The sequence below is a fragment of the Nocardia vinacea genome, from assembly GCF_035920345.1.
Lineage (GTDB): Bacteria > Actinomycetota > Actinomycetes > Mycobacteriales > Mycobacteriaceae > Nocardia > Nocardia vinacea_A.
In genome coordinates, this window is the sequence record NZ_CP109149.1 from 3670226 (window position 1) to 3726759 (window position 56534).

The following is a 56534-nucleotide window of genomic DNA, read 5'->3' on the forward strand; positions in this document are numbered from 1 at the left end:
TGGTGCACAACCCCTCCACCGGTGAACCAATCGCCGATCTGCCGTCGTCCGGCGCGGACGAGACCCAGCTCGCCGTCGCCGCTGCACAACGCGCATTGCCCGCATGGCGCGGACTGTCCGGCAAGGAGCGCTCGAAAATCATGCGTCGGTGGTTCGAGCTGGTCCGGGACAACACCGAGGACCTGGCGCGGCTCATCGTTCTCGAAGAAGGCAAGCCCCTGGCCGAAGCGGTCGGCGAGATGAACTACGCGGCGTCCTTCATCGAGTGGTTCGGTGAGGAGGCCAAACGCGTGCGCGGCGATATCTTTCCCGCTCCCGAGTCGTCTCGACGAGTCGTGGTGCTCCGGGAGCCGATCGGTGTGTGCGCTGCCATCACACCGTGGAACTTCCCAGCCGCCATGATCACTCGCAAGGCTGCTCCCGCACTCGCCGCCGGGTGCACGATGGTGGTCAAGCCCGCCGAGCAGACGCCGCTGACAGCACTGGCCCTCGCCGAGCTCGCTGAACGAGCCGGCGTGCCGGCTGGAGTGCTCAGCATCGTGGTCGGCAATGCGCACGAAATCGGACCGGTGCTGACCGGCAACCCCATCGTCCGCAAGGTCAGTTTCACGGGGTCGACCGAGGTTGGTCGGCTCCTGCTCGCTCAATCGGCGGAAACCGTCAAGAAGACCTCGATGGAGCTCGGCGGCAATGCACCGGTCCTCGTCTTCGACGACACCGATCTCGATCAGGCGGTCGCCGGCGTGATCGCCACCAAGTACCGCAATACGGGCCAGGCCTGCATCAGCGCCAACCGGGTCTATGTCCAGTCGGGTATCTACGATCGGTTCGCCGAAGCGTTGACACGCAAGGTCGAGGGCCTCGTGGTCGGTGACGGATTCGACGCAGGTGTCCAGCAGGGTCCGCTCATCGACGTCGACGCGGTCACGAAGGTCGAGGAGCACGTGGCCGACGCGGCCAGCCTGGGTGCGCGTGTGCTCTGCGGCGGTCGGCGTCACGATCGCGGCGGCTTGTTCTTTGAACCGACGGTTCTGGCCGATGTCGACTCCACGATGCGCATCACACGCGAGGAGACATTCGGACCCGTGACCCCGCTCATCCGGTTCGAGCACGAATCCGATGCGATCCGCATGGCCAACGACACCGAGTTCGGGCTGGCCGCATACCTCTTCACCCGCGACGCTGAGCGTACGTGGCGGGTCAGCGCGGCTCTCGAGGCGGGAATGATCGGCATCAACACCGGCCTCATCTCCAACGAGATCGCGCCCTTCGGTGGCGTGAAGCAGTCGGGTCTGGGCCGAGAGGGATCGGTCTACGGAATCGACGAGTACATGGAAATGAAATACCTCGCATGGGAGAGCGCTGGAGCGTCGTAGAAATCGCTTCCTGAACAGAAACAACTTGGCCCTTGAACAACCCCCCGAGAGGAAAACACCATGGCTGCTTACACCCGCACCGAGGCCCGCGAATGGGCCCGCGAGAAGCTCATCGGCGCCGTCAACTGCACCATCCCGTCGTTCACGAGCGACCTGAAATCCATCAACGAGGCAGGCATCCGCCACGACATCCGTCTCGCGAAGGAACACGGCTTCCTCGGGACGCTGGGCGTCTCCGAGGTCAACATCACCCTGCCGGAATACCTGGAATTCCTGCGCATCATCCGCGATGAGGCCGGCACGGACTTCGTCGTCGTGCACCACGGAAGCTGGAGCACTCTCGCCGACAACATCGAGGCCGTTCGCGGCGCCGAGGAGGCCGGCGCAGATCTCGTGCTGCTGTCGTACCCGCCGAACTTCTACCCGGAGTCGGAAGAGGAGGTCTACCGATATACGAAGGCGGTGTGTGACGCCACCAATCTCGCCGTCATCGTCTTCCCGATGTATCTGTGGGGATTCAGTCCACGAATCCACCCGTCGGACATCCCCAGCCGCCTCATCCGTCGCCTGCTCGACGATTGCCACAACATCGCCGTCATCAAAGCTGAAGGCGGGTTTCCCTACATCCAGGGAATCATCGAGTGCCACCGTCTGTTCGGCGACGAAGTCGTCATCTCTGTACCCATCGAGGCCGATCTGATCCCCCTGTCACAGGTGATGCCCATTCAGCTCTCGGCAACCAGTGACCACGAGTTCTACGGGCCCATCATTCCGCGGGTGATGAACCTGCTCGCCGACGGCAAGCACGACGACGCGGCAGAACTGTTTTGGCAAACGCATCCTGCGCGCAAGGCCAAGGCGGCCCTGGCGCCGACGCTCAATGGTGGCGCGTTCATCAACCGCCAGGCGTGGAAGTTCCAAGGCTGGTTACAGGGATACAACGGTGGTCCGCTGCGTCAGCCCACCCAACGAATCCACGACGGTCAAATGCTCGCTCTCCGCAAGGGTCTCATCGACTCCGGCCTCGACCCGTCCATGGACCCGCTCCGCGAATTCTTCGTAGGCCGCAACCCGGCCTGACGCGCGCAATCAGCGCTAAGGCGTAGCCACCAGTTTGGCTGCTTGCGTCCGCAGTCGGTCACGGAACCACGCCTGGGCAGGATCCCCATCGAGGCGGCGCAGCCAGATGAGCGTTTCGGTGATCGGTTCTAGCTGCATGGGTGGATCGATGAACTGCAGATTGGCGGCCTTGGCCATGCGTGTCGCGAGTGTCCGCGGGATCAGCGTCACCAATGTGGTGTCGCGCAACATGAAGGGGGCCACGGCGATGCTGGTACTGACCTCGACTCTGCGCGGTATGCCTAGGACATCGAGGTTCGTGTCCCCCAAAGAGGGCCGCCCGTCCTCGAAGGTTGCCGCAAGGTAGGGCATGGCGCTGAACTCCTCGACCGTCATCGCCGAACGGACCGCGCCGTTGGCGGCATCGGCAGCCAGCACGTAGCGATCGCGATAGAGCACCTCGCGACGGACGTCGTCTCTCCAGAGAGCGGGGAACGACGAGATGACCTCTCGAGGCAGCACGATCACGTCGACACGTCCGCGAAGCATCTCAGCGGGAATGTCAATCGAGACCGTTCGAATCTGCACACGGATGTTCGGGTACGTCGACGAGATCTCGACCAGCAGCGGGTGAAGAAGCGCGGCCGCCGCGAAATCGCTGGCGACCACAGAAAACGCATGCTCATCGACCTTCGGGTCGAACGAGCCCAGGGAGGACAACGTCACCTGGAGTTCGGCCAACGTGCTGCTCACCGAGCTGGTCAGTGCGTTCGCGAGTGGGGTGGCGATCATCGTTCGGCCCTGCCGCACCAAAATTGGATCCTTGAAGAGCCTGCGCAGCCGCGCCAGGGTCGAGCTCATCGCAGATTGTCCGATCATCAGGCGCGCAGCCGCCCCGGTGACGCTCCGTTCGGACATCAACGCCTCGAACGCGACCAGCAAGTTGAGATCGACACGGCCCAGCTGTGCCAGAGAAGGGTGTGGCGAAGAGCCGGTTTCGGACACGATCGGCCTATTCACCGGGCGACGCCCGGCATCGGAGACCACGTTTTCCGGGAGGCGATATCAACGAGCCGTTCTCGGAGCCAGCGATGACTGGGGTCGTCGTCGTTCCGATCCGCCCACATCATGGCCTCGGTAATCGGCTCCAGCGGCATGGGCGGCGTGAGCAACTTCAACCGGGCCCCCTCGGCGACCGCCGACGCCAAACTGGCGGGAAGAACGGTGACGAGTGGTGTGTCGCGCAGCACGAACGGTGCAAGGCCGAAACCCGTAGTCACCTCCAGCCGCCGCGGAATGCCGAGTCGGTTCAGTTGCGTCTCGACGAGCGTGGGGGAATGTCCGTTGCTGCTTGCGAGATAGGGCAGCGACGAAAACTGTTCGAGCGTGATCTCGCGCGAGACCAGCGGGTTGGCCGCATCGACGGCGATGACGTAGGGGTCGCTGTACAGCGTCTGGTAACCGAAGGAATCGGTGATCGAGTCCGCGGCCAGCGGAACGATCGTCAGATCCACGGTGTCGGCTGTCATGTCGTGGAGGAAGGTCGCAGAAACCGGTTGGATGCGCAGCTCGACGTGCGGCGCTGCATTCCGTAGCTCGACCAGCAGGGGCTGGAGTACGGCCAGGGCAGCGTACTCACTCGCCATCACAGTGAAGCTGCGACGGTCCCGTTCAGGGTCGAAGACGGGCGGTTCGGTCAGAATCGAATTGAATCGACTCAGCGCCTCTCGCACCGGAACCACGAGAGCCTCCGCCAAAGGAGTCGGGAACATGGTCCGGCCCCGGCGCTCGAGCACCGGATCGTCGAGCAACGCCCGCAACCTCGACAACGTCGAACTCATCGCCGACTGTCCGACCGAAAGTCGGCGCGCAGCAGCCGTCACATTCTGCTCGGACATGAGCACATCGAACGCCACGAGGAGGTTCAGATCGACCTGCCGAAGATCCATGGGCTGATGGTAGGCCGTCGAATTGATCGGGTCGATAGCAAAGCATCGCCAAACATTGTTGGTGCCACGTGATCGACGCCACTACCGTTACTTCAACGGCGTCCGACCCGGGATGCAGTAAAGAGGTGAGGAGTTCACCGATGGCTTCCGGATTCAGTCCGATCACGCATTTGCGGCACGTCGGTCTTGCCGTGCCGAACTACGACCAGGCTGTGGAGTTCTACACGAAGGTGTGGGGTCTGCTGCCAATAGCCAACGATTCGGGGGTGACGTTCTTCGCGACGCCCGCTGATCCAGAGCACTACATCCTGCGCATACGAGAGGACCGACTGAAGCGTCTCGACCTCATTTCGTTTGGAGCACAGTCGATCGGTGAGGTCGACCTCCTGGCTGAGCGTCTGGGACGAGCAGGGGTGAAGATCAATCGCGACCCGGCCGTGATGACGACCCCCGGCGGTGGGTACGGCTTGCGGTTCTTCGACTTGGACGGTCGTCTCATCGAGGTGTCTGCAGACGTGGAGCAGCGCCCGTTCCGGTTGCTCGAGGAACGGGAGTCGATACCCCGGAAACTGAGCCACGTGGTGATCAATTCGACGGACGTCCAGAAGACCAAGGCGTTCTACGAAACGCATCTCGGATTCCGATTGTCGGACTGGTTGGGCGATCTGATGTGCTTCATGCGCAGCAGTTCGCAGCACCACATTCTGGCGATCTCACGGGCGCCGTCCACATCGTTGAACCACATCTCGTTCGAGATGCGAGGGCTCGACGAATACATGCGCGGCACGGGCCGGATGATCCGCAGTGGCTACCGGCCGCTGTGGGGCCCGGGTCGCCACGGCGCCGGCGACAATACATTCTCCTACTTCCTCGATCCGCTGGAAAATGTTATCGAGTACACGACCGAACTCGAAATCGTCGATGAAAACACTTGGGAGCCATCGGTATACGATCCGACCCGTTCGGAGACACAGGATCAGTGGGGCACCGGTGGAGCCATGACCGAGGTAATGCTCCCGGTCATGCTGAAACAGCGCGACGACGTCGGACTCTGGACCCCCTCACCGGTCTAGCGGGCGCGCATCATCGTGGTCCATCAACTCCACCCACAGCCTACGAAAGAGAACATTGTGTCTGATCTCGACGGGAAGGTCGCTGTCATCACCGGCGGTGCCAACGGCATCGGCCTGGCCTGCGCGCAGAAGCTGAGCGACGAGGGGGCGAAGATCGTGATCGCCGACATCGATCTCACGGCGGCCGAAAAGCGAGCCGAAGAACTCCCGACGGACTCACTCGGCGTCCAGCTCGACGTCCGAGACTCCGCCTCCGCCAACGAATTGGCCTCGACGGTGCTGCGCAAATACGGTCGGGTCGACGTCCTCGTGAACAACGCGGGAATGAACATCGGAGCCCGCAACACCGTTGACGTCACCGACGAGGAATACGACCTTCTCATGTCGATCAACGTGCGGGGCACCTTCACGACGACTCGGGCACTTCTGCCGGCTCTCATCGAGCAGCGCGGCGGCAGCATCGTCAACATGTCATCGATTTGCGGCCAACGAGGCGTCGCCCTGATTGCGGCCTACTGCGCATCGAAGTTCGCCATCGTCGGGATGACCAAAAGCTTCGCAGCCGAACTCGCCCAGTACGACATCACCGTCAACTCCGTACACCCCGGCATCGTGGCCACCGATCTGCACGACAAGGTGGTGAAAGAATTCAGTGGGCTCAATGGCCTCAGCTTCGAAGAAGGATGGGAAGGCTTCGCTTCGAGGATCCCGCTCGGCCGATTACAGACCACCGAGGACATCGGCGACATGGTGGCATTCCTTGCGTCCGATAAAGCTCGGAACATCACCGGATCAGAGTTCAACGTCGACGGTGGCCTCCTGGTGTCCTGACCCAGGTTGCGCTCGAAACCCATTATATGCACCTCAACGGCTGAGCAGGAGCCATGGACACATATCACGACACCGATGTCGTCATCGTCGGGGCCGGCCCCACCGGCCTGATGTTGGCAAACATTCTCGGGATGTACGGACAACGAGTCACTGTTCTGGAAGCGATGAGTTCGCTCATCGACTACCCGCGAGGCGTGGGACTGGACGACGAATCGTTCCGCACTATTCAGACCGTGGGCCTCGTAGACACCGTCCGCCCGCACACCAGCCCGCAGCACATCATGCGGCTGGTCAACGGCGCCGGAAAAGTCATGCTGGTCAACAACCCGCAAACCGAGGAGTTCGGCTGGGAGCGCAAGCACTCCTTCATCCAGCCCGAGGTGGACCGCGCGCTCTACGACGGCCTCGCGCGTTTCGATCACGTCCAGGTTCTATTCGACCACCGCGTCGAGTACGTCGAAGAAGACGCTGGCGGCGTCACTGCCCTCGCCCTCGCGACCTCGGCCGACGGACAGGTCACGCAGCACCGTGTCCGCGGCCGCTACCTCGTCGGCTGTGAGGGCGGGAAGTCGCCGACGCGCAAGCGGCTGGGAGTGACGTTCGAAGGAGAGTCGCCGTCGACGCGCTGGCTGGTCGTCGACGTGAACAACGACCCACTCGGCACGCCCAACGTCTTCCTCGGCGCCGATCCCCGGCGACCGTACGTCTCAATCGGGCTGCCGCACGCCGTTCGCCGCTGGGAATTCATGCTCCACGACGACGAAACCGAGGACCAGGTCACCGATCCGGCGTATGTCAACGAACTTCTCGCCGCACACGTCCCGAACCCGGCTGGGCTCGAATTCATTCGCCGACGCGTCTTCACCCACCACGGTCGCGTGGCCTCCAACTTCCGACGCGGCCGCCAACTCGTCGCGGGCGACGCCGCGCATCTGATGCCGGTGTGGATGGGGCAGGGTTGGAACTCGGGAATCCGCGACGCCACCAACCTCGGCTGGAAGCTCGCCACGGTTCTTTCGGGCCAGGCAGGCGACGATCTGCTCGACACCTACACCACCGAACGCAAGGATCACGCAAAGGCGATGGTGGACCTGTCCCTCACCTTCGGCAACGTCATCAGGATCACCAATCCTGTTGCTGCGCTTGCCCGTGACGCCACATCGTCGATCCTCAACAGATTTCCGCAGATCAAGAGCTACTTCGCGGAGATGCGCTTCAAGCCCATGCCGCGCTATACCCAGGGTGTGCTCGCCGATCCCTCTGACTGCACGTCCGGTCGTGCAGGCGCCACCATCACCAGCCGGCTGATCCCGGTGCGGACCGCGAACACCACTGTCTCCCCTGTTGGAGTCCAGTTCCCGCAGCCGAGGGTGACCACGGGGGACGCGTCGGGCATTCTGTTGGACGACGCGATCGGGAACTGGTGGTCGGTGATCGTATGGGGAAACAGTCCCAAAGACGTTCTGCCGCTGGATGCTCTCCGGAAGCTCGACGCACTGGGGGCGCGACTGGTGGCAGTTGTGCCCGAGACTCAGCGCGAGTGGGCGCATCAGCACATGGATCCAGACGTACTGGTGTTGGGAGACCACAGCGGGCGGCTCAAGAAGTGGTTCGACGACCGACCTACGCCGTTGGTATTCCTACGTCCCGACCGTTTCGTGGCAGGCGCATGCCTGACCCAGAACGCACCGGCCACCCTCGACGCGATCCTGGCGTCGATGTCGTTCGTGAAGACGTCGCCCACAGAGTCTTCACAACATCGTCACCGCCGCAGTCTGATCACGGCCCACACCCACACCGAAGGAACACCATGACCGGCACCACCATCCCCGACTACACCACCGATCCGTTCTTCGGTCTACAGGACCGGTGGATCGAGACTGCACCAGGCGAGATCACGCACTACCACGAGCTCGGCGAAGGAACCCCCATCCTCTTCCTCCACGGATCTGGCACCGGGGTCACGGCCGCGGCGAACTGGTGGCTCAACCTGCCTGCCATCAGCGAGCACGGCCGTTGCATCGCAATCGATTCCATCGGATACGGTCAAAGCGTCGTCGCGGACGGTACCGAGTACGGCATCAAGGAATGGGTCCGGCACGCGGTCAGAGTCCTCGATGCCATCGGGATCGAGAAGACATGGATCGTCGGAAATTCGCTCGGCGGGTGGCTGGCCTTCCAGTTCGCGATCGACTTTCCGGAGCGTCTGCTGGGCATCGTATCGATGGGCACCGGTGGCGCGAAGTTGACGGGAGCTCTTGCCGGACACTCCAATCCGACGCTCACCGAAGAAGGAATTCGCAAGACACTCGAACTCTTCGTCGTCGACAAGTCGCTCGTCACCGATGAACTTGTCGCGCTGCGTTACCAGTCCGCACTCAACGACACCGCGTCCGACCGTTTGGCCGACGTCGTCGCGGCCCGTGACCGCGATCGACACGAACTGCCCCTCGACTTCGATGTGCTAGCCACGCTGGAGATTCCGGTGTTGCTGATCCACGGCGTGCAGGATGTCGTGATCCCGGTGTCGCGTACGTGGGAACTGCTCAATCTCGTTCCGCATGCCGACGCGCACATCTTCAGCCAGTGCGGCCACTGGTCGCAGGTCGAACGCGCGGAGGACTTCAACACAGTCATCACCCGATACCTGGCCTCGCACGGCGTCGGACACTGAGGAAACCGTCATGCCACACGCACTGCTCTGCATGTCGCACAGCCCGCTCCTGCATCACGTGGACCCACCGGAGGACGTCAAGGCCTCGGTTGACGCCGCATTCGAGCAAGCCCGCGCCTTTGTCCGCGACTTTGCCCCCGATCTTGTGGTCAACTTCGGGCCGGATCACTACAACGGATTCTTCTACGACCTGATGCCACCGTTCTGTATCGGGTACAGGGCGCGCGGCACCGGCGACTACGACTCGTTCGCAGGCGAACTGAACGTCCCGACCGATGTCGCCGAAGCACTCGCCGAGCATGTCATCGACCGCGGGATCGACGTGGCGATCTCTCGGCAGATGGAGGTCGACCACGGTGCCGTTCAGCCGATGGAAATCATCTTCGGCGACGTAGCGCCCGTGCCGGTCGTCCCGATCTTCGTCAACTCGGTGGCACGGCCGTTCGTAAAGATATCGCGTGTTCGTGCCTTCGGCCAGGCTGTGGGCGAGTACTTCGCGTCGTCGAACAGCCGGATCCTGTTCATCGGATCCGGCGGGTTGTCGCACGACCCTCCAATACCCCAAATCGCCACGGCCACCGAGGCACAGCGCAAGCTGCTCACCGACGGCCGAAACCCCACGCCCGAAGCCCGCGCCGCGCGTCAGACTCGCGTGATCGACACAGCTCGCGCGTTCGCCGCCGGTGACGCCGACATCATGGATCTCAATCCCGACTGGGATCGCGCGTTTCTCGACGTATGCCGCTCCGGTCGCGTCGAGAACTTCGACGGCTACAGCGCCGAGGAGATGGACGCAGTGGCCGGCCATTCAGCACACGAGGTGCGCAACTGGGTGTCCGCGTATTCGGCATTGGCCGCGTGTGGGGACTACCGGGTGACCTACGAGTTCTATCGGCCTATCAAGGAGTACATCGCGGGGTTCGGGATCACCACCGCCGTACTCGCCAACGAACCAATCTGACAACGTCAAGACTTTCAGCCTCATGACAAGATAGTGTGGCCGACGAGCAGTACGGCACAGCACGCAGCCACCACGGTCCAGTTCGCCGGGACCCGGGTGCTCATCTCCAGATCGTCAGCGATCTTCACTTGCACGCACTTGAGTGACATCAGCCATTATGGCAATCGCAAGTGCCCGGCGCTCAGCCCTTGTACGCGCTCAATTCGGCGGCAGCGTCCAGCATGTCGGCGACTACCCGTCGGACTAGTTCTTCGGATGCGCTGATGAGTACGACGCAAGCTGCGGGCTCGTCGTCGGGTCGGGCCAGCGGAACGCCGAGTCCCCAGTATCCGGGCTCGACCTCGCCGTAGCCGATGACATAACCGTCGCTCCGCGCGGCGTCGTCGGAGAAGTACAACGCGTGCACATCGAATGGGAACGGTACCGAGGCGCTCCCCAATTCGCGGACACGGTCCATCGGTTCGAGCCGCCGCGTCATACCGATCTTGACCACATCCGGGCCGAATGCGCCGCGGTTGCTGATCACGTAAACATAGCCAGCGCGAATATTGGCACGCCGATAGTCGTTCTGTGCGATGGCCTGGTCGAGTTCGCCCAACTTGTCTCGAATACGCTGAGCCTCTTCATCGGTGCGGCCGGCCAGGGAGTCGAGCACGTTCTGATAATGCGCTCGTTCCTTATCGAGCTTCTCCCTCTGCACGGCCAGTTCCTGCTCAACCTTGCGTTCCTCTCGGAGACGCGCGCTCCTCACGCTGAGCGAGTTTTTCTTCCTGCACCTTCATCATGTAGTCGGCTGTGAGCTCGAGTTCTGCGACCCGGAGCCTGTGATAGTCCTCGGCGACATGCATCTGCATCATGTCTCCGAGCTTGGCGATCGTGGCGGCAGCCTTGTCCAGACGGCTTACGGCCGTCGCAAGGTTTCCAGCCCGGATGGTACGAACACAGATGTCGGCCTCGGCGTTATAGGCGCGCAGCATGAGCTTCGACAGATCTGAAGTCATCTTGCGGCCTTTGGCGAGAGAATTGTTGAAGCTGAACATGTCCGACGCGACTACGGCCTCTCCCCCGACGACCGCCGCCTTGATCTCGTCACGAACCGCGGCCAACCGTTCACGGAATTGCTCCGCGTTCTCCAGGGGGTGCTGGTAGGTGTAGATGCCCACCTCCTGCAACACGATCCGGTCGTCGGTCTCCACCACGCCAGTCGTCACCGACCCCGAAGCCGTGGCCAGTGAGGCGCCCTGTCGCGCAGCGTGCAATAGTGCCTCGTCGCGTTCGTGCTCGACCACTCTGAGCCGATCCAGCAAATCGTTGAGCTCGCGCTCTTTGGCGACCAGGGTGGTTCGGAGAGCCCGAATAGTGTCGTCTGGGCCTGTCATCGTGTCCTGCACACTTGATCGCAGACAATTTGCTTCCGATAGGTACTCACCCGCGAACTCCCCGCGTGTTGCCCACCGGTACCAGGTCGTGGGGATTCTTCGAAATTGGATGGGCTCGTCGGTGCGGCTCGACCACCTACGGTGTTCATCGTGACTTGGTAGTGACACCGCTCTCAGGGGGTCGGAGTTCGTCGAGCAGCGCCAATCCCGCCTGCGCCCACGCGATCTCTCCCTCAGCTCGACGGAGCAGGCCCTCGTAGGCGAACACCTTGAACCGGACGATGGTCGCCGCGTCGGAGGCGGGCATCCTGTCAAGCCGCGGTTGCACAGGTGAGTCGATGCCGGTCTTGAGCGCTTCGATCAACCTCGACCAACGCTCCACCAGGGTCGCGTAGTGCGCGAGGTGTGAGGTCAATTGCGCACGCGCCGCATCCCGATCGGCCCACTCGAAGTAGGCGGCCTTCAGGTGATGCGCGTCACGAAATTCGCCGTAGGGTAGCGGGGCGTTCATCCACGCCCGGAACGACTCCGTCCCGGCCGGCGTGATCGAGTACAGCGTCTTGCGCCCGCGATCACGCCAGGGGATCTGCTCGCCGACGATGAGGCCCTCGGCTTCCATCTGGCGGAGCTCTGGGTAGATCTGAGAGCTACTCGCGTGCCAGACGAACTCGGTCGATCCGAGGTACTGCTTGTAGAGCTCGTAACCCGTCATCTCCCGGCCGGTGAAGAGCGCGAGCAGCGCGTATCGAAGACTCATGGTGAGGTGAGTGTATAGAGCCACCCCGCCGACGGGCGTGAGCGGGACTCAGAGATCGAGGACGAGTCGCGACCCCTGCGACCGGGAGACGCAGATCATCATGCAGTCGTTGGCTGCACGCTCGGGCGCGGAGAGCACGCTGTCACGGTGGTCGACGTCCCCGTCGATGACCGCTGTCTCGCATGCGCCACAGGTACCTTCTCCGCACGAGGACGCCGCGAAAACACCGGCGGCGTTCACGCGCTCGAGAACGGATTCGCCAGGCTCGATCGACAAAATCAGACCCGAGCGCGCCAGCTCGACGTCAAAGGCGGTGTCGCCATCCGCGTCCACCTCGACGGGCGTGAATCTCTCCGAGTGGATTGTCGCTCCCGCCCCTCCGCGTTCGCAGGCTGCATAGACCGCGTCGATGAGTGGCGGGGGTCCGCAGACGTAGACGCCCGCTCTCGCATCGATGCCGTCGAGGAGCTTCTCGAGCGGGAGCAAGCCGTGGGAGTCCTGCGGCCACAGGATCACTCGGTCGCCGAATCTGGCCAAAAGTTCCTGCGAATAGGCCATGCTCGAAGCGGACCGGCCCCCGTAGAGAAGCCGCCAGTTGAGCCCCAGGCGGTCGGCGTCGCGCAGCATCGGCACCATCGGCGTGATGCCGATCCCGCCTGCGATGAGGATGACGTCGGGTTCCGCATCGAACTCGAAGTGGTTACGCGGCTCGCTCGTCTCCAGTACGTGGCCGACCTGCAGCTGTTCGTGTACGTACGCCGATCCACCGCGACTCGCAGGTTCGCGGAGCACCGCGATCCGCCAATCTCGGGCGTCGGCCTCACCGGTTAGAGAGTACTGGCGGGTCATCCCGGGCGAGAGGTGGAGGTCGACGTGTGCACCGGGCGACCAGTGCGGGAGTTCGAGCCCGTTCTTCGCCGAGAGCGTGACCTCGCGGACGCCCGCCCCGACGTCTCGGATCGCGGAGACGATCACGGTGTGGCCGTTCACGACGTCACCCGCGGCCGGAAGGTGACGGGCACGACCTTCATCGACATGACGTCGCCGCGACCCGACCAACCGATGTCGCCACCGAGCGAGATGTCGACGTCGGCATCCAGGAGCGCATTGATCGCACTCGTGAGCTCCAGGCGTGCGAGCGGCGCGCCGAGGCACACGTGGGTGCCATGCCCGAACCCGAGGTGATCATTGCCGGTCCGGTCCAGGCGGACCTCCTCCGCGTGGTCGAAGTGTCGCTCGTCTCGGTTCGCCGAGGCGAATGCCATTCCGACCACATCGCCCTTCTTGATCTTCTGGCCGCGGAGCTCGACGTCCTTCGTGGCGTTGCGGGCGAAGATACTCACGGGCGAGGACAGCCGGATGATCTCCTCGATCGCGAGCGGGATACGCCTGCGATCCTCGCGGAGGAACTCGATTGTGTCGGGCCGTGAGGCAAAGAGCCAGAAAGCGTACGAGAGTGCCGAGGCGGTCGTCTCGTGACCCGCAACCAGTAAAAGCAGCACAAAGCCGAAGATCTCGTCGTCGGTGAGGCCACGGCCATCGGCGTCGGCGTCCATGAGCTGTGAGATGAGGTCGTCAGCCCGCTGCTCGCGCCGCCGAGCGATGAGGCCCGTGACGTAATCGCGGAATTCCGCGGATGCCCGCTGGGCCGCCTTCTCGTCGCGGACGTTGCCCTCGAAGGCGCGGTGAACGAGATCGACCCACAGCTCGTGGTCCTCCGGAGGCAGACCGACGAACGTTGCGAGCGTGGTTGCTGACATGTGCTCGGAGAACTCGGAGGGGATGTTGCCCTCTCCTCGCTCGAACATCGGAGCAAGCAGCTCTCGGGCGAGCTGCGCCAACTGCCCGGCGAACGAGTTCACTCGCCGAGGCGAGAACACCGGCCGAACGTACGAGCGGTATCGGGTGTGCTCCGGAGGGTCGGATTCGAGGGGCAGGTAGGGAAGCGTCCGCGAAACGCCTGTTGGAATGAGCAAGGTCCCGACGACGCTCGACGTGAACGTCTCCCAGTCCTTGATGATCGCGAGGATGTCGTCGTACTGCGTCACCAACCAGTACCCGTCGTACCGGTCGCTGTGTAGCACGGGACATTCGCTTCGGAGCGTTTCATAGGTCGCCCAGGGGTTCGCGATGAATGCTGGATCGTGATGGTCGAACTGGCCGTGCTCGTCCTCGCCGACCATGTGCTGCACGGGGCACCCGTTTGAAGAGTCGCTCATCCCAGGCTCCTTTCACCTCAACGGAACTGACAAGACCGACATATCTAAGGTCTTACATATGTCTCTTCAGACTAAGTGACTCGTGTCACGGTGTCCAACCCTTGGTCCCGGGCAGAGCCGGCGCCCCCGTTTGCTGCCCCGATCGTCGCCTCAGGTACCGCCCGACCGATGTGACAGGCTGCGGCGGTCATCGACCAGTCCTCGGGCGAACGATGCCGAAGGCGGTCCAGCGCGCAGTCGACGAGTTCGCCGCCACCATCGACGACGTGCGCCCGGCGGTCGGGCTGCGGAAGGAGTTCCTCGACGAGTCCGGGGTCGACCGCTATGCGCCGGCGGCGTCGGGCCACCCGTCCGGGTCGACGCTCATCTACTTCCCGGGCAGGGCGCCGAGGGGCGTGCTGCTTCGATTATCGGCTGTCCTGTGAGCCTCATTTCGGCGGCACGAGCGACTGAGAATTTCGCTAGGACCAGGCTCGAGGATCCTGCCATTCTGTTGGAATCGCCCGGTAGTTTGTGTGAGTGGCCGGAGCCTACTTCGTGTTGAGATGGAGCACTACCGGCGACGATCGAGTGACGAGCAGCCCCTATAAGCAACCCACCTAGCCTCGGCGGTGGGCTGCCCAGTCATGTCGGCGTCCCTCATGAATCTGTGGAGCAGGTGGTCCCGCGACTACCACATTGCGGATCGAGCCCAGAACGTCGACTGTCATTTCCACGACGTCTCCGGGCTGAAGCGGCGACGGGTCGCGTTCCCCCGATCGTCCCCAAATTTCGCCAAGGCACCCGCCGTTACCAACCGTGCCGGACCCAAGGACATCGCCCGACCTGACCCATGTGCCCCGCGAGGCCTGCGCCACAAGCTCATCAAATGTCCAGCTCATGTTCCGTAGGTTGTCACGGCCAATCACTGTCCCGTTTAGTGAGACTGTGGCTTCGAGATCGAGGAAGCCGTCCGACGTTCGGAACTCGTCGATTTCGTCGGCGGTGACGAGGAAGGGCCCGAGGGTGGTGGCAAAGTCTTTCGCCTTTGTCGGACCGAGGCCAACTTTCATCTCGCGTGTCTGGATGTCGCGAGCGGACCAGTCGTTGAAGATTGTGTAGCCGAAAATATGGCTTCTCGCGTCATGAGGAGCGACCGACGAGCCATCCCCCGAGATGACGGCGGCAACCTCCAACTCATAATCGAGCACGTCGCAGCCGGGGGGGACGGCAACATCGTCGTAAGCCCCGATCATTGCGTATGGGTTGCTGAAGTAGAAGACCGGCGCCTCGTACCACTCTGGGATGACCCCGCCTTCGCCCGTCACCAGCCGGGAGACGCCGTCAATATGTTCCGCGAACGCAGCAAAGTCCCGCACCGTCGGCGGATTGAGAGGCGGCAGCAGCCGCGCGGCTTCGAACGTGATGGGAGAGGAGCGCAACGCTGCTGTCCCAGCCTCGAGTGCTGCAGGTAGGCCCTGGCGGACGATTTCCAAGATGGGCCGCTGATCGGCGAACGCATGGAGACCGTCCGGGCCAGCGACTCCGGTCGTGACGGTGCCATCAATTTCCCACGTGGCGAATCGCATGGAACGGACTCTTCTCCCTAGCTGTGTGACGCGTGAATACGAATGTCGGCTACTTGATCGCGACCGGGTTGACCGGTGCCCCGACGGCTGCCGTCACAGGAAGGGGGCCGCCGTCAGGAAGAACTCGTAAATCCCGTCCGCGGCGCAGTCCTCAGCCAACTTGTCGAAGTCCCACATCTCGCCGATGAACAGTCCCATGTGTGGGATGACGACCTGGTGCAGGGGCTGGAAGGCATCGGGAAACTCGTTCGGCCGCACTTCGAACCCCCAGGTGTCAGTCGCGACGCCGGCGATTTCGCGACCATGGAGCCACTCGGCTGTCGTAAAGGACAGCCCCGGCGCGGCGCCGCCGGCGTAGGTTCCCCAACCATCCCGACGGGCACGGGACAGTTGCCCTGTCCGGACGAGCATGATGTCGCCTCGACCGACCGCCGATCTCTCCCCTTGAAGATCGATCGTCCGCTCGAGGTCATCTACCGTTATGGCATAACCGTCGGTGAGTTCGCCATCCGAACCTATTGCACGCCCGACGTCCAAGAGCACCCCGCGCCCAGCGATGCGATCGGCGACGGTCTCGATACCCGTCACCAGATCCCCGTCGCTAGTGACGACCTGGGACGCGCGACGTCCGTTGTACGCCTCGCCATGATCGAAGACGTGCCCCAAGCCATCCCACTGCGTCGACGCTTGAAGCGGGGTGACGATATAGTCATCCGCTCCACCCCAACCATGTGGCAACCCCTGCGCGCCAAACTCTGCATCCAGACCTGTCGCCAACATGGTATGTACCGGGTTGTTGCGTTGACGCCACCCCGTTTGGGGACCGTCGCTGTTGAAGCCCTGTGCGAGAGAGAACGCCGCGCCCCGGCGGACGAGCCCGGCTCCCTCGCGCCGCTTGTCGTCGTTCAGGAAATTCATCGTTCCGAGGACATCTTCAGCGCCCCAACGACCCCGATTTGAAACCCGCGACGCCATTTCGGCAATTGCGACTTCCACGTCAGAGTTGAGGCTTGAGTTGGAGCTGTCTACCTGCGACATGAGTCCGTCCTGAAAAGTAGTGTCAAGCGCTGCGCCATCTGCGGCAAGGCCGTCAACCGGCGACCTCGGCAGAGAGCGCGGCTGACGTGTGGGTTGAGTCTGTGGCCGCGAACGTGTCGCTCACCCAGTCCGCGATGTAGGTGCACATGGCGGGAAGGTGGTCGAGGCCGATGTGCTCGGCGCCACCCTCCTCGCGGGTGAAGATCCGTAGATCGCGAGACGGTGCGTTCACGGCCTGATCGTATGAGCGATGCGCATATGCGACCGGGATCTGTCGGTCGTTCTCGCCATGGACGATGAGGAAGGGGACGGTGATCTCCGAGACCACGCCATCCAGATGGATCGAGTCGGCGAAAGCGATGAACTCGTCGAGGTCGTCGTACCCCCACACCCACTTGACGTGATCCCAGTAGTGGGGGACGGGGTTTTCGCCTTCTCGCTCGAGCCTGCGACGCTGGACCGCGCCCCAGTTGTGGTTGGCACCCCATGCCACGCACAGCGAAAAGCGCTTCTCGAAGGCGGCGACCCGCGGGGCGTAGTACCCCCCGAGAGACCAGCCAACGACCCCCATCTTGGCGGGGTCCACGTCCTTACGTGTTTCCAGCCAGTCGACTACCCACTTGCCCCACGTCTCGGATTCCCGCACCGCGACGAGGCCCTGCAGTCGTAGGGCCTCGCCCGTTCCGGGCTGGTCGAGCATCAGGCAGGAGATGCCGCGTGCCGCCAGCTCAGACCAGAAGCCGGACGAGTACATGAGCTCTTTGGTGGAATCCAGGCCGTTGAGGAGCACGATGACGGGGGCGGGGCCGTTCTGACTTTCCGGGGCCGCGGAGAAGTACGCGGGGAGCGTGGTCTCGCCGAACGGGATGGCCACCCTGGACACGTTGTAGTCGCGCAGGTCAAACGCCTTTTGCGTGAGATCGAGCACACGCTGGTAGGTAGTCAGACGATCGGGGTGACCGGCGGGGAGCATGCGCTCGGCCGTGGACAAATAGTTGGATGCGCGCGCATACATTCCCCCGGCTGAGAGAGAATGCCCATCCCGCTCGGCCTGCTCGGCCTGGCCCGCCACGGAGTCGGTGAGGTCGGTCCACGCGCGCAAGAACTGGTCGGTGCCGGCATCACTGCCGCCTTTCGCCGCCTCGAGCAGCGGTCGACACGCGCGGTCCACCTCATCGATCTGACCGCCCGCGTTGAGCGCGCCGACCACAGCAAGATTCCAGACATAATTGCCCGGGAAGTACTCAAACATCGACTGTTCCTATCTTGGTCCGGTAACTCAGGCCTTGGGCATCCGCTTGATCAGGTCGCCCATGCTTATCAACGCACGATTGAGGGCTCCCTGATCGGCGATGACGGTCTGACCTGTCATGATCTGGTTCTGCCGTGAGGCGAGGAACGCGTAGAGGGGGCCATACTCCTCGGGGTCGGGCAAGTGCTGCATGGGGGCCAGCCACTCGAACTGCTCGCGGAAAACGTCGGCGGAATCTGACTGTTTCGAGTCTTGAAGGTGGAGCGTCTCCGGACCTCGGAGTTCGCTCTTGCCGATTCCTGTCGGCGCTACTGCGTTCACCCTGATCTCGGGCGCGAATTCGAAGGAAAGTTGATTGACCAGGCTCGTCACGGCGCCCTTGCTCGCGGTGTAGACGATGCCGCCTCCGTCAGCTGCATATGCCGCCTGCGACGCGGTGAGCACGATCGCTCCGCGATCGGCTCGTAGGAGTTCGAGGAATACCTTTGCGGTGAGCATGTAGCCCTTGACGTTCACGCCAAAGACCTCGTCGAAAAGCGCGTCAATATGCTCAGCCGTCATATCCTCGACACGGACGACTCCATCGGAGATGCCCTGCGTTCCTACCACTGCGGACAAGCGGCCGAACCGCTCGACGATGACATCACGGCAGTGCTGCAAATCCGCAACGCTGCGAACGTCCCCAACGACCGCGAGAACTCGATCACCGAACTCCGCTTGAAGGGCCTTCACCTTATTCACGTCGTACTCGAGGACGATCACCTGCGCGCCGATATCGGTGAAGTAGCGGGTAAGGCCCAGCCCTAACCCCGATCCCCCTCCCGTGACAAGTACCACATGGTCATCGAGTGTGACCGGCTGACCAACGTTCATAGGAACAGGCCGAGATTGGGGGTAGCAAGGCTGACCTCAGTCAGGATGATCTCCCGGCTCAACAGCCGCAACCCCTCGGCCGTGGACCGGAGAGTGTCATAGCGCCTGTAGGGCAGGAGATCGAAGTGCGGATCGATGCCGCGCTGTCGGTAGAGCAGCACCGCGCTGCGTACGGCTACCACGTCGGGGCGATCGGTTTCTTCTATATCGATGGACCCGACCATCCGCATGGTACGAGACGGGGGAACTTCCGAATACGCCATACCAGTCGCGAGCCGGTCGAGGCGTATGCGGACATGAGCCTTGGTCTCTTTGGTGCGGTAGCCCGAGCGGTCGATCTCGTTGGAGCGTGGCTCGGTCGCCTGACGTATTGGGATGAAGAGCTCGTACTCATCGTCTAGAGTGCCGTACCACTCCTCCTCCTGACCCTCGTCAAGAAGTCGCGCTTCGCGCGCCAGGAACTGGGTCACGTTCTCTCTGAGCAGCACGCGGTCTGCGGTGTCGATAGAGCCGGCGGCGTTCATTGCCCCTCCTTACGAGCCGGGTTCAGCTGGCCGTCGATGCCGTCTCGCATGACATTGGCCCACTGCCTGTAGAAGTGCAGCTGGTTCATTTCCCCGAAGCCTGTGTTTCGTTTGATCCCGGGACCGGTCCAGTTCGGGTCGTTTTCGCGGTCAATCGGGCTGCGCTTGCTCTGATCGAAGTTGAAAGCGAACTGCTCCCGCTTCATCCACGGGCTCTTGGCGGCGCGCGGAGCTCCTTCCCAGGCGACGGTGTCGTCAGTCTCGAAGATGCCCGCGGAGCCAAAAGTGAACTGCCCCAGTTGTTGGGCTGCCTCCACTTCCTCCGGTGTCTGGAAGTCCCACACGAACTGCCAGTTCCAAATCTCGAGGACCCCGGGAGCGACGGGTTGCCATTGCCGGAAGCTCGTGAGGATCGTCGGAGGTGTCCCCGGGGGTATCGCCGCGGCGATCCGGATGAAGCTCAGGTTCGGGAAGATCGTTCCCGTTGCCGGCGGCTCGTGGTTCAGGACGAACATCTGTGTCTCGTCCATCTCCGACAGGTCGAACTTCTCAGTGATTTCTGGCGGGTATCCCCACAAGACGTATCCGGGGTGGATCACCTTCGTCCAGGTATGGCCGTTGAAGGCGTGCCCGTTGTCCATCTCGTAGGTAACGGAGATGGCGGTGTTCGCCTGAAAGCCCTGCGCCAGCCCGATCTCCTCTACACTCCAGTGCAGCGAATCGATGTGGTAGGTGTCGCCGGCGAAGTTCTCAGCAGCGGTCTTCCAATCGGCCTTCACCTGATAGCGCTCCGGGGGCCCAGCCACACGCAGACCCTTGGGGTGCAGACCTACCACCAGATCGAACATCCAGCCCGCTCCACCGAGATACTCATCGAGGCTGGGACCATCGGCAGCGAGTGACGCAAAGATGAAGCCGTGCCGGGACTCGACGCGGGGAGCCTTGAAAAGACCGAACTTCTTCGGGTCCATCCGCTCACCGTAGGCATCCTGCACGTGGGGCGTGCCTACGAGGTCACCGTTATTGGAGTAGGTCCACCCGTGGTACGGGCACTTGAAGAATCGCGAATTGCCGGCGTCGGTCTGGCAGACCTGAGTCCCGCGGTGCCGGCAATAGTTGGAGAGCACGTTGATGTCTCCGCCACCGCCTCTGGTGACGATAACCGGGTCAATTCCGATGCGGCGCTGAACGAAGTCGCCCTTATTCGGAATCTCGCTCTCATGCGCGACGAACACCCAGCAGCTGCCGAAGATGTTGTCCATCTCGCGTTGGAAGATCCCCAGATCGTTATAGATCTCAACCGGGATGGCGCCCTCCTCGATCGATGATGTGACTCGCTCGATCAGTTCGTCTGTGGGTATGGACGGTTGTTTGTCGATCAGTGTCATTGCCACTCCGTTGTGTCACTGATGGTGCTCGGGATTCGCTTTAGGTGTCGTGCGGGCTTATATGGCGTCATTCGAAACAGTCGGCGAGCGTTGGCATCGAGGAGCTCGGCCATATTCGCGACCTCGGACGTCGAGCTGCTGTCCCATCCGCCGAAGTTCGACCCGTAGACGAGGTGATCGACGTTGGCGACCTCCAGCAGAAGATCGAGCGTATGTGGCGAATGCACGTGCGTGTCGAACCACAATCGGCTCAAACCTTCACGGGCCTGTTCCGCTGAGATGGGAGCGCCAGGAAGACGGAGCGAGTCAAAGATCCGACCCGCGATCGCGGGAAATGCACCACCGCCGTGAGGGATCAGCACGTCCAGCTTGGGGTGTCTGTCGAGCACTCCGCCGAGAATGAGGGAAGTGACCGTCAACGTTTCCTCGATGGGGTACCCGATGGTCACGTTTCCGAGCCATCGGTTCAGCCGCGAGTCGCCAGGAGGGCCATCCACCCCAGGCACGATCGAGTGGATCAGCAGGGGGACATCCAGTTGTTCGTGCGCCGCGTACAGATCGTCCAGCTCCGGGTCGTCAAGATTGACCCGCGCGTTGGATCCGATATACCCGCCGACAAACCCCCGCTTGACGTTGCGGTGCAACTCATCGATCGCCACCGAAATGTCCTGGGCCGGGAGCGCCGCAAACGCACGAAGCAGACCCGGTGCCTTCCCAACCATTTCAGCTGTGAGATCGTTGGCTTCCCGCAGGAAGGGCACAGCCACTGCCGCCGGCGCCTCGTGGAAGAGCCAAAGCGGAGAGAGCGACAACACCTGAGTGGTGATGCCCGCGGGCTCAATCGCCGCGACCCGCGATTCCATGACGGGTGCGAATGAATCATTCGCGCCGATGGCGAACGAGTACCCTCCTGTCACGACCTCGAACTGCCCCGGCGCGAACTCGCGTACGGCCGGACCATACGGGCCGGCTTTCCCGAGGAGCTCATCAAAAAAGACGTGAGCGTGACTGTCGATCATTGGATAGCCGAGACTGGGGTCTGTTCAGATTCGCCGTCTGCCGCGGGATGAAACGGCCGGATCGATGTTTGGGGGGCGAGGGGGCGGAAATGATGTCCCCAGATCTCGTTCTTTGCGCCCGCGGATTTGTTGTAGTAGCGGACCGTCCAAGAATTCTCGTCTTCGACGACAAGCGAGTCGGCGCCGTACTCGAGATCGAAACCGCTCGGAGTGCGCACATAGAACGACATCTGCTCATCCCCCGCGTGGCGCCCCATCGTCGAACTGAGCTCGTAGTCGCTCGCTTCGACTAGGTCGTATGCGCGCCCCACGTCGTCGAAGTCGTGCGCCTCGACCATGAGATGCTGCAATCCGATAAGGCCGTCCGGCGCGCCGGGCATCTCCCACAAGGCAAGGCTGTGATGGCGTGGATTGAGACGCAAGAATGACATCACGCCGAATCCGGTGTCGACCACGTCTGTCACCCGGAACCCGAGGATATCCCGGTAGAAGGCATATGCACCTTCGAGCGAGGGGACCACGACCACGATGTGGCCAGCCCCCTGAGCGCCGGTGATGAAACCGGTAGTCGCCCGCCGACCTCTGAACGTGCGGTCCAAGTACGTCTGGCCCGTGAATACCTCAAGAGGCAATCCGTAAGGATCGGTGAAGGTCGCCAGCTGCTGGACACTTCGCTCGCGGGCAAGCTCTTCGGAGCCCTCAGCAACAGAAATACCGTGTGAGCGAAGGTGGTCGACGAACGAGCGGAGTTCCTGCTGGTCTCGAATCTCCCATCCGATGTAGGCGATGCGATCATCTGGACCTGGATGCAGCTGCAGGCGGTACGCACGGTCATCCCAGCGAATACGGAGCGAGCCGTCCACCTGCGGAGAGGTTTCAAATCCGATAATTTCGGACGCCAACGGTTCCCATTCGTCGATCCGGGGAGTCTGGAATCCGACATAACCCAGGCTGTGGAGACGTGCCATTACACCGTTCCGATCGTTCGTGCGCCGTACCAACGGACAGAGCCGTCGTATCCCTCCACAGCGAGCTCCTCCGCCACTAGGTCCACAAGAACAGCGTGGACAACGGCCTCGGGAAGCTGGAGGCTCGCGGCGATGTCCGAGGCCAAGCCCGGCGCCTCGCTCAGCATTACGACCAGGGTCTCGCGTAATGTTCGCTGATCTGACGGGTCTAACGGCGTCGAAGGATCAACGGCCTGTCGTTCAAGGGTTCTGGTCATCATCGACTCTCTTGCTCAGCGCGGCCGGTTGCTAATCGGCGAGGGGCCACTTCCCGATGACGCTAGGCCGACTCCCGCTTCGCTTCAAACAATGATTTGCGATCGTCATATATCAGCTTGGTTGATGTAACAGATTCGCGGCACTACAGTGCATGCATGGATCTGCGCCGCGTCGACCTCAATCTTCTCGTCGCGTTTGATGCGCTGATGGTCGACCGAAATGTAACTTCCGCGGCTAGCCGCCTGTCCGTCGGCCAGCCCGCAATGAGCGCTACCCTGAAGCGGCTTCGAAGACTCTTCGATGATCCGATTCTCGAGCGCCGAGGCAGGAACATGGTGGCCACTCCGCTTGCGGCGTCCCTTGTGAGTCCGGTCCGCCAGCTACTCGCGGATACGGAGCTGCTTCTGCGTTCACGCCGACACTTCGATCCGGCGACCGATGCGCGGATGTTCACAATCATGGCAAGTGAGTACAGCACGATCACCCTGCTTCATCCTCTGATGACCACCCTCCGCACCGACGCACCCAACGTCCGCATTCGCGTCGTGCCCGTCAGTGCAAGGATCGAAGAGCCTCTAGCAAACAGCGACCTCGACCTCGTACTCTCCCCGCCCGAGACGGTCAGCGCTGCGGAGATGAGATCGCTCGCGCACGAGCGCCTGTTCGTTGACACCTATGTCGTGGCACTCGACCGCAAGCATCCCGATGTCGGGGAGCAACTCACCCTTGAGCAGTTCAGTGATCTGCCCTATCTCGCGATCACATTCGGCGATACTTACGCCCTGGTCGAAGGTCAACTGGATCGACTCGGCGTCCCCCGCAGAACCGAAGTTGCCACCGGATTTGGCACTGCTCCATTCCTGCTGCAGGACACACGATTGATCATGCTTATGCCGAGCACTCCCGCTCGCATGGTTGCGCGTCGTGTCGGACTCCGCCTGCTCGAACCCCCCATGCCCTTGGCAGAGGTCTCCGAGGCGATGTATTGGCACCCCAGCTACACAGAGGAGTCTGGCCATCTCTGGCTGCGATCGAAGCTCCGCGACGCGGCTCAACAGGCTGGAGAATTCCGACGTACATCGAATTCTGATATCAAATAGATTGATTCTCTGTCATCGACGGACATAGCTTGTATCGATTTCATTCGGCGCCATAAACTTTGCGGAACTGGGCGCTGGCCGTCCGGTTGGGTAGTCAGAGGTGCAAAGGAGCTCAGATGACCGTCGAACCTGCAGCCCGGATGGGCAGTGATTTCAAGTGACCGAGCAATTCGAAATCCATCTCGACACCACCCGCTGCCGGGCGTACGGAGTCTGTGTGAGTGTCATGCCCGAGGTGTTCGAGACACCCCCGGGTAGCCCCGTCGCAGTACTCAAGGTCCACGCCGTCGACGCGTCGGAGGAAGAGGATCTGGACGAAGCCATCCGCTATTGCCCCGCCCAGGCTCTCGCTAAGCGCCCTCTCGAGTCGATCTCATGACACCCCACGAAGGAATCCTCATCGTTGGAGGTTCTGCGGCCGGGTTGAGCGCCGCAGATGGGCTTCGAGAAGGCGGTTATCAGGGACCGGTCACCGTACTGAATGAGGAAACTCGCGCGCCCTACGATCGACCAACGGTCTCGAAGGGACTTCTGGTGGGCGAAGGAGCACCGGAATTCATGGACCTCCGAAGCACCGAGAGGCTCGAGGAAACCAACATCACGCTTCGGAGCGGGGAGACCGCCGTGGGGCTCGATATCGACCGCCACTATCTCATCACCATGAACGGCGAGCCGATGCCGTGGGAGTCGATCATCATCGCCACAGGCGCGCGAGCTCGTACAATTCGCACCACGGATGGCAAACCGCTTCCCGTGCTGCGAACGGCATCCGATCTGAACGCGCTTCGCGCTGCGTTGACGGTCCATCGGCGGATCGCCCTCGTCGGAGCCGGCTTCATCGGTCTTGAAGTCGCCAGCGGACTGGCCGAGAGCGGTGTCATCGTAGACGTGTTCGACAACAAGCGTCTTCCTCTCGAACCGCTTATCGGCCCGGAAATCGCGGGATTTCTCCAAGAGCTCCATGCGAGCCACGGTGTGAATATGCACGGCGACATCACGCTGAGCGCGATCACCGGCGACGAAGGCGAGTACGTCCTGCACTTCAGTGACGGCTCATCACATCAGACTCCCCTCGTCTTGGTTGGAATTGGAGTCGAACCGAACGTGGACTGGCTCGTCAACTCGGGCGTGGAGCTCAGCGACGGCGTCGTCACCGATGAGTTTGGACGCACAAACGTGGCGAATGTGTGGGCCGCAGGTGATGTCGCGGCACTCGAACACCCGCTCCTTGAGTCCCGGTCGCGGGTCGAGCACTGGACCCATGCCATCGAGCACGGCCGACGCGTTGGGCTCAACATCGCGCGAGGTGATCTGGTCCCATTCACCACTCCCCCATACTTCTGGAGCGATCAGTACGGGATGCGCTTCCACTCCTACGGCAGGCGCCGACCCGAAGACGATGTTGTCTTTGTTAAAGGATCGCCGAGCCAAGAAAACTTCCTGGCGCTATTCGGCTCTCACGGCGAATTCCACGGTCTCTTCTCCAACGGATACGAGCAGCTCCTCCGCCCCTACCGAAAGTTGCTCGAACGAGGAGCTTCTTTCGACGAAGCCTGCACGCACATAACAGCGAGATAGGTGGATTAGCTCTTCTGCCCCCCGCTTCGAGATTGATCACGATGCGTCGACTGAGATCCGAGCGCTCGGCCAGTTGGAGCTGACTGAGACCGACCTCGACCCGGAGCCGCTTCACGGGTTTATCCCTGTAATTGTCGTAGCCCGCGCCCCGAACGCGGACTGCGAGATCGAGCTCAACTGCAGAGACCTTCGCGATCGGGCGTCCCAAAATTATCCATCTGCACTTCGACCTTGAGATCCGTCTGACCGATGGTAGGGTCCTGGCCGCTGCGCTAGAGGAAACACCGAAACGCACGCAGACTGTTCGAATCGATTGCTCGCTGCCGGAGTGGCTGCACTGGAAGTGAGACGCACCGCTCGAACGCTTCCGGCTCTCGAAGGACTCAGACCCTCTTTCAATTTGGTTTTCCGTCATTTGACGAAACGCGTATCACCGAACCACTGGAACGTTCCGCTCAAGAAAGCGGATCTGGTCGCGAATCACTGTCTCGAACGGTTCCCCCACGTAGATATCGAAATGTCCTGCCCGGTAATGGCGGACCTCCCCGTGAACTGCCTGGGCGGCGTATCGATCGGTCTCCCCCGACGGCGTGACGCTGTCGCCATCGCAGATGCAGAAGAGGATCGGTGTACGAACATCTTTGGCGCGGCGGCCGGGTATGTACCGGGGCACTTGGAACATGACACGGGCCGGGACCTGGCTGCGCCAGTTCGTCAGGCCGGAATCCGCGATGAGCAAATCGAAACCAGGCTTCGAGTCGGGAGCTGTCATCACCGCGACTTCTCCGGGCTCCCCGACCACTTCGACTCGCACGGGCTCCTTGCCCCGTCGAGCTGCACACCAGTCCTGAACTGCGCGACCCATGAGTCTCAGAAGCGTGAAGAAGGGCATCCGCTTACCCGCTGCGAAGCCGTCCGTGAACGGGCACTGCGCAATCGTCGCCGCGATGCGCGGATCGTCGGCCGCGGTCACTGTGACGTGGCCGCCCGCGAACGAGGTTCCCCACAGAACGACGCGGTCGGGATCAGCCTCCGGCACTGTTCTGGCGTAGGCGACCGCACTTCGGTAGTCCTCGAGCTCGCGATCCACGTCGATCAGCTCACGTGGTTCGCCGCTGCTGGCACCAAAATGCCGGTAGTCGAATACGAGGCAGGCGTAGCCCCGTTTCACAAAACGCTCGGCGTATTTGTCGAGTCCCATCTCTTTGATGCCACCGAAACCGTGGGCCATGACGATGATGGGAACACGTGTGAAAACCGTTGCAACCGTCGGCAGGTAAAGCCATGCCTGACATTCGCCGTCACCCGAAAAGAAACGCACGTCTTGCCGCGCCGTGGTTGCCTCCGCCATATCGGCTCTCCTGAGTTCGTCGTTGATCTGCGCAGTCGTAGGCCCAGGTGAACAGTGCATTCATCCTGGGTGGGGCCAGGGGTCAGGGTGGCGATGGCCACCCCGGCCAGGAGCGGGGTGGGCCACCGGTGTTCGTCGGGAAATCAGCTTCCGGGCGTGAGCTGCTTTTCACCGACGAGATCGAGGGCGATATCGACGATCATGTCTTCCTGGCCGCCGACGAGCCGTCGACGACCGACCTCCAGAAGCAGGGTCCGAGCGTCGACGCCATAGCGCTGGGCGGCCAGCTCAGCGTGGCGGAGGAACGAGGAGTACACACCGCCGTAGCCGAGGGTGAGAGTTTCGCGGTCGACTTGGACCGGTCGGTCACGGAGCGGGCGCACGAGGTCGTCGGCGGCGTCCTGCAGGGCGAAGAGATCGCAGTTGTGTTGCCAACCTTTGATATTCGCGACCGCGATGAAAGGTTCGATCGGGCAGTTTCCCGCACCGGCCCCCTGGCCGGCGAGGGAGGCGTCGACGCGAGTGACACCCTCTTCCACGGCAACGGCGCTGTTGGCCACCGACAGCGACAGGTTTTCGTGGGCGTGGATGCCGATCTGGGTGTCGGCGTCGAGTACGTCGCGGTAGGCGCGGATGCGCTCCCGCACGTCGTCCATTGTCAGTCGGCCACCGGAGTCGGTGACGTAGACGCATTGTGCGCCATACGATTCCATCAGCTTGGCCTGGGCCGCTAGCTCCTTCGGCTCGGCCATATGACTCATCATCAGGAATCCGGACACGTCCATGCCGAGTTCCCGGGCGGTGCCGATGTGCTGGGCGGAGATGTCGGCCTCGGTGCAGTGGGTGGCGATCCGCACCGATCGCACCCCCAGGTCGTGGGCGCGCTTCAGTTCCGCGATGGTGCCGATGCCGGGCAGCAGCAGGGTGGTGAGCACGGCGTCGCCGATGTTGGCGGCGGCGGCCTCGATCCATTCCCAGTCGGTGTGGCTGCCGGGGCCGTAGTTGACCGAGCCGCCCGCGAGCCCGTCACCGTGGGCGACTTCGATGGCGTCGACGCCTGCGGCGGCCAGCGCCGCCACGATGGGGCCGACGTCAGCGGGGTCGATGCGGTGACGGATGGCATGCATGCCGTCACGGAGGGTGACGTCTTGGATGTAGAGCTGGCGGGTCATCGTGCAGCCTCCGTGGCGAGACGCGAATCAGCGTCGGCGGCAGTTGTTTTGCGTCGAGCGATGGACTCCGCGACGCGCAGCGCCGCGGAGGTCATGATGTCGAGGTTCCCGGCGTAGGCGGGCAGGTAGTGGGCCGCGCCTTCGACTTCGAGGAACACCGAAACCCGAGTGGTCACCGGCCCCGCACCGGCGGGCACCAAGGTGTTGACCGGCTCGTCCGCCGGAATTGGGGTGAACTGGACTTCCTGCTTGAGCCGGTAACCGGGCACGTATTGGGATACCCGGTCAGCCATTTCAGCGATCGAGGCCCGGATCGCGTCGTGGTCGGCGTCGCCGATGAGGCAGAAGACGGTGTCACGCATGATCAGCGGCGGTTCGGCTGGATTCAGGATGATAATCGCTTTGCCGCGCGCCGCTCCGCCGACGGTTTCGATGGCGTGGGAGGTGGTTTCGGTGAATTCGTCGATGTTCGCGCGGGTGCCGGGCCCGGCGGATTTCGACGAGATGGAAGCGACGATTTCCGCATAGTGCACCGGCGTGACAGCGGAGACTGCCGCGACCATGGGGATCGTCGCCTGTCCGCCGCAGGTGACCATGTTGACATTGCTCACCCCGGCGTCGAGGTGCTCGTCCAGGTTGACAGGCGGTACCACGAACGGGCCGATCGCGGCCGGGGTGAGGTCGATCAATGTCTTGCCGTACGGCGCAAGCTTTTTCGCGTTCGCGATGTGCGCCTTGGCCGAGGTCGCATCGAACACGATCTCGATGTCGTCGAAGCCGGGCAGGCTGGTCAGCCCGTCGACCCCCTCATGAGTCGCGGGCACCTTCAGGCGCTTGGCCCGGGCCAGACCATCCGATTCGGGGTCGATGCCGACCATCGCCCCCATCTCGAGGGTGTCGGACAGGCGCAGGATCTTGATCATCAGATCGGTGCCGATATTGCCGGAGCCGATGATGGCCACCTTGGTCTTGGTCATTGCCCCTCCTTCGGGGAGAACGTGGCGGACACCGAACCGAGCGGGCCGATGTCGGCACGAATGCGGGTGCCGGGCGGGGCGGGAACCATGGGGCCGAGCGCACCGGAGAGGATGATCTGCCCGGCACGCAAGGGGTTTCCGTACTCGCGGGCGGTGCGAGCCAACCAGGCCAGGGCGTTGAGCGGGTCGCCGAGGCAGGCCGCGCCTGTCCCCTCGGACACGAGCTCGTCGTCGGCGTACATCCGCATGGTCACTTCGCGCGGGGTGAACTCGTCCAACGTGAGCCGCGTCTCGGCCAGCACGAACAGTCCGCTGGAAGCGTTGTCGGCCACGGTGTCGCTGATGGTGATGTCCCAGTCCGCGATGCGGGAGTCCACGATCTCGAGCGCGGCCACCGCGTAGTCCACCGCGGCGCGGATCTGTGCGTCGTCCAGTTCGCCTTCGGCCATATCCGATTTCAGCACGAAGGCGACCTCGGCCTCCGCCTTCGGCTGCAGCAGCTTCCGCGAAGGAATCTCGGCCGCACCGGAGACGTCCATGTCGGCGAGCAGCACGCCGAAGTCCGGCTGGTCGACACCGAGCTGCTGTTGCACCGCGGGAGATGTGAGTCCGATCTTCCGGCCGACGACGACACCGCCTGCCGCTTCACGGCGGCGAATCAGCTCTTCCTGAACGGCGTAGGCGAGTGCGATGTCGCCTACGCCGATCAGGTCACGCACCGGCGGGACCGGCCGCAGTTCGCGGATCGCGCCGGTGATGCGGTCGGCAGCCAATCCGACGATGTTCGCGTCGATTTCGGTTGTGCTCATGGTGGTTTCACGTCCTTCCGATAGCTGCCGGGCCGATCATGCCCGGGGCAAACCCGGGCTGCCAGTCAGCTGTTCCGCTGTGCGGTACGCCCGCCCGAAACGCCGAATCGAATTCTCGAGATGTGCCCCGACGAGGGCGTTGAACTCTTGCGGGTCCTCCACGTTTGCGAGATGCCCGCAGCCGACCAGAGTCCGCAGGATCGCGCCTGGCACCGCCTCGGCGACTCCGCGCACCAGCGACGGAGGCGTCACCCGATCCAGCTCGCCCGCCAGCACCAGGGTCGGCGCGGTGATGCGAGGCAGCAATATCGCGGCGTTGTGTGCGGCCAAAGCTTCGCAGCAGGCGGCATAGTCGGCGGGGTTCATCGTCGAGAGCGTCAGCAGTGACGACGCGTATACGTCGGGTGCGCGCCGGGCGAAACCCGGCGCGAAGCGCCGATCCGCGGTGCGGCGAACGATCTCGATGAAACCATGTGTGCGCACGTACAGCGCGCGGGACCGCCAAAAGTCGGAGTCGTAACTCGGTGCGGGACACGCGATCACAGCTCCGACCACCCGGTCTTGCCAGATTCCTGCCAGAGCCTGTGCGACCGCGCCACCCAAGCTGAGGCCCACCACAGAGAAGCGGTCCACGCCCAGCGCGTCCAGTAGCGTCACTACCTGATCCGCGAATCCCCGCACTGTGCAGCGGTCATGCGGGACCGCGGTGCGGCCGTGGCCGGGCAGGTCCACCGCAATCGTCCGGTAGTGGCGGCCGAACGCCTGCAGCTGGGGTTCCCACATCTCGAGGTTGGTGCCCAGCGATCCGAGGAACACGACCGCGGGTGCGCCGGTCAGGCCGTTGTCGCTGTAGTGCGGGTACTTCATCGACGCCGTGCCGTCGTTACCGCGAAGCCGGCGATCCAAGCCGGAATCGCCTCGTAGAAGCGGTGATTCATCTCGTACTCGCCACCGGCGGCGAGGGCCGCGTACGCCGCGATCCAGGTACGCACTTCGTGTGCGGAGCCGCCACCGTGCTCTGCCATACCCTCCACGGTCCAGTCGTCGAGTTCCGCGAGGGCGCCGGTTTGGAGCACGTCGAGCAGGTGATTGTCCCAATCCGGATTGATCGGGATCATCGTCGAGGTTCCGGCGACGTAGTCACGGCCAGCCTGCACGACTCGTTCCTCGCCCTTGGCACGCTGGACCGGCGTGGGCGGATGGCCTTCGATGAGTGCGTCGGCCACGCGCGGTGGTGCGCCATCCAGCACCGGCACGGGCGGATCATGGGAAAGCCCACCGGAGGCCAGGTATAGCACCCGGAGGCCGAGCTCGTTGGCCGTGTCGCCGATGGCGGTGCCCAGGGCCCGGATCCGGTGCACCGGACCCAGCGGCGTCGCCACCCCGTTGACGAACACCGGTACGACCGGCACCTCGGCGATTCCGCCGAACAGCATCTCCAACGGCTGGACGAAGCCGTGGTCGACGGTCATTCTCGACGACACGGTCAGATCGATGCCCCGATCGAGCACCCCTCGCGCGATGAGCTTGGCAGCACCGGAGTCCACTGACAGCGGCCCGGCGGTGGTGCCGAAATCGCCGACCGCGTGTGCCTCGGTGGCCAGGCAGAACGGCGGCATCTCCTTGTAGAAGAAGCCGTTGTAATGGTCGGGCGCGAAGAGCACCACAAGTTCCGGATCGAATGCCTGGATGAATTCTCTTGCGGCCGTGACGGCCTCGCCGACGCGGGCGAGTACATCCGGCTCGGGGTCGTTCTTGCCGATGAGTGGCGAATGGGACAGCCCCACAGCTGCTGCGGTCATGAGTGGTACCTCGGAGGTGAGTAGTGCCGGGCGGTCAATGCGCCGTAGCGGGAGGATTGATGACGACCTTGCCGGTGAGCTCGCCGTCGATCATGAGCTGGAAGCCCTTGTGAATATCGGTGAGCGGGAACGTCCGATCGATGACGGGGCGCACGCCGGTGGACTCCATCATGCGCAGCATGGATACCAATTCACCTCGGGTGCAGCCCGTGGAACCGAGAATGCGCTGCTGCAGATAGAAGATCCGTGCGAGATCGGCCGGCGGCTGGGCACCGCTGGTCGCCCCGGCAACGACGACCGCTCCGCCGGGCCGCAATGAGCGCAACGAGTGCTCCCACGTCGCCGCGCCAACGGTCTCGATGACAACGTCGACCTTTTCGGGCAGCCGCTCACCGCTCGGGACAGCCACGTGTGCACCCCACGCCAGAGCCTCGCGCCGCTTCGCGGCGCTGCGGCTGGTCGCGTAGACCACGGCACCCGCACCGACGGCGAGTTTGATTGCAGCAGAGGCGACTCCCCCGCCGGCGCCCTGCACGAGCACCCGGTCCCCCGCGCGAATGCCCGCCTTGGTGAACAACATCCGGTATGCGGTCGTCCACGCGACGGGCAGACAAGCCGCCTCCTCGAAGGACAGCCACGTCGGCTTCGGCACGAGGTTGCGTGTCGGAACGGTGAGGAATTCGGCGAACGTGCCGTCGTGAAGTTCCGACATCAACGCCCGGTTCGGGTCCAGCGTTTCGTCGCCATCGCCCGCGTCCGGATCAGCGATCACGGGGTGGACGATCACTTCGTTACCGGCGGCGTCGTAACCCACCGCATCACAGCCGAGGATGATGGGCAGCCGTTCGGGTGGATGGCCGACACCGCGCAGTGTCCACAGATCGTGCATGTTCAGCGATGTCGCCACCACGCGGACGAGCGTCCACCCGGGCTTCGGGATAGGGACGGGAATATCGCGCACTACCAATCCTGAGAGCGGATCGGTAGCACTCTGTGCGATTGCCTGTGCTGCGAGCATGCCAGCCACGGTCGCGTGCGAGGCCCGTCGCTTCATAGCGCGCGTGCCGTCCAATGGAACGAGGTGGGAGGATCCGACATCACGGCTATCGTTGCCTGGACGCATGTGCCGCCCTGCGGCACGTGCGGTGGAGATCGGCCCGGCCCGACCGCTTCCCTGGTACACATGACCTCCACCATCGAACCCGCCACCGGCCGCGAAGCCGCATGTGCCACACCGTGTGGCGCATTGCGCCGCCCAGCCGCGCTGGTCCGCAACATCGATGTCTCGGGGCTGGTCGACAGCGACACCGGCCTGCTGGATCGGGCCATATTCACCGACGAGCAGTTGTACCGGCAGGAGCTGAGGCGCGTCTTCGCTCCGAACTGGCTGTTCCTCGCGCACATCGACCAGTTCCACAAACCGGGCGATTTCTTCACCACCTACATGGGCGAGGACCCGGTCATCGTCACGATGGACAAGGACCGGCGCATCCGCGCCTACCTGAATTCCTGCCGCCACCGCGGTGCCCGTGTCTGCCGCGCCGATGAAGGGGCGACCCGCAACTTCACCTGCACCTATCACGGCTGGGCCTACGATCTCGACGGCAAGCTCGTCTCGATCCCGAACAAGGACGGCTATCCGGAATCGTTCGACACCAAGGACTGGGGCCTGGTCGAGGTGCCGCACGTAGAGACCTACCGCGGGCTGATCTTCGGCACCTGGAATCCCCAGCCCTCGCCGCTGCGTGACTATCTCGGCGATATGGCCTGGTATCTCGACGCCATGCTGGACCACGACGACGAAGGCACCGTGATCGTCGGCGGCGTGCACAAATGGGTGTTGGAGGGCAACTGGAAGCTGGCAGCCGAGCAGTTCGCCACCGACTGGTACCACGTCAACATGAGCCACGCCTCGGCGCTGATGGTGTTGTCCCCCACCAAGAATCCCAAGAACGAGATCGTGCACCGCACGGGTCGTCAGTTCCTCGATCCGAACGGGCACGGCGCGGGTTTCCCGGTGCATGCGAAGAACCGGTTCAACGCCCAGAAGGTCCACGAGTGGATCGACTATGACGCGCTGCGCGAGCGTCTCGGCGAGGCCCGGGTGGAGGGACCGCTCACCGATGGCCATGCCACGGTCTTCCCGAACTTCTCCTACCTCCCGGTGATCGGCACCATCCGCGTCTGGCATCCCAAGGGGCCCGACCGGATGGAGGTGTGGTCCTGGACCGTGGTCGACAAGTCGATGCCGCCGGAAGTGCGTGAGGCACAGCGGCTGTACAACCTGCGAACCTTCGGCCCCAGCGGCATCTTCGAGCAGGACGACGGTGAGAACTGGAGCGAGGTGCAGGCGATCTCGCACGGCTTCATCACCAACTCGGTGCCCCTGAACTACCAGATGGGGATCGGCTCCGAGCGAGAGGATGGCCGCCACCCCGGCACCACCAGCGAACTGTACAGCGACGCGGCTGGCCGGGCCTTCTACGGCCGCTGGCGCGACCTGATGAACACCCCGGCCTGGCACGAGAAGGAAACCCGATGAGCAGCAATGGAATCCGCGTCGCGGCATTGGACGAGATCCCGGTGGGCGAGGGTATCGCGATCGGCAAGGCCGTCACCGGCACCGACGACGACGTCGCGCTCCTGCGCGACGACGATGGCAGCGTCTACGCCCTCGATGACACCTGCCCGCACGAGATCGCGTCCCTCGCCGAAGGCTGGGTCGAGGGCGGATTCGTGGAATGCCCAATGCATTCGAGCAAGTTCTGTCTGAAAAGCGGCGAGGTGCAATGCCTCCCAGCTACCCGGGATGCGCGTCCGCACCGCGTCGAAGTCCGCGACGGCGAGGTCTACCTGTTCCCGAACGAGGCGCCATGATCGGCAGCGTCGTGATCGTCGGCGGCGGCATCGCGGGTGTCAGTACCGCCGCCTCACTCCGCACGGGGGGATTCGTCGGCGACGTCACTATCGTGGACACCGGTGAGTTTCCCTATGACCGGCCGCCGCTGTCCAAGGACTTCCTCAGCGGCGCCAAACAGCTCACCGAGATCGCATTGCAAACGCCGCAGTGGTATGACGACAACAAGATTCGACTAATTCCAGCAAGCAAGGTCACCGCATTGCACACTTCCACCGGTGAGGTGGAGCTGTTCGACGGCACGGCGATCACCGCCGACCGGGTCGTGCTCGCCACCGGCGGCAGTGCCGCTCGTCCCCCGATTCCAGACAGCACCAGCACCCGGGTACACGTGCTCCGCACAGCCGACGACGCGACGCGGCTGCGAGCCGCCTTGACGCCCGGCGCCCGGGTGCTGGTTGTCGGCGCGGGTTTGATCGGGGCCGAAGTCGCCTCCACCGCAGTCGATCTCGGATGCGAGGTCACACTCGTAGACCCGGTCCGCCCGCCGTTGACGGTAGCCGTCGGCGCCGAGATCGCCCAATGGATGCATGAGCAGCACAGCGCCCGCGGTATCCGCACCATACGTGCCGGTGTGCAGACGTTGCGCGACAACGCTTCCGGCATCGAGGCACTGCTGACCGGAACCGACCGGACCGACAACTTCGACGTGGTCGTCCTCGGTGTAGGTATGGCACCCGAGACCAGGCTCGCAGAGGCCGCCGGACTCGACGTCGACCGGGGCATCGTCGTCGACCACACGCAGACCACCTCCAATCCCGCAGTGCTCGCGGTCGGCGACCCCGCCCGCACCCGCCGCGACGGGGACCTGTCGCCACGCACTGAGCATTGGGAAGCCGCACAGCGTGACGGTCAGCGCGCCGCGGCGACCATCCTCGGCATCGCCGCGCCGGCCGACAGTGCCTCATGGTTCTGGACCGACCGCCACCACCGGCACATCGAGGTTGTCGGCGCGCTGGGCGGAGCCGAGCGCACCGTACTGCGCGGCGCACTCGGCGATCCCGCTTTCGCTGCCTTCGGCCTGGTTGGTGACCGGATCATCGGTGCGGTCGGTGTCGACGATTCCGCGGCGGTCCGTGCGGCGCGCCGCCTCATCGATCGCGGAATCGCCGTGGATCCGGACCGGCTCGCGGACCCGTCGGTCGGGCTTCGAACACTACTGCGCGGATGATGTGCCGTTCTGCGGCACAACGGCTTCGGCGGTCTCCTGAAGAAGGGATGGAATAACAGCGTGAGCACCACGACAGCGCAGTCGCTCGCCGGACAACGAGCAGACCGCGATATCCACTTCGAGGTCGAACAGTTCTACTACTTCGAGGCAGAGCTGCTCGACGACGGCCGGTTCACCGACTGGCTGGAGTTGCTCGCCGACGACCTCGACTACTGGATGCCCACCCGCACCAACCGGCTACGACGGCAGCAGGCCCTGTCGATCGCCGCGCGCGGTGAGGCCGCCTATTACGACGAGTCCAAGGAAAGCCTGGCCTGGCGCATCCGCCGTTTCGACTCAGGCATGGCATGGGCCGAGGACCCGCCCTCGCGCACCCGACACATGATCACCAATGTGGTTGTGCACCACGTCGATCCGAATGAGCACGCGGGCTTCACCGCCGACGACCTGCTCGTTCGGTCGGCATTCCTCGTCTACCGCAACCGGCTCGAACGCGAGGAGAACACCTTCGCGGGTGGGCGTACCGACATCCTGCGCCGCGACGAGGCCGGGCTGCGAGTGGCCCGCCGCACCATCCTGCTGGACCAGAACATCCTGCAGGCCAAGAACATATCCACCTTCTTCTAACGGGAGGAACCCGATCGTGTCCACCACAGAACTCGATACCACCGTGCAGCAGAACGACGTTCAGCTCACTCACCACACCGTCGCGACCACGCTCGGTCCGATCGCCGTCGCCGAGGCGGGATCGGGCCCGGTGCTGGTCATGCTGCACGGCGGCGGCCCGGGGGCGTCCGGAGTCAGCAACTATCACCAGAACCTGGCCGCGCTGGCCACCCGCTTCCGCGTGATCCTGCCCGACCAGCCTGGATTCGGCGGCAGCTACCGGCCCGACGAGGCCGCGCTCGACGCGCGCTCGATCACGCAGATCACCGTCGACGCCCTCTTCCAGACCCTGGACTCGCTCGGCATCGACCGGTTCAATCTGCTCGGCAACAGCCTCGGCGGTGCGGCCGCGATCGCCATGGCGCAGTCGCAGCCCGAGCGGATCTCCGGTCTGGTGCTCATGGCCCCCGGCGGCGGCTGGCTGCCGTTCGGCCCTACTCCGACCGAGGGCCAGAAGGAGATGTTCCGCTACTACAACAGCGGCGGGCCCAGCGAGAAGAAGATGGCCAACTTCATCCGCACCATGGTCTTCGACCACAAACAGTTCGGTGCGGAGGTGATCAAGGCCCGCTACGAGGCGTCGCTGGACGACAGCCACATCGAGTTCTACCACCGCTACAACGCCGCCTTCGCGAAACGCCACGGCATGGATCCGCTCTGGCGCGAACTGCACAAGATCAAGGCACCGACCCTGCTGCTGTGGGGCCGCGATGACCGGACGATCACCCTCGACGGCGCACAGATCATGCTCAAGAACATCCGCAACGTGCAGCTGCATGTCTTCGGCGACTGCGGGCATTGGGTACAGCTGGAACGCGCACGCGAATTCGAACGACTCGTCGGCGACTTCCTGGCGGATCTGGCATGAGCGGCTGGCTCGACGGCTACGTCGCACTCATCACCGGCGGCGGCTCCGGCATCGGTCGCGCCGTGGCGGAACGCTTTGTCGCCGAAGGCGCTTCGGTCACGATAGTTGGCCGGGACCTCGACCGGCTGAAGGAGGTATGCGCGAACTCGCCGGACCGATCCCGCATGCACGCCGTACAGGCCGATGTCCGCGATTCCGAGCAGCTCCACGCGGCCGTCGGCGAAACCGTGACCGAATTCGGCAAACTCGACACCCTGGTGACGAACGCCGGTATCTGGGACTACCAGCGCCAGCTCACCAGGCTGACCGCCGAGGAGCTGTCCGCCACATTCGACGAGTTGTTCGCGATCAACGTCAAGGGCTACATGCTGGCCGCCGAGGCCGCCTGGCGCGAACTGGTGAAGACGCGCGGCAGCATCATCATGACCTTGTCCAACGCCTCTTTCTATGTCGCCGGAGGGGGACCGATCTACACGGCGAGCAAGCATGCCTGTCTGGGTCTGATGCGCGAACTCGCCTACGAACTGGCACCGAAGGTACGCGTCAACGGCGTCGCCTGCGGCGGCATGAACACCGACCTGCGCGGACCGGAATCCCTTGCCCTGCGCGATCGTTCGATAGCGACGTCGTTCGCCAAGCGGACCGCCGATACGCCGCCGCCCCCCATTCCGCTGCACGACTCCAGCACCGATCCCCGTGACTTCACCGGTTCCTATGTGCTGCTCGCGTCCCGTGAACAGAGCGGCCCCATCACCGGCCAGGCAATCGAGGTCGACGGTGGCATCCGAGTGCGCGGTTTCGCCAGCGCAGCCGGCGGCGACCACCTCTGACACGCCCGGCCGCGAGCCAAAGGAGTTTCGATGACCATGACGCATCCGGTGAGTCCCGGTGCCACAGTAGATGTCAATCCAGCATCCGCGATCGCGGTGACCGCCCACCACCACCCGGGCAAACTCGCGATCCGGTATGCGGGAGGCGATCTCACCTTCGCGCAGCTCGACGTTCGAGCCGCACGACTCGCAGCCGCCCTCGCCGACCGCGGTGTGGGCGCCGGAGACCGGATCGCCTATCTCGGCCTCAACAGTCCCGCGTTCCTGATCACCATGCTCGCCGCCTTCCGATTGGGTGCCATCTTCGTGCCCGTCAACTTCCGTCTCGCCGAGCCGGAGTTGGGCGCGGTGCTGCGCGGCAGCGGCGCCATCGCCGCGGTCTGTGAGCCCAGTCATCGTGAGTTGTTGGACGCGGTGCGGCATGAAACCGCTGTGCGTCTCCTTCTGCTCGTCGACGACGACACCGAAGTGCCGGCGGAGGGCTCGCCTCTGGGGTGGGAGCCTTGGAGCCCGCTACTCACCACCATGAGAAAGCCGACGACAGTCCCGCTACGACGGGTTTTCGACCAGCCCGCGATCCTCATGTTCACTTCCGGCACAACCGGATTCCCCAAAGGCGTGATTCTCACCTACGGCAATCTATGGTGGAACGGGATCAACGTCGATTCTCGTCTCGACACCCGTCGCGGAGACGTTACCCACGCCGCCGCCCCGCTGTTCCATATCGGCGGCCTCAACGCACTGGCACTGCGCACGTTGGTCCGCGGGGGCACATTGGTGATCCGCCGCGGCTTCGAACCTGTTGTTTTTCTTCGCGATCTGATCGACTTCGAGGTCAATTCGTTTTTCGCGGTTCCAGCCATGCTCGCCGCGCTGGCACGGGTGCCCGAGTTGGCTCGCACAGCGCTCCCCCATCTGCGCACCATTGTGGTGGCCGGAGCTCCGGTCCCGACGTCTCTCATCGAACACTATGCAGCACTGGGGATCACGTTGCAGCAGGCGTGGGGATTGACCGAAACCGCGCCCTTCGCAACCCATCTCCCCGCCGAGTTCACCGAGGCGAAGATCGGTTCCGCAGGAATCCCCATGCCCCACACCGAGGTCAGGGTTGTCGACCCAACGAATACCCCCGTACCGGCTGGCAGTGCCGGTGAAGTCGTGGTGCGTGGCCCCAACGTCACACCGGGGTACTGGAACAACCCGGCGGCGACCGGTGCGGCCTTCGACTGGGAGGGATGGTTCCACTCCGGGGACATCGGATACCTCGACGAGGACGGCTTCCTCTACATCGTCGACCGGCTCAAGGACATGATTGTCAGCGGCGGCGAGAACATCTATCCCGCCGAAGTCGAACGAGCGCTGGCCGATCTGCCCGGCATTCTCGATGTCGCCGTGATCGGCACACCCGATGATCAGTGGGGTGAGACCGTCACGGCCGTCATCAGCTGCGCGGCGGGGACCGAGCTCACGCTCGAGGATGTCCGGCAGCACACGGCGTCGAAACTCGCACGGTACAAACTTCCTCGGCGGTTGCATGTTGTCGAAACCGTGCCGCGCAACGCCTCCGGAAAGCTCGACAAGGTCAGGATCCGGCATCTGATCGACAAGGAAGTGCGACCATGACCACGCCCCCCGTTCCAATCCTGGAATTGCCGGATCCGTGGACGTTCGCCATCCAAGACCGCTCGCGTACAATTCTTCTCGCCGAAATCTGCCGCACGCCCGACTTCCGCGCGTCTGTCGAGCTGGAACGTTGCGTGGCGGGGCGACTACGCAACGCCTATCCGGTCGGATCTCACGACCTCGAGATCCGGATCAGCGACGGTGACCCGCAAGAGAAGATGGACACGCTCCGAGTGCTCACCTCCGCCGTCCAGGCCGCGGATTCCCAGTGCCGCAAGGTCATTTTCGCGGTGCCAACCGACGATCCGAGCACCCTGGAATACGCGCGGGCAGCAGGATTCCGCTACGTCGTCGACGTCGACCTGCCCGACATCGAACTCCGTGTGCTGGTTGCGGAACCAGATTGGGTCACCGCCGTCGACATGGACCTCGACCACGTGCCGGGCACGTGATTCGCTCCCGACCGCGAGCCCGGCGTCCAGTGGACGGACACGCCCCAGAGCGATACTGCTGGCTCGCTTTGGTCACGAGCCTGCTGATGATCGTCCTGGCGATGTTCGCATTGCTGCTACCAGGGTCCGCGCACCGGCCTGGTCAGTCCGGCACGGTCATCGGAACCCCCGGCCGGTGCGAGCCCTCGTGCACCGTGGGACCGAACTGACGCACTTGTGGATACGTCGTCACCATGTGAGCGACCACGCGGTCAGTCAGGCAGACATAGCAGTGAGGCACATCACCCGGAAACCGAACGAAATCACCAGCGACCAAGTCGACCGAGTCGCTGATAGGCCCAGTGCGCAATTTGCCGGTGATCACATAGAGGTGATGCAGGGTGCCAGGGGCGTGCGGCTCGATCGTGGTCGATTGCTGCCTGTCCCGCTCCAGCCGCAGCACGAGCGTCCGCACATAGCCCGAACCGTAGGTCTCGTCGAGCATGCGCTCGGACCGGTTCATCGACTCGAACCATTCCGCTTCACTCGCCCGCTGGACATAGACGGGGGTACCCCATTCGGTCAGCAGTCGACGCACCGACACATCCAGCGCGGCGCCCAGTAACGCCAGCGTCTCCACGGTGGGATTGCCGACTCCCTGTTCGATCTTGGACAGGGTCTGTTTCGACAACCCGGAACGACGGGCTAGTTCGCCGATGGACATGGCCCGCTCACGGCGATACCGACGGACGTTCCGAGCCACCAGCTCGTTCTCGTCGATCTTGCCGTCACTTTTGATGTACATGTCGTCATTGTTGACGAACAGACGGTCAACTTCCACTAGGGGCCGGCTGAGAGTGTGTGCGATAGCAGATGGCCAATCGCCGATCACGAATCGACCGGGTGACCGTGGTACCGGATTCCACAAGCGAGCAGCCGCGTTCGAACCGAAACGTACCCGCGACCGCACCCTGAGCGCGATCCCGGCAACCGCCGTCACTCTTGATGAACCGGGTTGTCCTTGCCTCTGATTCAGCGACGGTCCCGCGCCGCCGCGATCGCCCGCGCGCTCCGGATCTCCGCCATCGTGAGTGCGGGCTCAACAGCCGGAGCGGCCGGGTACCGCATTCCATCCAACAGCAACGCCAGATAGCGCCGCCAGTTGCCCGGCCGCACAGCCCTGGTGAAGGCCGCGACGGAGTGCACCATCGTGATCGATGCCAGAACATCGGCCGGGGCGAGATCCGCTCGCACTGCACCGTCGGCCCGGGCCCGGTCCACCAAGTTCTCCAGAACCGGCGCGACGGCCGCTTCGAAGCGCGCGAAGGTCCTTGCGCCGTCGGCCGATTCGCTCATGGCAGCGGCCAGTCCCCGGTTTCCTGCCACGAGCTCACAGGTTCGCTCGAGCAGGCCCGCCAACCCCGACCATGGATCCGGATTCCGGTCGGCCGCCGCGGCAGCCGCCTCCAATCGAGTGACGTATCCGCCGGTGATCTCGGCGATCAACTCGGATTTGTTCGCGAACCGCCGGTACACAGTCCCCACTCCGACCTCCGCGGCGGCGGCCACATCGTCGAGCGTGACATCCAATCCACGTTCGGAGAACAGGCGGTCCCCCGCGGCGAGTATCTTGGCGTGATTTCGTGCCGCGTCGGATCGCATGCGGCGGGCGCTCGGCGAAGATTCCGAAGTGGTCATACATCCGAGCATCTCACGTGCCGCACTGGGCTGAATGTGTGGTCGGACACCTGATCACGTACAGATCGTCACTTTTAATATGCCAGTCGTCATTATTGACGAACGGCCCGCCAGTTTGCATGATTGTCATATATAAGTGCCGAGGCGGTGTATCAGATTGGACACCAGCCGTTAGCCGGAGGAACTCACAATGACCACGTCCTTTGCCGATCCGGTCCGCGACGATCGCGCCGCCGTCGACAAGGCCATCAGCCTGCTGGTCGCCTTCGGAGACCAGGCCAGCACCGGTGTCGGTGTCAGTGAGCTCGCCCGGCGCGCAGATCTTTCCAAATCGACGGCCTTCCGGGTGCTCGGGATGCTCGAGCGAAACGGCGTGGTCGAACGTATCGGCACCGGCTACCGGCTCGGAGCTCGGCTGCATCAGCTGGGCCAGGCGGTGTACTCGCCCGAGCATGAGCGCGTCCGGGACCTGCTGCTGCCGTTCCTGACCGACCTGTACGAGATGACCCGTCACACAGTGCATCTGGCGGCCCTGCACGACACCGACGTCGTGTACCTGGCCAAGCTATACGGACATCGCACGATCCCGGCTCCCTCGCGAATCGGCGGGCGGCTCCCCGCGCACGCGACCGCTGTCGGGAAGATCTTGCTCGCGTACGATTCCCACACCGCCGCCAGGGTTATCGCAGGAGGGCTCCCAGCCCTCACTTCCCATACCCGTACCGATCCGGATCGCCTCGCGGACGAGCTCGCGACCATCCGCGCGAACGGCATCGCCGACGACGATCAGGAAAGCCGCCTCGGGCTGGTGTGCTTGGCCGCACCGGTTTTCGACTCCCGGGGCCGCGCGATCGCCGCTCTCTCCGTAGCCGGACGACATGGCCGGTTCGACAGCCGCCGACTGGAGCACGCACTGCGCCGCGTCTGCGCATCCGCCTCCCAGACGCTCGCCCGGGCGCAGCTGCCTCGCACGGCATGATCTCGAACCGCGGTCATGCCGATACCGCAGATCAGCTCCCCCGCGGCCATTCCTGGCAGCCATCGCCGTTTCTGTTCCTCGGTGCCGAACTCGACCAGGTAGGGCGGACACACATCGGAGTGGATGCTGAAGCATGAGGCGATTCCCAGGCTCAGTGACGAAATCTCCTCCGCGACAATGGTACTGAATCGGAATTCATCAGCTCCGGCACCGCCGTACTGTTCCGGTATCGCCAGGCCGAGCAGCCCCTGTGTCCCGGCTTCCTTCCAGATGTCACGCGGAATCGTCTTGTCCGCCAGCATCTGTTCATGCCGAGGCTGCAGGACCCGGCCGACGAATCCTCGCACCGAATCCCGGAAGTCGTCATGGTCGGTGTCATAGATCGTGCGTCGCATTGTGCTCCCTATTGCTGCCGCGACCGCCCCTCACAGGCCACGGCTATTGTCAGAGTTGAGATTTGGTGTGCCGCGCCATCCACGCGGCGATCTGTGCCCGGGACGTGAACCCCAGTTTCCCGAGGATCCGCTCGATGTGGCCGTCGGCCGTTCGCTTCGAGATGACCAACCGCTGCGCGATCTCACGGTTCGACAGACCGCTCTCGACGAGAGCGGCCACCTCGAGTTCCCGCTTGGTCAACGGCTGCGCCGCCACGCGCGATCCGCCGACGGTGTGTTCCTCCGGTCCCAGTCCTAGCTCGATAACGTCACCGAGATCCCGAATGCGGTCGGCGGACCGACCGCGTTCCGGCGTCAACCATTCCGAACGCGGCGGGGGTGTGGCGCTCGAGGGATTCGGACAGCTGCGGGCCGAAGGCGTCCAGGGACGTCCCCAGCGAACGCCACACATGCCCGGCGGCAGCGGCCAATCCGGCCGCCCGCTCGGCCTGGCCACGGTCATAAGCCACCCAGGCCAGCAGATATGGGCCACAATCTGATGCTCGAGCCCGGCTGGGCCGATGTCGCCGATCGAATCCACGAGTGGTTGATCGAGCAACACGCGAAGAACTCCAAGAACGGTGAAATCACGTGCACTCCAAGCCCGCCGAACAACCCCAGCTCGCCCGCCGGTCGCATCGGATGAACCATGCGGAGCGGCATGCCGCGGTCCTCGGTGACCGTGCGGCGATCCGGTTCAATGGGACGACCGCGACCTGGGTGCAGCTACGCGACCGGATCCATCGGCTGGCGCGGGGATTCTCGTCTCGGGGTGTCGGGTTCGGTGACCGCGTTGCCCTCGTCGCGGGGAACCGCCCCGAGTTTGTCGAAATCATCCTCGCCGCAAACCTTCTCGGCGCCATAGCGGTGCCGATCAACTTCCGCCTGACCGGACCCGAGGTGGCCTACATCCTGGCCGACTCCGGCGCGAAGATCGTTGTCGGGGACGAACTGGGAACCCCGATCGTCGCCGCCGCGGTGCAGGAGTTCGACGAAGGCCCCTGGGTGATCACCACCGGAGTCGATGGCACCGAGCGGCCCACGTCCATCGGCGAAAGGCACCAAAAGTGTCCCCTCGCCGAATACCCAGCGCAGCAACGACGATATCACCGCACTCGGAGCCCCCGCACTGGTCCTGGGAGTCGTACTGATCGTCGCGGGAGGCGCCGCTGTACTGCCGGCACGGACTTGGCCACGCGACTACGGCGTGCTGTTGGTCATCCTTGCCTACGGCCGCTACATGAGTCTCGCCGGTTCGTTGCCCATGTGGGGCTTCCGCTTGACCTCGAGGCCACGCACCGCAGTCCTACCCGCCCTGAATGTCGTTGTGGGCGTGTCGATTGCCGTCAATGACGGTTGCGGGCCCGGTCAGCGTCGATGCACAGTACCGATAGCAGTATGGCTCAGAAGTGGTGTCCGACCTACGAAACGTCACTCTGGCAGCCACGCTCCCGGTCGCCCACAACACGAGACCGGCACCACACTGGACAACATTCTGATCAGCGATTCCGCCCATGCCACAACCCGTTTGAAGCAGGCAACAGACCGAAACCGAACCAACCGACAGAACGCGACAACGGTCCCACTCAGCTACTTCCACCGCAGTACCGAAAATCGTTACAAATCAACAGAATACAGACATTGCAACTTCACCGGCGACTCTATGCTATGCTCCAGCGAACCGAAATAGCCTCCACTTGAACACCAATCCGCGTCATCGATGACAGAGATTCGTGATCAAGTCCCCTCTCGCGCACGGATCTGCAACATTTTTGTTGGATATCGGTGCCGTGTGTGCGAGTGCAATCGCACACACGGAGGTTGACCTGTGATTCTCTGCTCTGACCTGCGCCGATATGTGGCGCATCTGCCGGAAATCGACTCTGCGGCACCCTCGGGAATGTTTGCTGGCGGGGGTGATCGACGGTGATCACGCCCGTCGTCCCGCACAGCGAGGCGTGGTTGTGGCCGTTGATCATCGAAGGGTCGATGGCGCAATCCACCGTCGCACTGTTGGCCCTCGCCCACTCCACTCACGGCGACGAGCATCCGTACGCTACCGGCCACGTTGTGGACGACTCCCCCGCACAGCACACCGACCGAGCAATCACCGAAAACACAGCCCAGGCTCCGCAAGCGGCACCGAACGTGATCCCAGGCGTGCACACGCCATCGCACACTTCCGTCGATGCCCGCCAAGACCTTTCCGATCTGGCTGCGCGGTTGTGCCCGGTGGCGGCGGCTGGGTTTGGGGAGCCCTACAGTTCTGAGGTAATACGATCTTGGCCTTGGACGACTCCCGACCGCTGGGACCTCACCGGCGCCGTGGTCTGCCAGATCGGCGTCGCGATCATCATGTACGCACCACGCCCCGCCTGACCTCGATCTGGCCAGCGACTGCAGCACCACACGTGTCATGATCTGCTACAGTCTGCGCGAAAGCCACTGAGCTGCAAATACTCTCCCGAATCGGCAGTCGCCGCCCGGAAGATCCCCAGAGAAGTGATGACAGGCACCACCCGTCACTACAGCTGGTAATTCGCTTCGATAACCAGCCGCCCACCCGAAAACCGCAGGTCGTCCCCCATTCCCATGTTCGACACGCCCCGCCGAAGGCGCAACCCCGCGCCCCTGGCAGTCGCTCCGAGAATGCTCAGGATAACTGCAGGTCGGCGACGAATGCGAGGTTGGGGATATGGGTCAGCTCCCCCTCCCGACTTGGACCCCAACGAGAATCGGACGAGGATGCGGACCTGCTGAAAGCACACCCACTCAAAGTTGCCGAAAGTCGCTGGGGGCAGGAGGTCCTTGGCGTGCCACGCTAAGACACGCCGGAATGTAGCGGCCAACGCGTCCTCCGACGACCGGGTTAAACACTTCCACAGCCACGGTTTCGTTGCGGTACCTGTACCTGGGCCAGCACTTCCGACCGTCGGTGGCAGTGTCGCACAACCGACGCTGGCAGGGACCGCGCACACCCGCAGTTGTGGCGCAAACGGCCAGAATCGGCTTTTATGGATGCTGGGAGAATCAGTAGGCAGGGTGCGAAAGAAGTGCCCCATGTCTTCGATGTTGGACTTCTGGCTTTTCGCCGCCGTCCTCCCCGAGATTAAACCCAGGTGCGGATTTCGGGTGAGTCCTCTGCTCCGTTACAGCCAAACCCCGCCGATGACGGGCCGATGTGCTGCGGATTCGGCGAGGAACGCCAGACTACGAGCGCTGAGACCTCACAGCTTCTCGCAGGTAGGTTGGCAGGCTGGGCAAAGGTTGAATCTCTCGATCTTCAGCGGTGTGATCACCGCGGTCATGGCTGGAGCCGATCAGTGACTGGGCGGCCGTGTGCGAGTGACGATGGCCCGCAAGACATGCCGGGTTCAAGCTCGTCGCCAAGCGATCTGCAACGCGAGCCGGTCACTGGGTTGTTCGAAGGGTTGTACCAATCCGTCGCTGCCCGTCCGGGACGGTCGAAAGCGCTGGCGGACTTCGTGTTCCCGGCTGCTCTGGACGAGGCACCGATCGCACCCCTCTACTGTTCGGTCACGACCATCGACAACCGAGGCCGGCTCGCTGCCAGATCTGCAGTAAGAGTGCTGGGTTGGGCTCCAGGGCAACCGCTTTCGATGGACGTAGAGCGCGGCGTGGTAAAGGTTCGGCGCTCGCGCGATGGCCAGCCGCTCCAACAACGCAGGTTTCTGATACTTCCATCCGATATCCGCAACAAGTGTCGGCTGTATGCGGGTGATCGGGTGTTGATAGCCGTGTCCCTCGCCGATGAGGTACTCGTGGTGTACCCGCCCCGGATGTTGACGGCGGCGCTGTGGGCGTACTTCCCGGACCCGTGGCAGCAAGGGCGATGAAAGACGCCGAGGTGGCCGAACTGCTGCAAGCGATCTCGCGGCTGGGCTTGACGGTCGTAGGAAAGGATGTCACAGCGGCGGGTGTCGAGGTGCCGACGTTCGGTGAGTTCGTTCCTCGGGTGTCGTGCGCTGTGCCGGTGTTGCAGCGGGAGAGCTACACAACTTACTGGCGAATTCTCGTGGTCGAGTGGGGTCACCGGCGTTTGAGCGAGCCGACGCCCACCGAGATCCTTCATCTGATGAATCGGCACAAGGCCAACGCCGTGGTCAGGTCGAATTGGCGTGGAGGTACGGGCGCGGCCAGGAACTTCCTGCACGCGGTGCGGTGTTTGTACCGCTTCGCCGAGATGGACAGCTTGATTGCTCCGGCGGACAACCCCGCGGCCAAGGTCCCGATGCCGCGGAAGCTGGAAAGCAGCCGTCACGCTTTGACTCCAGAGCAGGTTTCCGATCTGGGGCGCGTCGCGTCTGAAACGGGCAACGATGTCGAGTTGGACGCTCTGATCGTGCGCCTGCACATCGAGACGGCATGCCGCCGTGAAGCCGCGCTCAAACTGCGTCTGGACGAGTTGAGCGCTGGCGATTGCACCGTCCTGCTGCATCACAAAGGCGGCGTGGACGCGTGGCATCCTGTGACTCCCCTGCTCATGCGCAGACTCGTCGAACATGTCGAGACCCGAGGCGGAAGTTCCGCGAAAGCCCAGCACCGAGTGCTGCGAACCCGCGGCGGGAACCCGATCACCGGTCGACGCTACGACAACCTCCACGGCCGGTTCCGCCGGTATCTGCCCTGGGCTGACGCGAAAGGTGTGACCGTGCACTGGCTACGGCATACCACCTTGACTTTTGTCGAGCGAGAGTTCGGGGAAGCGGTTGCACGCCGGTATGCGGCCCACCGAGACCCGGGCACGACTGCGACACCGATCTACACGAAGGCATCCCTGGTCGAATGCGCGGAAGCGCTGGTCGCAGTCACCGGGCAACCGCATCCACTTGCCCGTAGCGAACGCACTTCGACAGCGCTGCAGGCCCACGAAGAGAAGGGACACGAAAAAGGGGTATGGTGATCGCATGTACACGAAAAGTGTGCATAAATACCACATTTCGAGTGTCCTGGTCCCCCTCCGGACACAGACAGTCCGCCAACACGTGGCCGTGGGTTCGTTTCGGTCGTAACTGCGTGGGCGTCGTGGTTGGCTCGCTCTGTCGGAACTTCCACGGATCGGGTACGGGAACTGAAGTCCGGCTGCAGATTGATCCCTGGCGAGACAAACGCGGCGACCTCCTCGGAGTCCAACACGTAGCGCACTGCCAGACCCGACCCCCAAGAGTGGCCCAGCACCACCCAGCTATCGATCCCGCGGCTCGGCGCACTGCCTCGATATCGGCGACACGCCCCGCGCCAGGCGCCATAAAAGTTGGGGCCGAGTGACCAACGCCCGCAGGGGCATCGCGATCCCTCAGACGGGATACGTACTGGTTCGGCGGCTGGTTCCGGGGTGCGGTAGCGGTCAACGCGGCGGCGGCTTGTGTAGCGGCGGAAAGTGTTTCGATCGGCCAGGCCCGATCACGCATCGACACCGGACGGTGTCGCTTCCAGTCTGCGACGCCCGATGGCCGCCAACCACCCTCGACCCGCTACAGCGGTGATCTCACTGACGGGCCCTCGGTCTGATTGGCGGAAGAGTAGGATTTTTTTTCCGCAGAGCAGTGCGGGTGTAGCGGCGTTTTCGGCGCTCGAAGCACTGAGGATGATCGGCGATTTATACGTTGCGCGGTGTGATGCCGCGACGGTGTGTCGATTTGTGAGCTACAGGTTCGCCGCGCTCGGTCACTGCCCCGGATTTCCACACACATCGGAGGTCGGGAGATGAATACCTCACAGTCGAAACTGACAACAGATTCGGGTATTCCGGTTGAAAGCGACGAGTTTTCGCTGACTGTCGGTCCCGGAGGCCCGATTCTGCTGCAGGATGCCTATCTGATCGAGCAGATGGCTCAGTTCAACCGGGAGCGGATCACAGAGCGGCAGCCGCACGCCAAGGGCAGCGGCGCGTTCGGCCGGTTCGAGGTCACCCGTGACCTCAGTGCCTATACCAAAGCGGCGGTGTTCCAGCCGGGCACCTCGACCCGATTGGTGGCCAGATTCTCGCAGGTGGCCGGGGAGCGCGGATACCCCGACACAGTGCGGGACCTGCGGGGGTTCGCGCTGAAGTTCTACACCAGCGAAGGCAACTACGACATGGTCGGCAACGCCACGCCGATCTTCTTCGTGAAGGACCCGCTGCACTTCCAGCATTTCATCCGTTCGCAGAAGCGCCGTGCCGACAACAACCTGCGCGACAACGACATGCAGTGGGACTTCTGGACGCTGCTGCCCGAAACCGCGCACCAGGTGATCTGGCTGATGGGCGACCGCGGTATACCGCGTACGTGGCGGCACATGAACGGCTACAGCTCGCATGCGTACATGTGGATCAACGCCACGGGCGAGCGGTTCTGGGTGAAGTATCAATTCAAGACAGATCAGGGCATCCAGTGCTACACCCAGACCGAAGCCGACCTGCTCGCCGGGACCGACCCCGACTACCACACCCGTGATTTGTTCGAGGCGATCGAGCACGGCGAGCACCCGAGCTGGACGCTGTTTGTGCAGATCATGGCCTTCGATGATGCCGCAGGCTATCGGTTCAACCCATTCGACCTGACCAAGGTGTGGCCGCACGGCGACTACCCACTCATCGAGGTCGGACGGCTGACCCTGGACCGCAACCCGGTCGACAATCACACTCAAATCGAGCAGCTCGCCTTCCAGCCCAACAATCTGGTCCCAGGTATCGGGCCGAGCCCGGACCGGATGCTGCTGGCGCGCCTGTTCTCCTACGCCGACGCGCACCGCGCCCGGCTAGGCGTGAACTACGAGCAAATCCCGGTCAACGCACCGGTCGTGCCCGTGCACACCTACAGCAAAGACGGCATGATGCGGATCCAGAACCGCACCGACCCGGTTTATGCACCCAATTCCAAGGGCGGACCGCGCGCCGACAGCGAGCACTACCCACCCGCCAGTTGGTACACAGACGGCGACATCATGCGTACCGCCTATGAACGACACCGCGAAGACGACGATTGGGGCCAAGCGGGAACCCTCGTCCGCACCGTGATGGATGCTGCAGCACGCGATCGCCTCGTCGACAACATCGTGAGCCACCTGCTGGCCGGCGTGACCGAGCCGGTCCTGAAACGTGTCTTCGAATACCTGCGCAACGTCGACACCAGCCTGGGTGACCGAGTCGAACACGACGTTCACGCACACAAAGGTGTCCACGCGGCCAAGTCCTGATCACAGCCGCATCGACCTGAGGCGCATCGCAGGCAAGGAGTCCAGGCGATCGCCCGCGATAAGTGAACCGCTCCGGATCCGGCATCGATACCAGTGGCGCAGGCGGCGGAAAGGCAAGGTGGCGAGTGCAAGGCAGCAATGATTCCGGCCATCGAGACGAGTCGGACACGCAGCCCGACCACGGTGCCGATCCCGCACCGGATCGGTGGCTGAACAGGGTCACGCTCACCCGGCGAAGTGCGCTGATGGGGATGACGACGGTGGCCGGTGTCGCCGCGGTGGACGTCGGTGCGTTTGCCTTCGCGGGCGGCTGGCTGCGGCCCGACGCGCTGACACCCGCACGGTTCGTCGACCGGTTCGAACATGCGTACGGGCGTCACGACGGTTTCCGGCGCAACCATGCCAAGGGCCTCAGCGCCAGCGGGACCTTCCAAAGCAACGGTGCCGGTACCGCGGTGTGCAAGTCGACCGTGTTCAAAGCCGGGACGGTTCCGGTGATCGGCCGGTTTTCGCTTTCCGGCGGACTGCCCGATCAGCCCGACAAACCGGACACGGTTCGCGGCCTGGCACTGCTGTTCTTGCCGCCCGGTGGCCAACAGTGGCGCACCGCGATGGTCAACATCCCGGTCTTCGTCGACAGCACACCGCAGGGATTCTACGAACGACTGCTCGCCACCAAGCCGGTGCCGGAGACCGGCAAGCCTGACCCGCAGCTGATGGCCGCGTTTTTGGCCCGCCACCCCGAGTCCGCCGCCGCCATGAAGATCATCAACCAGTCCCCGCCCAGTTCGGGGTTCGCCAACAGCACCTTTCACGGGCTCAACGCGTTTCATTTCACCAACGACACGGGCGCCACCGCTCCCGTCCGCTGGGTGGCAGTCCCGCTACAAAACGGTCAGCCCACCGGTGCCCCGCCGTCGGCACAGAACGACTACCTGTTCGACGCCCTGATCGAAGCGGTAGCACGCGGCCCGCTGAGCTGGCGGCTGATCCTGACCATCGGCGGCCCCGAGGACCCGACCAACGATGCCACCAAGCGGTGGCCGGATTCACGGCCCACGATCGACGCCGGCACCATCACGATCAACGCCGTCCAGACCGAGGCTGCAGGAAACGCACGCGACATCAACTTCGACCCGACTGTATTACCCGACGGCATCGCCGTATCCGACGATCCGCTGCTGAGCGCGCGCTCTGCCGTCTACGCCCGCTCATTCACCCGCCGCGCCGCTGAGCCCAAGCGACCCAGCGAGGTCAACGTCGCCCAGGTGCGCGATGAGCGATAAGCCCGGCCGCTTCACCCTTCTTTCGAGACTGTTCCACTGGTCGATGGCAGCAATGGTCATCGCCCAACTGCTCCTCGGCGTCACCATGGTGGCGTCGCTGAGCTACTACCCCCTGCTGCTGGCCATCCACCGACCGCTCGGCATCACGATCCTCGTTTTCGCGGTGGTGCGGTTGGTGAATCGACTCACGCATCGGCCGCCGCCATTCCTGGCCACGATGAGCCGCCGGGAACGCAAGATCGCGACGTGGTCGGAATATCTGCTGTACGCGCTACTGCTCGTGCAACCCCTGATCGGCTGGGCAATGCTCGCGGCGGCCCGCTACCCGATCATCCTCTTCGGGCCGCTCCACCTTCCCGGCATCGCGCCGCACAACATCACCCTGTACGCCGTGCTGCGAATCGGCCACTCAATTCTCGCGTTCCTGCTCTTCTTGACCTTTACCGCTCACATGAGTGCAGTCCTGTTTCATACCCTCGTGCTGCGCGACCGGCTCATCGACCGTATGGCACTGTGGCCGACCAAGTCTGCAGCCGCAGCGGATCACCAGGCCTGAGCTGGGCAGGATCACGAGGCGCCGACGGCTTCGGCGTCCACTGCTGCGATCCGGCCGCACTCGCGGCAGCTGGACTAAATGAAGCCGATTGCGGCCAGCCCGTCGACGATCGGACCGGCCGTGTCGGTCAGCATCAGCCGTGAGCCGACCAATACTCCGAGGACCACCGCGAGCATCGCGACGGCAATGCCGACGCCCCGAAGGAATCGCCAGTCGAACATGTCCGCCACCCTAGTCTCGAGACCGGGCGTGCGCTCTGACCGAATTCAGGAACGACCGACTTCGGAGCAATCCGCCTGCCACTTCAACAATGCGGTAGGTGCCTTCGCCTGCGAGGCAGCGTGCCGACAGCCGGCCTTGCGGGATCGACGCGGCGACGACGTTGGGGCGAGCGCAAGGGCCTCGTCGCGGGACGTGGTCGCTGATGGGGACACCGGACCACTCTGCGCTGAGTCCGGTGAGCAATCGCTGCCGGTGTAGGACGCTGCAGCGGCAGCCGACACGAGCTGTGGCGGCAGTTGAAATTGTGCGCGATGCAGGGCTTGTACGAGGCCGCCGACGGCACCTACCAGGTCCTTGGGCTCGATTTGTCCAAGTAGGCCGGACGGTCAGAACTGTGGCAAGTCCTCCCACTCGCTCGACAGCCGGGCAGACCACGCCGGTTTGCGGCGGCCGAGCCGGGCGCGCATTCCTTCCGCGGCGTCGGGGGTGCCCATGACCCGCAGGTGCAGTTCGGTTTCGAGCTCGGCGACGCGGGTGGGGTCGTAGCCGTGGATCGCGGTGTCCCACAGCAGTCGTTTGCTCAAAGCCGCGGACATCGGCGCGACATTTGCGGCCATGTCGGCGGCCATCGCGAGAGCGGCGGGCAGCACGTCGGCGGCGGGTAGGCAGCGGGTGGCGAGGCCGAGTCGCACTGCTTCCGGGCCGTCGAAAGTCCGTCCCGACAACAGGATGTCGGCCGCGACCGACATCCCCGCGACCTTGGCCACGGTCCAGTGCGCCATCGCGTCGGGCACGACGCCGAGGCGCACCTGGGGAATGGCGTAGCGGGCGGCGTCTGCGACCAGGCGGATGTCGGCCTGCATCGCCAGGGTCAGCCCGATGCCGATCGCGTGCCCGTTTACCGCGGCGATCACCGGTTTTCGCAGGGCGAAGGCGGGCGGGTCGACCGGTGACGCGGAAAATGCCGCGCTGTCGGGCTTTTCGAACGTCGTCGCACCGCCGCCCAGATCCGCTCCGGCGCAGAAGGCCGGGGCGGCGCCGGTCAGCACGATGACCCGGACATCGTCGTCGGCATTCAGATCGCGGTACGCCCGGCCGAGCGCGCGCCCCATCGCGGCGGTGAAGGCATTGCGGCGCTCGGGCCGGTCCAATGTCACCACCGCGACGCCGTCGGCGATGTCGATCCGCACGTCGCTCATGCCTGCGCCTCGCTGACGCTCGGCTCCGGCATGACCGACCTTGTCGGCTGTGTTGATGTTCGCTCGCTGCGCTCGCTCATGCGACCTGCAATTGCGCGACCAGGTCCCTGATGTGTGCGTCGGCGACGGCGTAACCCGGGAAATAGCAACAGATCCGGTCGGCGACGGCACCGAAGCGCGCCATGATCCCGGCGGCGCATTCTTCGGGCGTGCCGTAGACGGCGAGTGTCTCCAGCATCCGGTGATCGATCAGTTCGGTCATCGCGGTGACCTGGCCGCGCTTGGACAGCGTGTTCAGTTCGGGCTGGAGCTCACCCCAGCCCTCGACATCGAGGACCGGACGGTAGGCGGGCGTCGATCCGTAGAAGGCGAGCAGCCGGCGGACGCCGACGGCGGCGGCCTCGAGTTCGCCGGCGGTCCGGCCCATCGCGACGATCACCTGTGGATAGATCGCCAGCTCCGCGGCATCGCGACCGGCGCGCGCCAGGCCCTCGGCGATGGCAGGCTGGGTGCGCTCGGCGAAATGCCTGACACTGTTGAACGGCATGACCAGTAGCCCGTCGGCCACCTCGGCCGCGGTTCTGGTCATGATCGGGCCGAGCGCGCCGAGGCAGATCTCCGGCACACCATAGGGATTGGTGCCGGGGTCGAAGGTGGGCGGCATCAGGGTGTGCCGGGTGAATTCGCCCTCGAAGCGCAGTGGCGTGCCGTGCTGCCAGGAGCCGAGAATGGCCTTGACCGCCAGCACCGCTTCCCGCATCCGTGCCGCCGGCTGCGACCACTGGCCGCCGTACCGCTTGTCGATGTGCGCGCGGGTCTGCGAACCCAGGCCCAGCCGGAACCGGCCGCGGCTGAGCAGATGCAGATCGTAGGCTGCATGCGCCAGGTGCACGGGGCTGCGCGGGAGAGCGATGGCGACGTTGGTCATCAGGTCGACGGGTTCGGCGCCGGTCGCCGCCAGGGTCAGCGGCAGGAAGACATCGTGGGGCCCTTCGAAGGTGAACAGGCCGTCGGCGCCGCACGCGATCAATTCGGCTGCCCGCGAGACGGCTTCGTCGGGACGACCGTTCAGCTGGAGATCGATCTTCATTGTTCCGCCGTCCTACCCGCGGCCACCAGCGCGTACAGCGCGTCGGCCATTCTCGACACGAACAGCTCGGCCTCCTCGCTGCCACGCGAGAGCGCGTGGAATGTCGTTGTCCCCGCGAGTATTTCGAAGACGAGTTCGGCATCGGCGCCGGGGGCGATCCGGCCGTCGTCGACCGCGCCGCCGAGCAGCTCGGCGAACGCCTTGCGCACCGGTGCCCCGATCGCCAGCAGCCGCCGCCGCGCCTCCTCCGTCTGCGAATCGGCCAGCAGGCCCGGCACTCCGGCTCGCGCGGCGGGACTGTCCGCGCGAGCGAGGAAGATCCGCACCCAGGTCGCCAGGTCGGCCCGCAGGTCCCCGGTCGGCTCGGGCGGCGCGTGCCCGCCCGGACCGTGAATGGCCTCCTCCAGCAGGGCCTGCCGAGTCGGCCAGCGCCGATAGATCGCAGGCGAGTTCACGCCGGCACGCTTGGCGATCGCCACGATCGTGGTCTGCGGGTACCCCACTTCGGCCAGCAACTGCCGTGCCGCGATGAGCACGGCGAGGTCTTTGTCGGCATCACGCGGCCGACCGGGACGCGGCGAGGTCTCCGAGGTCATAATTACATAGTAACCTGTAACGTTATTATCTCTGTTCGGGTGGGACCCGGCCGATTGCCCGAAAGCCCCGACACTGGCAGGGTGTCGCCGTGGACCCCCTGTTCTCGCCGCTGCGCGTCAGATCGCTGACGCTGCCCAACCGCATCGTCATGTCCCCCATGACCCGGCGGCACTCGCCGGCCGGAGTACCCGGCGCCGACGTCGCCGCCTACTACCGCAGGCGAGCCGACGGCGGCACCGGGCTGGTCACCACCGAGGGCATCGGGATCGATCACCCGACGGCGGTCGACTGTGTGAAAGTGCCTCGGCTGCACGGTGAATCGGCGCTGGCCGGATGGCGCCACGTGGTCGACGGTGTGCACGAGGCGGGCGGCCGGATCGTGCCGCAGCTCTGGCACGTCGGCCCGCTGTGGGGTGCGATGAGTGCGGTGGACCCGACACCGACCCCGCTCCGGCCGTCCGGGCTGTGGGGCCGGGTCGGCCGCACCGGATACCCGCAGCGGTACCTGACCTGGGCCACCACCCCGACCGCCGCGATGACCGAGCGCGACATCGAGGACGTCATCGCCGCCTACGTACGCTCGGCGCGCAATGCCGTCGACGTCGGCTTCGACGGCATCGCCCTGCACGCGGGCCACGGCTACCTCCTCGACGCGTTCCTCTGGGACGCCACCAACCAGCGCACCGACCACTGGGGCGGCGACCTGCGCCGACGGACGAACTTTCCGGTCGAAGTGGTGCGCGCGGTCCGCCGCGCGATCGGCCCCGACCTGCCGATCTTCTACCGGTTCTCCCAGCACAAGCAGCAGGACT

General features: G+C 64.0%; 58 protein-coding genes and 2 pseudogenes (2 of these 60 running past the window's edge). 28 read left to right on the forward strand and 32 right to left on the reverse strand.

Annotated features, from left to right (window positions below):
• On the forward strand, window positions 1–1376 hold the 3' portion of the coding sequence (locus tag OIE68_RS17125) for an NAD-dependent succinate-semialdehyde dehydrogenase (RefSeq protein ID WP_327100350.1). The gene continues 118 nt to the left of window position 1, outside the view; the window shows 1376 of its 1494 coding nt (coding positions 119–1494); the start codon falls outside the window, past its left edge; the stop codon is at window positions 1374–1376.
• 60 nt (window positions 1377–1436) lie between these two features.
• Window positions 1437–2456: a dihydrodipicolinate synthase family protein gene (locus OIE68_RS17130; RefSeq protein ID WP_327100351.1), complete on the forward strand. Its 1020-nt coding sequence runs from the start codon at window positions 1437–1439 to the stop codon at window positions 2454–2456.
• A 15-nt stretch (window positions 2457–2471) separates the two neighbouring features.
• Here the strand turns inward: OIE68_RS17130 and OIE68_RS17135 are convergent, their stop codons facing one another.
• Together OIE68_RS17135 and OIE68_RS17140 are read right to left on the reverse strand one after the other, a co-directional pair.
• The gene (locus OIE68_RS17135; RefSeq protein WP_327100352.1) at window positions 2472–3440 is read right to left on the reverse strand and encodes a LysR family transcriptional regulator; all 969 of its coding nucleotides are present in this window, start codon (window positions 3438–3440) and stop codon (window positions 2472–2474) included.
• A gap of 11 nt (window positions 3441–3451) precedes the next feature.
• Entirely contained in the window at window positions 3452–4384 is a 933-nt protein-coding gene (locus OIE68_RS17140; protein ID WP_327100353.1) for a LysR family transcriptional regulator, read from the reverse strand.
• 140 nt (window positions 4385–4524) lie between these two features.
• On the opposite strand from OIE68_RS17140, the gene OIE68_RS17145 reads away from it, so the two are divergent.
• From OIE68_RS17145 to OIE68_RS17165, 5 genes are read left to right on the forward strand one after another with little or no spacing between them, the layout of a single operon-like run.
• Window positions 4525–5457: a VOC family protein gene (locus tag OIE68_RS17145; RefSeq protein WP_327100354.1), complete on the forward strand. Its 933-nt coding sequence runs from the start codon at window positions 4525–4527 to the stop codon at window positions 5455–5457.
• A gap of 57 nt (window positions 5458–5514) precedes the next feature.
• Complete coding sequence (locus OIE68_RS17150; RefSeq protein ID WP_327100355.1) at window positions 5515–6288, forward strand: SDR family oxidoreductase; 774 nt, start codon at window positions 5515–5517, stop codon at window positions 6286–6288.
• A gap of 53 nt (window positions 6289–6341) precedes the next feature.
• Window positions 6342–8102, forward strand: coding sequence for a bifunctional 3-(3-hydroxy-phenyl)propionate/3-hydroxycinnamic acid hydroxylase (locus OIE68_RS17155; RefSeq protein WP_327100356.1), 1761 nt, complete (start codon window positions 6342–6344; stop codon window positions 8100–8102).
• Complete coding sequence (locus OIE68_RS17160) at window positions 8099–8962, forward strand: alpha/beta fold hydrolase (protein ID WP_327100357.1); 864 nt, start codon at window positions 8099–8101, stop codon at window positions 8960–8962. The genes OIE68_RS17155 and OIE68_RS17160 overlap by 4 nt, the downstream gene beginning before the upstream one ends.
• Window positions 8963–8972: 10 nt before the next feature.
• On the forward strand, window positions 8973–9923 hold the full coding sequence (locus tag OIE68_RS17165; protein ID WP_327100358.1) for a 3-carboxyethylcatechol 2,3-dioxygenase: 951 nt from the start codon (window positions 8973–8975) through the stop codon (window positions 9921–9923).
• Between the two features lie 181 nt (window positions 9924–10104).
• Here OIE68_RS17165 and OIE68_RS17170 read toward each other — a convergent pair whose 3' ends face one another.
• From OIE68_RS17170 to OIE68_RS17190, 5 genes are all read right to left on the reverse strand, one after another.
• The gene (locus OIE68_RS17170) at window positions 10105–10623 is read right to left on the reverse strand and encodes a GIY-YIG nuclease family protein (RefSeq protein ID WP_327100359.1); all 519 of its coding nucleotides are present in this window, start codon (window positions 10621–10623) and stop codon (window positions 10105–10107) included.
• A gap of 13 nt (window positions 10624–10636) precedes the next feature.
• Complete coding sequence (locus OIE68_RS17175; RefSeq protein ID WP_327100360.1) at window positions 10637–11302, reverse strand: DUF4041 domain-containing protein; 666 nt, start codon at window positions 11300–11302, stop codon at window positions 10637–10639.
• Between the two features lie 145 nt (window positions 11303–11447).
• A complete protein-coding gene (locus tag OIE68_RS17180) occupies window positions 11448–12059 on the reverse strand; it encodes a PadR family transcriptional regulator (RefSeq protein ID WP_327100361.1) in 612 nt (203 codons plus the stop codon).
• A gap of 48 nt (window positions 12060–12107) precedes the next feature.
• Complete coding sequence (locus OIE68_RS17185; RefSeq protein WP_327100362.1) at window positions 12108–13049, reverse strand: PDR/VanB family oxidoreductase; 942 nt, start codon at window positions 13047–13049, stop codon at window positions 12108–12110.
• Window positions 13046–13900 (reverse strand): cytochrome P450, encoded by an 855-nt coding sequence (locus tag OIE68_RS17190; RefSeq protein WP_327100363.1) that lies wholly within the window; start codon window positions 13898–13900, stop codon window positions 13046–13048. The genes OIE68_RS17185 and OIE68_RS17190 overlap by 4 nt, the downstream gene beginning before the upstream one ends.
• A 590-nt stretch (window positions 13901–14490) precedes the next feature.
• Here OIE68_RS17190 and OIE68_RS17195 point away from each other — a divergent pair.
• Window positions 14491–14703 carry a hypothetical protein gene (locus tag OIE68_RS17195; protein ID WP_327100364.1) on the forward strand — a complete coding sequence of 71 codons (213 nt, stop codon included), beginning with the start codon at window positions 14491–14493 and terminating at the stop codon, window positions 14701–14703.
• A gap of 174 nt (window positions 14704–14877) precedes the next feature.
• On the opposite strand, the gene OIE68_RS17200 is transcribed toward OIE68_RS17195, so the two are convergent.
• The 8 genes from OIE68_RS17200 to OIE68_RS17235 form a co-directional block, all read right to left on the reverse strand.
• Window positions 14878–15846 carry a fumarylacetoacetate hydrolase family protein gene (locus OIE68_RS17200; protein ID WP_327100365.1) on the reverse strand — a complete coding sequence of 323 codons (969 nt, stop codon included), beginning with the start codon at window positions 15844–15846 and terminating at the stop codon, window positions 14878–14880.
• A 93-nt stretch (window positions 15847–15939) separates the two neighbouring features.
• On the reverse strand, window positions 15940–16884 hold the full coding sequence (locus OIE68_RS17205) for a cyclase family protein (protein ID WP_327100366.1): 945 nt from the start codon (window positions 16882–16884) through the stop codon (window positions 15940–15942).
• A gap of 52 nt (window positions 16885–16936) precedes the next feature.
• Window positions 16937–18094, reverse strand: coding sequence for an alpha/beta hydrolase family protein (locus tag OIE68_RS17210; RefSeq protein WP_327100367.1), 1158 nt, complete (start codon window positions 18092–18094; stop codon window positions 16937–16939).
• A gap of 69 nt (window positions 18095–18163) precedes the next feature.
• Window positions 18164–19009 (reverse strand): SDR family oxidoreductase, encoded by an 846-nt coding sequence (locus OIE68_RS17215; RefSeq protein ID WP_327100368.1) that lies wholly within the window; start codon window positions 19007–19009, stop codon window positions 18164–18166.
• On the reverse strand, window positions 19006–19533 hold the full coding sequence (locus OIE68_RS17220; protein ID WP_327100369.1) for an aromatic-ring-hydroxylating dioxygenase subunit beta: 528 nt from the start codon (window positions 19531–19533) through the stop codon (window positions 19006–19008). Before OIE68_RS17220 ends, OIE68_RS17215 begins: the two co-directional genes overlap by 4 nt.
• Complete coding sequence (locus OIE68_RS17225) at window positions 19530–20921, reverse strand: aromatic ring-hydroxylating oxygenase subunit alpha (RefSeq protein ID WP_327100370.1); 1392 nt, start codon at window positions 20919–20921, stop codon at window positions 19530–19532. Before OIE68_RS17225 ends, OIE68_RS17220 begins: the two co-directional genes overlap by 4 nt.
• The gene (locus OIE68_RS17230; protein WP_327100371.1) at window positions 20918–21940 is read right to left on the reverse strand and encodes an amidohydrolase family protein; all 1023 of its coding nucleotides are present in this window, start codon (window positions 21938–21940) and stop codon (window positions 20918–20920) included. The genes OIE68_RS17225 and OIE68_RS17230 overlap by 4 nt, the downstream gene beginning before the upstream one ends.
• Window positions 21937–22908 carry a VOC family protein gene (locus OIE68_RS17235; RefSeq protein ID WP_327100372.1) on the reverse strand — a complete coding sequence of 324 codons (972 nt, stop codon included), beginning with the start codon at window positions 22906–22908 and terminating at the stop codon, window positions 21937–21939. Before OIE68_RS17235 ends, OIE68_RS17230 begins: the two co-directional genes overlap by 4 nt.
• A gap of 413 nt (window positions 22909–23321) precedes the next feature.
• Between OIE68_RS17235 and OIE68_RS17240 the strand changes: the two genes are divergently transcribed.
• The 3 genes from OIE68_RS17240 to OIE68_RS17250 all read left to right on the forward strand — a co-directional run bounded on the left by OIE68_RS17240 (window position 23322) and on the right by OIE68_RS17250 (window position 25844).
• Window positions 23322–24266 carry a LysR family transcriptional regulator gene (locus tag OIE68_RS17240; RefSeq protein WP_327100373.1) on the forward strand — a complete coding sequence of 315 codons (945 nt, stop codon included), beginning with the start codon at window positions 23322–23324 and terminating at the stop codon, window positions 24264–24266.
• A gap of 157 nt (window positions 24267–24423) precedes the next feature.
• On the forward strand, window positions 24424–24645 hold the full coding sequence (locus OIE68_RS17245) for a ferredoxin (protein ID WP_327100374.1): 222 nt from the start codon (window positions 24424–24426) through the stop codon (window positions 24643–24645).
• Window positions 24642–25844: an NAD(P)/FAD-dependent oxidoreductase gene (locus OIE68_RS17250; RefSeq protein ID WP_327100375.1), complete on the forward strand. Its 1203-nt coding sequence runs from the start codon at window positions 24642–24644 to the stop codon at window positions 25842–25844. The genes OIE68_RS17245 and OIE68_RS17250 overlap by 4 nt, the downstream gene beginning before the upstream one ends.
• A 34-nt stretch (window positions 25845–25878) precedes the next feature.
• On the opposite strand, the pseudogene OIE68_RS47090 reads toward OIE68_RS17250, so the two are convergent.
• The 8 genes and pseudogenes from OIE68_RS47090 to OIE68_RS17285 form a co-directional block, all read right to left on the reverse strand.
• A pseudogene (locus tag OIE68_RS47090) lies at window positions 25879–26259 on the reverse strand (hypothetical protein); the annotation flags it as partial.
• A 15-nt stretch (window positions 26260–26274) separates the two neighbouring features.
• Complete coding sequence (locus OIE68_RS17255) at window positions 26275–27255, reverse strand: alpha/beta hydrolase (protein WP_397087447.1); 981 nt, start codon at window positions 27253–27255, stop codon at window positions 26275–26277.
• 83 nt (window positions 27256–27338) lie between these two features.
• Complete coding sequence (gene dmpG / locus OIE68_RS17260) at window positions 27339–28367, reverse strand: 4-hydroxy-2-oxovalerate aldolase (RefSeq protein ID WP_327100377.1); 1029 nt, start codon at window positions 28365–28367, stop codon at window positions 27339–27341.
• Entirely contained in the window at window positions 28364–29344 is a 981-nt protein-coding gene (locus OIE68_RS17265; protein ID WP_327100378.1) for an acetaldehyde dehydrogenase (acetylating), read from the reverse strand. The genes dmpG and OIE68_RS17265 overlap by 4 nt, the downstream gene beginning before the upstream one ends.
• Window positions 29341–30153, reverse strand: a complete 813-nt coding sequence (locus OIE68_RS17270; RefSeq protein WP_327100379.1) for a 2-keto-4-pentenoate hydratase — start codon at window positions 30151–30153, stop codon at window positions 29341–29343. Before OIE68_RS17270 ends, OIE68_RS17265 begins: the two co-directional genes overlap by 4 nt.
• A gap of 36 nt (window positions 30154–30189) precedes the next feature.
• Window positions 30190–31020, reverse strand: coding sequence for an alpha/beta fold hydrolase (locus tag OIE68_RS17275; protein WP_327100380.1), 831 nt, complete (start codon window positions 31018–31020; stop codon window positions 30190–30192).
• Window positions 31017–31955 carry a 3-carboxyethylcatechol 2,3-dioxygenase gene (locus OIE68_RS17280; protein WP_327100381.1) on the reverse strand — a complete coding sequence of 313 codons (939 nt, stop codon included), beginning with the start codon at window positions 31953–31955 and terminating at the stop codon, window positions 31017–31019. Before OIE68_RS17280 ends, OIE68_RS17275 begins: the two co-directional genes overlap by 4 nt.
• 34 nt (window positions 31956–31989) lie before the next feature.
• On the reverse strand, window positions 31990–32973 hold the full coding sequence (locus tag OIE68_RS17285) for a zinc-binding dehydrogenase (protein ID WP_327100382.1): 984 nt from the start codon (window positions 32971–32973) through the stop codon (window positions 31990–31992).
• 165 nt (window positions 32974–33138) lie between these two features.
• On the opposite strand from OIE68_RS17285, the gene OIE68_RS17290 reads away from it, so the two are divergent.
• The 8 genes from OIE68_RS17290 to OIE68_RS17325 are packed head-to-tail and all read left to right on the forward strand — an operon-like array spanning window position 33139 to window position 40482.
• Window positions 33139–34497: an aromatic ring-hydroxylating oxygenase subunit alpha gene (locus OIE68_RS17290; protein ID WP_327100383.1), complete on the forward strand. Its 1359-nt coding sequence runs from the start codon at window positions 33139–33141 to the stop codon at window positions 34495–34497.
• The gene (locus tag OIE68_RS17295; protein WP_327100384.1) at window positions 34494–34832 is read left to right on the forward strand and encodes a non-heme iron oxygenase ferredoxin subunit; all 339 of its coding nucleotides are present in this window, start codon (window positions 34494–34496) and stop codon (window positions 34830–34832) included. The genes OIE68_RS17290 and OIE68_RS17295 overlap by 4 nt, the downstream gene beginning before the upstream one ends.
• A complete protein-coding gene (locus OIE68_RS17300) occupies window positions 34829–36043 on the forward strand; it encodes an NAD(P)/FAD-dependent oxidoreductase (RefSeq protein ID WP_327100385.1) in 1215 nt (404 codons plus the stop codon). Before OIE68_RS17295 ends, OIE68_RS17300 begins: the two co-directional genes overlap by 4 nt.
• A 60-nt stretch (window positions 36044–36103) precedes the next feature.
• Window positions 36104–36670, forward strand: coding sequence for a 3-phenylpropionate/cinnamic acid dioxygenase subunit beta (locus tag OIE68_RS17305; protein WP_327100386.1), 567 nt, complete (start codon window positions 36104–36106; stop codon window positions 36668–36670).
• A gap of 16 nt (window positions 36671–36686) precedes the next feature.
• Window positions 36687–37577, forward strand: a complete 891-nt coding sequence (locus tag OIE68_RS17310) for an alpha/beta fold hydrolase (RefSeq protein ID WP_396959124.1) — start codon at window positions 36687–36689, stop codon at window positions 37575–37577.
• Window positions 37574–38407 carry an SDR family NAD(P)-dependent oxidoreductase gene (locus tag OIE68_RS17315; RefSeq protein WP_327100387.1) on the forward strand — a complete coding sequence of 278 codons (834 nt, stop codon included), beginning with the start codon at window positions 37574–37576 and terminating at the stop codon, window positions 38405–38407. Before OIE68_RS17310 ends, OIE68_RS17315 begins: the two co-directional genes overlap by 4 nt.
• 30 nt (window positions 38408–38437) lie before the next feature.
• Window positions 38438–40030 (forward strand): long-chain fatty acid--CoA ligase, encoded by a 1593-nt coding sequence (locus OIE68_RS17320; protein WP_327100388.1) that lies wholly within the window; start codon window positions 38438–38440, stop codon window positions 40028–40030.
• A complete protein-coding gene (locus tag OIE68_RS17325) occupies window positions 40027–40482 on the forward strand; it encodes a hypothetical protein (protein ID WP_327100389.1) in 456 nt (151 codons plus the stop codon). Before OIE68_RS17320 ends, OIE68_RS17325 begins: the two co-directional genes overlap by 4 nt.
• Before the next feature lie 142 nt (window positions 40483–40624).
• On the opposite strand, the gene OIE68_RS17330 is transcribed toward OIE68_RS17325, so the two are convergent.
• Both OIE68_RS17330 and OIE68_RS17335 read right to left on the reverse strand, forming a co-directional pair.
• On the reverse strand, window positions 40625–41266 hold the full coding sequence (locus OIE68_RS17330) for a helix-turn-helix domain-containing protein (RefSeq protein ID WP_327100390.1): 642 nt from the start codon (window positions 41264–41266) through the stop codon (window positions 40625–40627).
• A gap of 227 nt (window positions 41267–41493) precedes the next feature.
• Window positions 41494–42159, reverse strand: coding sequence for a helix-turn-helix domain-containing protein (locus OIE68_RS17335; protein WP_327100391.1), 666 nt, complete (start codon window positions 42157–42159; stop codon window positions 41494–41496).
• A gap of 190 nt (window positions 42160–42349) precedes the next feature.
• Between OIE68_RS17335 and OIE68_RS17340 the strand changes: the two genes are divergently transcribed.
• Entirely contained in the window at window positions 42350–43138 is a 789-nt protein-coding gene (locus OIE68_RS17340) for an IclR family transcriptional regulator (protein ID WP_327100392.1), read from the forward strand.
• A gap of 47 nt (window positions 43139–43185) precedes the next feature.
• Here the strand turns inward: OIE68_RS17340 and OIE68_RS47095 are convergent.
• The 3 genes and pseudogenes from OIE68_RS47095 to OIE68_RS17350 all read right to left on the reverse strand — a co-directional run.
• A pseudogene (locus OIE68_RS47095) lies at window positions 43186–43533 on the reverse strand (acyl-CoA dehydrogenase family protein); the annotation flags it as partial.
• A 49-nt stretch (window positions 43534–43582) separates the two neighbouring features.
• Window positions 43583–43789, reverse strand: coding sequence for a helix-turn-helix transcriptional regulator (locus tag OIE68_RS17345; protein WP_327100393.1), 207 nt, complete (start codon window positions 43787–43789; stop codon window positions 43583–43585).
• A gap of 52 nt (window positions 43790–43841) precedes the next feature.
• Window positions 43842–44042, reverse strand: coding sequence for a hypothetical protein (locus tag OIE68_RS17350; protein WP_327100394.1), 201 nt, complete (start codon window positions 44040–44042; stop codon window positions 43842–43844).
• A 172-nt stretch (window positions 44043–44214) separates the two neighbouring features.
• Between OIE68_RS17350 and OIE68_RS17355 the strand changes: the two genes are divergently transcribed.
• From OIE68_RS17355 to OIE68_RS17385, 7 genes are all read left to right on the forward strand, one after another.
• Entirely contained in the window at window positions 44215–44925 is a 711-nt protein-coding gene (locus OIE68_RS17355; protein ID WP_327101706.1) for an AMP-binding protein, read from the forward strand.
• Between the two features lie 573 nt (window positions 44926–45498).
• Entirely contained in the window at window positions 45499–45951 is a 453-nt protein-coding gene (locus OIE68_RS17360) for a hypothetical protein (RefSeq protein ID WP_327100395.1), read from the forward strand.
• Between the two features lie 1241 nt (window positions 45952–47192).
• Window positions 47193–47429 (forward strand): hypothetical protein, encoded by a 237-nt coding sequence (locus OIE68_RS17365; RefSeq protein WP_327100396.1) that lies wholly within the window; start codon window positions 47193–47195, stop codon window positions 47427–47429.
• Complete coding sequence (locus tag OIE68_RS17370; protein ID WP_327100397.1) at window positions 47426–48496, forward strand: site-specific integrase; 1071 nt, start codon at window positions 47426–47428, stop codon at window positions 48494–48496. The genes OIE68_RS17365 and OIE68_RS17370 overlap by 4 nt, the downstream gene beginning before the upstream one ends.
• An 803-nt stretch (window positions 48497–49299) precedes the next feature.
• On the forward strand, window positions 49300–50772 hold the full coding sequence (locus OIE68_RS17375; protein WP_327100398.1) for a catalase: 1473 nt from the start codon (window positions 49300–49302) through the stop codon (window positions 50770–50772).
• 245 nt (window positions 50773–51017) lie between these two features.
• Window positions 51018–52058, forward strand: coding sequence for a catalase family peroxidase (locus OIE68_RS17380; protein ID WP_327101707.1), 1041 nt, complete (start codon window positions 51018–51020; stop codon window positions 52056–52058).
• Window positions 52048–52614 (forward strand): cytochrome b, encoded by a 567-nt coding sequence (locus tag OIE68_RS17385; protein ID WP_327100399.1) that lies wholly within the window; start codon window positions 52048–52050, stop codon window positions 52612–52614. The genes OIE68_RS17380 and OIE68_RS17385 overlap by 11 nt, the downstream gene beginning before the upstream one ends.
• A 74-nt stretch (window positions 52615–52688) precedes the next feature.
• Here OIE68_RS17385 and OIE68_RS17390 read toward each other — a convergent pair whose 3' ends face one another.
• From OIE68_RS17390 to OIE68_RS17405, 4 genes are all read right to left on the reverse strand, one after another.
• Window positions 52689–52835: a hypothetical protein gene (locus tag OIE68_RS17390; protein ID WP_327100400.1), complete on the reverse strand. Its 147-nt coding sequence runs from the start codon at window positions 52833–52835 to the stop codon at window positions 52689–52691.
• A 387-nt stretch (window positions 52836–53222) separates the two neighbouring features.
• Window positions 53223–54035: an enoyl-CoA hydratase/isomerase family protein gene (locus OIE68_RS17395; RefSeq protein WP_327100401.1), complete on the reverse strand. Its 813-nt coding sequence runs from the start codon at window positions 54033–54035 to the stop codon at window positions 53223–53225.
• A 76-nt stretch (window positions 54036–54111) separates the two neighbouring features.
• Window positions 54112–55125, reverse strand: coding sequence for a TIGR03617 family F420-dependent LLM class oxidoreductase (locus tag OIE68_RS17400; RefSeq protein ID WP_327100402.1), 1014 nt, complete (start codon window positions 55123–55125; stop codon window positions 54112–54114).
• Window positions 55122–55721: a TetR/AcrR family transcriptional regulator gene (locus OIE68_RS17405; RefSeq protein ID WP_327100403.1), complete on the reverse strand. Its 600-nt coding sequence runs from the start codon at window positions 55719–55721 to the stop codon at window positions 55122–55124. The genes OIE68_RS17400 and OIE68_RS17405 overlap by 4 nt, the downstream gene beginning before the upstream one ends.
• Before the next feature lie 89 nt (window positions 55722–55810).
• Here OIE68_RS17405 and OIE68_RS17410 point away from each other — a divergent pair, with 89 nt between their 5' ends.
• Window positions 55811–56534, forward strand: the 5' portion of a protein-coding gene (locus tag OIE68_RS17410; RefSeq protein ID WP_327100404.1) for an NADH:flavin oxidoreductase. Its footprint extends 395 nt past the window's final position; only the first 724 of its 1119 coding nucleotides appear in the window; its start codon is at window positions 55811–55813; its stop codon lies off the right edge, out of view.

Bases quoted from the DNA above. Each gene is read 5' to 3' on its own strand.
- OIE68_RS17130 (WP_327100351.1), top strand. From the start codon at position 1,437: ATGGCTGCTTACACCCGCACCGAGGCCCGCGAATGGGCCCGCGAGAAG.
- OIE68_RS17140 (WP_327100353.1), bottom strand. From the start codon at position 4,384: ATGGATCTTCGGCAGGTCGATCTGAACCTCCTCGTGGCGTTCGATGTG.
- OIE68_RS17145 (WP_327100354.1), top strand. From the start codon at position 4,525: ATGGCTTCCGGATTCAGTCCGATCACGCATTTGCGGCACGTCGGTCTT.
- OIE68_RS17155 (WP_327100356.1), top strand. From the start codon at position 6,342: ATGGACACATATCACGACACCGATGTCGTCATCGTCGGGGCCGGCCCC.
- OIE68_RS17160 (WP_327100357.1), top strand. From the start codon at position 8,099: ATGACCGGCACCACCATCCCCGACTACACCACCGATCCGTTCTTCGGT.
- OIE68_RS17165 (WP_327100358.1), top strand. From the start codon at position 8,973: ATGCCACACGCACTGCTCTGCATGTCGCACAGCCCGCTCCTGCATCAC.
- OIE68_RS17175 (WP_327100360.1), bottom strand. From the start codon at position 11,302: ATGACAGGCCCAGACGACACTATTCGGGCTCTCCGAACCACCCTGGTC.
- OIE68_RS17180 (WP_327100361.1), bottom strand. From the start codon at position 12,059: ATGAGTCTTCGATACGCGCTGCTCGCGCTCTTCACCGGCCGGGAGATG.
- OIE68_RS17195 (WP_327100364.1), top strand. From the start codon at position 14,491: ATGCCGAAGGCGGTCCAGCGCGCAGTCGACGAGTTCGCCGCCACCATC.
- OIE68_RS17200 (WP_327100365.1), bottom strand. From the start codon at position 15,846: ATGCGATTCGCCACGTGGGAAATTGATGGCACCGTCACGACCGGAGTC.
- OIE68_RS17205 (WP_327100366.1), bottom strand. From the start codon at position 16,884: ATGTCGCAGGTAGACAGCTCCAACTCAAGCCTCAACTCTGACGTGGAA.
- OIE68_RS17215 (WP_327100368.1), bottom strand. From the start codon at position 19,009: ATGAACGTTGGTCAGCCGGTCACACTCGATGACCATGTGGTACTTGTC.
- OIE68_RS17220 (WP_327100369.1), bottom strand. From the start codon at position 19,533: ATGAACGCCGCCGGCTCTATCGACACCGCAGACCGCGTGCTGCTCAGA.
- OIE68_RS17225 (WP_327100370.1), bottom strand. From the start codon at position 20,921: ATGACACTGATCGACAAACAACCGTCCATACCCACAGACGAACTGATC.
- OIE68_RS17230 (WP_327100371.1), bottom strand. From the start codon at position 21,940: ATGATCGACAGTCACGCTCACGTCTTTTTTGATGAGCTCCTCGGGAAA.
- OIE68_RS17235 (WP_327100372.1), bottom strand. From the start codon at position 22,908: ATGGCACGTCTCCACAGCCTGGGTTATGTCGGATTCCAGACTCCCCGG.
- OIE68_RS17240 (WP_327100373.1), top strand. From the start codon at position 23,322: ATGGATCTGCGCCGCGTCGACCTCAATCTTCTCGTCGCGTTTGATGCG.
- OIE68_RS17250 (WP_327100375.1), top strand. From the start codon at position 24,642: ATGACACCCCACGAAGGAATCCTCATCGTTGGAGGTTCTGCGGCCGGG.
- OIE68_RS17255 (WP_397087447.1), bottom strand. From the start codon at position 27,255: ATGCACTGTTCACCTGGGCCTACGACTGCGCAGATCAACGACGAACTC.
- dmpG (WP_327100377.1), bottom strand. From the start codon at position 28,367: ATGACCCGCCAGCTCTACATCCAAGACGTCACCCTCCGTGACGGCATG.
- OIE68_RS17265 (WP_327100378.1), bottom strand. From the start codon at position 29,344: ATGACCAAGACCAAGGTGGCCATCATCGGCTCCGGCAATATCGGCACC.
- OIE68_RS17270 (WP_327100379.1), bottom strand. From the start codon at position 30,153: ATGAGCACAACCGAAATCGACGCGAACATCGTCGGATTGGCTGCCGAC.
- OIE68_RS17275 (WP_327100380.1), bottom strand. From the start codon at position 31,020: ATGAAGTACCCGCACTACAGCGACAACGGCCTGACCGGCGCACCCGCG.
- OIE68_RS17280 (WP_327100381.1), bottom strand. From the start codon at position 31,955: ATGACCGCAGCAGCTGTGGGGCTGTCCCATTCGCCACTCATCGGCAAG.
- OIE68_RS17285 (WP_327100382.1), bottom strand. From the start codon at position 32,973: ATGCTCGCAGCACAGGCAATCGCACAGAGTGCTACCGATCCGCTCTCA.
- OIE68_RS17290 (WP_327100383.1), top strand. From the start codon at position 33,139: ATGACCTCCACCATCGAACCCGCCACCGGCCGCGAAGCCGCATGTGCC.
- OIE68_RS17295 (WP_327100384.1), top strand. From the start codon at position 34,494: ATGAGCAGCAATGGAATCCGCGTCGCGGCATTGGACGAGATCCCGGTG.
- OIE68_RS17300 (WP_327100385.1), top strand. From the start codon at position 34,829: ATGATCGGCAGCGTCGTGATCGTCGGCGGCGGCATCGCGGGTGTCAGT.
- OIE68_RS17315 (WP_327100387.1), top strand. From the start codon at position 37,574: ATGAGCGGCTGGCTCGACGGCTACGTCGCACTCATCACCGGCGGCGGC.
- OIE68_RS17320 (WP_327100388.1), top strand. From the start codon at position 38,438: ATGACCATGACGCATCCGGTGAGTCCCGGTGCCACAGTAGATGTCAAT.
- OIE68_RS17325 (WP_327100389.1), top strand. From the start codon at position 40,027: ATGACCACGCCCCCCGTTCCAATCCTGGAATTGCCGGATCCGTGGACG.
- OIE68_RS17330 (WP_327100390.1), bottom strand. From the start codon at position 41,266: ATGTACATCAAAAGTGACGGCAAGATCGACGAGAACGAGCTGGTGGCT.
- OIE68_RS17335 (WP_327100391.1), bottom strand. From the start codon at position 42,159: ATGACCACTTCGGAATCTTCGCCGAGCGCCCGCCGCATGCGATCCGAC.
- OIE68_RS17340 (WP_327100392.1), top strand. From the start codon at position 42,350: ATGACCACGTCCTTTGCCGATCCGGTCCGCGACGATCGCGCCGCCGTC.
- OIE68_RS17355 (WP_327101706.1), top strand. From the start codon at position 44,215: ATGAACCATGCGGAGCGGCATGCCGCGGTCCTCGGTGACCGTGCGGCG.
- OIE68_RS17365 (WP_327100396.1), top strand. From the start codon at position 47,193: ATGGACGTAGAGCGCGGCGTGGTAAAGGTTCGGCGCTCGCGCGATGGC.
- OIE68_RS17370 (WP_327100397.1), top strand. From the start codon at position 47,426: ATGAAAGACGCCGAGGTGGCCGAACTGCTGCAAGCGATCTCGCGGCTG.
- OIE68_RS17375 (WP_327100398.1), top strand. From the start codon at position 49,300: ATGAATACCTCACAGTCGAAACTGACAACAGATTCGGGTATTCCGGTT.
- OIE68_RS17380 (WP_327101707.1), top strand. From the start codon at position 51,018: ATGGGGATGACGACGGTGGCCGGTGTCGCCGCGGTGGACGTCGGTGCG.
- OIE68_RS17385 (WP_327100399.1), top strand. From the start codon at position 52,048: ATGAGCGATAAGCCCGGCCGCTTCACCCTTCTTTCGAGACTGTTCCAC.
- OIE68_RS17390 (WP_327100400.1), bottom strand. From the start codon at position 52,835: ATGTTCGACTGGCGATTCCTTCGGGGCGTCGGCATTGCCGTCGCGATG.
- OIE68_RS17395 (WP_327100401.1), bottom strand. From the start codon at position 54,035: ATGAGCGACGTGCGGATCGACATCGCCGACGGCGTCGCGGTGGTGACA.
- OIE68_RS17400 (WP_327100402.1), bottom strand. From the start codon at position 55,125: ATGAAGATCGATCTCCAGCTGAACGGTCGTCCCGACGAAGCCGTCTCG.
- OIE68_RS17405 (WP_327100403.1), bottom strand. From the start codon at position 55,721: ATGACCTCGGAGACCTCGCCGCGTCCCGGTCGGCCGCGTGATGCCGAC.